38 protein-coding genes and 1 tRNA gene (2 of these 39 cut by a window edge) are annotated in these 57,671 nt (G+C 50.9%); 22 read left to right on the top strand and 17 right to left on the bottom strand.

All coding sequences use genetic code 11. The features are described 5' to 3' along the window. A protein-coding gene (locus H7U12_RS04010) for a lytic transglycosylase domain-containing protein (protein WP_186633223.1) crosses the window boundary here: on the bottom strand, positions 1-302 show its 5' end (the start). 616 nt of this gene lie to the left of the window's left edge; only the first 302 of its 918 coding nucleotides appear in the window; the start codon lies at positions 300-302; its stop codon lies beyond the left edge, outside the window. A gap of 331 nt (positions 303-633) precedes the next feature. Between H7U12_RS04010 and H7U12_RS04005 the strand changes: the two genes are divergently transcribed. From H7U12_RS04005 to hrpB, 3 genes are all read left to right on the top strand, one after another. Then, positions 634-939: a hypothetical protein gene (locus tag H7U12_RS04005; protein WP_186633220.1), complete on the top strand. Its 306-nt coding sequence runs from the start codon at positions 634-636 to the stop codon at positions 937-939. 277 nt (positions 940-1,216) lie between these two features. Next, positions 1,217-1,708 (top strand): YciE/YciF ferroxidase family protein, encoded by a 492-nt coding sequence (locus H7U12_RS04000; protein ID WP_186633217.1) that lies wholly within the window; start codon positions 1,217-1,219, stop codon positions 1,706-1,708. A gap of 135 nt (positions 1,709-1,843) precedes the next feature. Next, positions 1,844-4,396, top strand: a complete 2,553-nt coding sequence (hrpB, locus tag H7U12_RS03995) for an ATP-dependent helicase HrpB (protein ID WP_186633214.1) — start codon at positions 1,844-1,846, stop codon at positions 4,394-4,396. A 106-nt stretch (positions 4,397-4,502) separates the two neighbouring features. Here the strand turns inward: hrpB and H7U12_RS03990 are convergent, their stop codons facing one another. The 3 genes from H7U12_RS03990 to H7U12_RS03980 form a co-directional block, all read right to left on the bottom strand. After that, the gene (locus tag H7U12_RS03990; protein WP_186633211.1) at positions 4,503-4,829 is read right to left on the bottom strand and encodes a hypothetical protein; all 327 of its coding nucleotides are present in this window, start codon (positions 4,827-4,829) and stop codon (positions 4,503-4,505) included. A 372-nt stretch (positions 4,830-5,201) separates the two neighbouring features. Beyond that, on the bottom strand, positions 5,202-6,068 hold the full coding sequence (locus tag H7U12_RS03985) for an MBL fold metallo-hydrolase (protein ID WP_186633207.1): 867 nt from the start codon (positions 6,066-6,068) through the stop codon (positions 5,202-5,204). A 157-nt stretch (positions 6,069-6,225) separates the two neighbouring features. Then, positions 6,226-7,245, bottom strand: a complete 1,020-nt coding sequence (locus tag H7U12_RS03980) for a LacI family DNA-binding transcriptional regulator (protein ID WP_186633204.1) — start codon at positions 7,243-7,245, stop codon at positions 6,226-6,228. Between the two features lie 385 nt (positions 7,246-7,630). On the opposite strand from H7U12_RS03980, the gene H7U12_RS03975 reads away from it, so the two are divergent. The 3 genes from H7U12_RS03975 to xylE are packed head-to-tail and all read left to right on the top strand — an operon-like array spanning position 7,631 to position 11,936. Continuing rightward, positions 7,631-9,112, top strand: a complete 1,482-nt coding sequence (locus H7U12_RS03975; RefSeq protein WP_186633201.1) for a xylulokinase — start codon at positions 7,631-7,633, stop codon at positions 9,110-9,112. A 29-nt stretch (positions 9,113-9,141) separates the two neighbouring features. After that, positions 9,142-10,473, top strand: a complete 1,332-nt coding sequence (gene xylA / locus H7U12_RS03970) for a xylose isomerase (protein ID WP_186633198.1) — start codon at positions 9,142-9,144, stop codon at positions 10,471-10,473. An 11-nt stretch (positions 10,474-10,484) separates the two neighbouring features. Continuing rightward, positions 10,485-11,936 (top strand): D-xylose transporter XylE, encoded by a 1,452-nt coding sequence (gene xylE / locus H7U12_RS03965; RefSeq protein WP_255897360.1) that lies wholly within the window; start codon positions 10,485-10,487, stop codon positions 11,934-11,936. 124 nt (positions 11,937-12,060) lie between these two features. Here the strand turns inward: xylE and H7U12_RS03960 are convergent, their stop codons facing one another. The 9 genes from H7U12_RS03960 to H7U12_RS03920 all read right to left on the bottom strand — a co-directional run bounded on the left by H7U12_RS03960 (position 12,061) and on the right by H7U12_RS03920 (position 29,089). After that, positions 12,061-12,252, bottom strand: coding sequence for a hypothetical protein (locus H7U12_RS03960; RefSeq protein WP_186633195.1), 192 nt, complete (start codon positions 12,250-12,252; stop codon positions 12,061-12,063). Between the two features lie 467 nt (positions 12,253-12,719). Next, positions 12,720-13,394 (bottom strand): fructose-6-phosphate aldolase, encoded by a 675-nt coding sequence (fsa, locus tag H7U12_RS03955; RefSeq protein ID WP_186633192.1) that lies wholly within the window; start codon positions 13,392-13,394, stop codon positions 12,720-12,722. 318 nt (positions 13,395-13,712) lie between these two features. Next, a complete protein-coding gene (locus H7U12_RS03950; RefSeq protein ID WP_186633189.1) occupies positions 13,713-16,649 on the bottom strand; it encodes a glycosyl hydrolase 115 family protein in 2,937 nt (978 codons plus the stop codon). Between the two features lie 11 nt (positions 16,650-16,660). Further along, entirely contained in the window at positions 16,661-18,121 is a 1,461-nt protein-coding gene (gene uxaC / locus H7U12_RS03945) for a glucuronate isomerase (RefSeq protein ID WP_186633186.1), read from the bottom strand. A gap of 11 nt (positions 18,122-18,132) precedes the next feature. Further along, positions 18,133-19,302 (bottom strand): mannonate dehydratase, encoded by a 1,170-nt coding sequence (gene uxuA, locus H7U12_RS03940; RefSeq protein ID WP_186633182.1) that lies wholly within the window; start codon positions 19,300-19,302, stop codon positions 18,133-18,135. 116 nt (positions 19,303-19,418) lie between these two features. Then, positions 19,419-21,164, bottom strand: a complete 1,746-nt coding sequence (locus H7U12_RS03935) for a glycoside hydrolase family 43 protein (protein ID WP_206683863.1) — start codon at positions 21,162-21,164, stop codon at positions 19,419-19,421. Between the two features lie 373 nt (positions 21,165-21,537). Further along, positions 21,538-23,652: an alpha-glucuronidase gene (locus tag H7U12_RS03930; RefSeq protein ID WP_241749104.1), complete on the bottom strand. Its 2,115-nt coding sequence runs from the start codon at positions 23,650-23,652 to the stop codon at positions 21,538-21,540. Between the two features lie 346 nt (positions 23,653-23,998). Beyond that, positions 23,999-25,954: a RagB/SusD family nutrient uptake outer membrane protein gene (locus H7U12_RS03925; RefSeq protein ID WP_186633176.1), complete on the bottom strand. Its 1,956-nt coding sequence runs from the start codon at positions 25,952-25,954 to the stop codon at positions 23,999-24,001. Positions 25,955-25,966: 12 nt separating this feature from the next. Beyond that, positions 25,967-29,089 (bottom strand): SusC/RagA family TonB-linked outer membrane protein, encoded by a 3,123-nt coding sequence (locus H7U12_RS03920; protein WP_206683862.1) that lies wholly within the window; start codon positions 29,087-29,089, stop codon positions 25,967-25,969. Between the two features lie 605 nt (positions 29,090-29,694). Between H7U12_RS03920 and H7U12_RS03915 the strand changes: the two genes are divergently transcribed. The 4 genes from H7U12_RS03915 to H7U12_RS03900 all read left to right on the top strand — a co-directional run bounded on the left by H7U12_RS03915 (position 29,695) and on the right by H7U12_RS03900 (position 35,212). Further along, complete coding sequence (locus H7U12_RS03915; RefSeq protein ID WP_186633173.1) at positions 29,695-30,747, top strand: LacI family DNA-binding transcriptional regulator; 1,053 nt, start codon at positions 29,695-29,697, stop codon at positions 30,745-30,747. Between the two features lie 106 nt (positions 30,748-30,853). Continuing rightward, positions 30,854-33,013, top strand: coding sequence for an alpha-glucuronidase family glycosyl hydrolase (locus H7U12_RS03910; protein ID WP_186633170.1), 2,160 nt, complete (start codon positions 30,854-30,856; stop codon positions 33,011-33,013). 22 nt (positions 33,014-33,035) lie between these two features. Further along, positions 33,036-33,788 carry an SDR family NAD(P)-dependent oxidoreductase gene (locus tag H7U12_RS03905; protein WP_186633167.1) on the top strand — a complete coding sequence of 251 codons (753 nt, stop codon included), beginning with the start codon at positions 33,036-33,038 and terminating at the stop codon, positions 33,786-33,788. Positions 33,789-34,087: 299 nt separating this feature from the next. Next, a complete protein-coding gene (locus H7U12_RS03900) occupies positions 34,088-35,212 on the top strand; it encodes an endo-1,4-beta-xylanase (protein ID WP_186633164.1) in 1,125 nt (374 codons plus the stop codon). A gap of 571 nt (positions 35,213-35,783) precedes the next feature. Here the strand turns inward: H7U12_RS03900 and H7U12_RS03895 are convergent. Both H7U12_RS03895 and H7U12_RS03890 read right to left on the bottom strand, forming a co-directional pair. Continuing rightward, positions 35,784-36,635, bottom strand: a complete 852-nt coding sequence (locus H7U12_RS03895) for an aminotransferase class IV (protein ID WP_186633161.1) — start codon at positions 36,633-36,635, stop codon at positions 35,784-35,786. Further along, positions 36,619-37,758, bottom strand: a complete 1,140-nt coding sequence (locus tag H7U12_RS03890) for a DmpA family aminopeptidase (protein WP_186633158.1) — start codon at positions 37,756-37,758, stop codon at positions 36,619-36,621. Before H7U12_RS03890 ends, H7U12_RS03895 begins: the two co-directional genes overlap by 17 nt. 162 nt (positions 37,759-37,920) lie before the next feature. On the opposite strand from H7U12_RS03890, the gene H7U12_RS03885 reads away from it, so the two are divergent. Next, on the top strand, positions 37,921-39,582 hold the full coding sequence (locus H7U12_RS03885) for an amidase (protein ID WP_186633155.1): 1,662 nt from the start codon (positions 37,921-37,923) through the stop codon (positions 39,580-39,582). Positions 39,583-39,739: 157 nt separating this feature from the next. Here the strand turns inward: H7U12_RS03885 and H7U12_RS03880 are convergent, their stop codons facing one another. Continuing rightward, positions 39,740-41,059, bottom strand: a complete 1,320-nt coding sequence (locus H7U12_RS03880; protein ID WP_186633152.1) for a PepSY-associated TM helix domain-containing protein — start codon at positions 41,057-41,059, stop codon at positions 39,740-39,742. An 86-nt stretch (positions 41,060-41,145) separates the two neighbouring features. Next, positions 41,146-43,587 (bottom strand): TonB-dependent receptor, encoded by a 2,442-nt coding sequence (locus tag H7U12_RS03875; RefSeq protein WP_186633149.1) that lies wholly within the window; start codon positions 43,585-43,587, stop codon positions 41,146-41,148. 486 nt (positions 43,588-44,073) lie between these two features. Between H7U12_RS03875 and H7U12_RS03870 the strand changes: the two genes are divergently transcribed. From H7U12_RS03870 to H7U12_RS03820, 11 genes are all read left to right on the top strand, one after another. Beyond that, positions 44,074-47,295 carry a S41 family peptidase gene (locus H7U12_RS03870; RefSeq protein WP_186633146.1) on the top strand — a complete coding sequence of 1,074 codons (3,222 nt, stop codon included), beginning with the start codon at positions 44,074-44,076 and terminating at the stop codon, positions 47,293-47,295. A gap of 163 nt (positions 47,296-47,458) precedes the next feature. Next, positions 47,459-48,004 carry an RNA 2'-phosphotransferase gene (locus H7U12_RS03865; protein ID WP_186633143.1) on the top strand — a complete coding sequence of 182 codons (546 nt, stop codon included), beginning with the start codon at positions 47,459-47,461 and terminating at the stop codon, positions 48,002-48,004. Between the two features lie 356 nt (positions 48,005-48,360). After that, the gene (locus tag H7U12_RS03860; protein WP_186633140.1) at positions 48,361-49,680 is read left to right on the top strand and encodes a hypothetical protein; all 1,320 of its coding nucleotides are present in this window, start codon (positions 48,361-48,363) and stop codon (positions 49,678-49,680) included. Between the two features lie 330 nt (positions 49,681-50,010). Next, positions 50,011-50,085, top strand: a tRNA-Glu gene (locus tag H7U12_RS03855). 848 nt (positions 50,086-50,933) lie between these two features. Continuing rightward, positions 50,934-51,920 carry a hypothetical protein gene (locus tag H7U12_RS03850; RefSeq protein WP_186633137.1) on the top strand — a complete coding sequence of 329 codons (987 nt, stop codon included), beginning with the start codon at positions 50,934-50,936 and terminating at the stop codon, positions 51,918-51,920. Positions 51,921-52,342: 422 nt separating this feature from the next. Continuing rightward, positions 52,343-53,353, top strand: a complete 1,011-nt coding sequence (locus tag H7U12_RS03845) for a hypothetical protein (protein WP_194362497.1) — start codon at positions 52,343-52,345, stop codon at positions 53,351-53,353. A gap of 116 nt (positions 53,354-53,469) precedes the next feature. Beyond that, positions 53,470-54,603: a DegT/DnrJ/EryC1/StrS family aminotransferase gene (locus tag H7U12_RS03840; RefSeq protein WP_317170745.1), complete on the top strand. Its 1,134-nt coding sequence runs from the start codon at positions 53,470-53,472 to the stop codon at positions 54,601-54,603. Positions 54,604-54,669: 66 nt separating this feature from the next. After that, positions 54,670-56,133, top strand: a complete 1,464-nt coding sequence (locus tag H7U12_RS03835) for a lipopolysaccharide biosynthesis protein (protein WP_186633131.1) — start codon at positions 54,670-54,672, stop codon at positions 56,131-56,133. A gap of 146 nt (positions 56,134-56,279) precedes the next feature. Next, positions 56,280-56,984, top strand: coding sequence for a WbqC family protein (locus tag H7U12_RS03830; RefSeq protein WP_186633127.1), 705 nt, complete (start codon positions 56,280-56,282; stop codon positions 56,982-56,984). Next, a complete protein-coding gene (locus H7U12_RS03825) occupies positions 56,981-57,634 on the top strand; it encodes an LbetaH domain-containing protein (protein ID WP_186633124.1) in 654 nt (217 codons plus the stop codon). The genes H7U12_RS03830 and H7U12_RS03825 overlap by 4 nt, the downstream gene beginning before the upstream one ends. Then, positions 57,624-57,671, top strand: partial view of a glycosyltransferase gene (locus H7U12_RS03820; RefSeq protein ID WP_186633121.1) — the beginning only. It continues 918 nt past the right edge of the window; only the first 48 of its 966 coding nucleotides appear in the window; it begins with the start codon at positions 57,624-57,626; its stop codon lies off the right edge, out of view. The genes H7U12_RS03825 and H7U12_RS03820 overlap by 11 nt, the downstream gene beginning before the upstream one ends.

Below are 57,671 nucleotides of genomic sequence, written 5' to 3'. Positions count from 1 at the left end.
TCGGGTTGGTACCGTTGCATGCGCTTGAGCCCCAGCAAGGTGGTGGCCTGCAGGTAGGAATTTACCAACAGTTCCCGGTCCAGCCGCTCGGCCACATCGGGTACCTCCAAAGGAACCGGTTCTCCGGCAAATGATAAGGCCGAAGGCAAGGTTGGGGCTTTGATGACGCTCCCGCGGGTAAACGTGGCGCCGGTTCCTTCCCCGGTGGCCCCGCCGCCGGAAAAGGTCTGCTGGCTGCACAGGTTCAGGGTAATGGCGATAAAGCCCAGTCCGCCAAGGTATTTCCAAATGTTATGTGTCATGCGCTGCTCCTTTCTGGCCGGTTGTTGCTCTATAGATAACCCCTCCCCGACCTCTTTTCGTGTATCCCACGTATTCTTCTGTTCACATTTTACGTGCTTTCGGCTGTCCAGAGTACAAGATACGTTCCAAAAATTTTGGAGGAAAGGGAATTAAACGCCGGAAAGAACGCCTCCTGAACCAACTCCTCGTTTTAGACCTTCTTTCCGGAAAACAAGCTGAAAACAGATCAGACCAGGAGCAGACGTAAGGCCGAAGGGCATTGTGCATCTTATAACACATTGATAAACCAGACTTTACCCTGAGGTAATAGTAAAAGAGAAACTTTACTTCATGGAAAAGCTAATCATCCTCTACTGCATCTTGATCCTTGTCCTTATAGGGGTCATCCTGTGTTCGCTGCTCTTCGTCAAGAACCAAGCAGCCCAGAACGCTCTTTCGCTTCAGGAAAAAGTACTTTTTGCCTGCGGAGGGTTAATCGGGTTACTTATTCTGCATCTGAATTGGTTGCTGTTGCCCTGGAGCCGGGAGCAGAAGGGAGATGTGGTGGCCTTCAGCAGTACCATCCTGTTGACGCTGCTTTTATTCGTGCCCATCTTTTTCCTTTTCCTGCAGAAACCCCGGGAGCAGGATCTATAACCACCCGCTGTGGTCCGAGCATTGACTCTTGCTTAGGAGTATCCTGCTCAAATCTTCCCATTCTTTTGCAGGGAAACGTAACGCCGCCTTCAGAGAAGAAAAGTTCTGGGAGTCAGGAAGTACGTGTCTGGAACCGAGTGAAAGAGAGGAACAGCGGCTTGCGTAGACCCTAGCGGAAGAAAGGTTTTACGGTGTTAAATCCCCTTTCTTTCTTAACCCAATCTAGACCTCCGCGTATAGACGTTAGTAAATACAAACTAACTGACTTTATAAAACTATGGCTAAGTTAAAAACACTGGAAGACCTTTTTGAGCACCAACTCAAAGACCTATATAGCGCAGAGAAACAAGGCGTTGCCGCGCTTACCAAGATGATCAAAGCCACCGAAGACCAGAAGCTGAAGCAGGCGCTGGAAACCCACCTGGAGGAAACCAAAGCGCAGAAAGACCGTCTGGAGCAGGTGTGCGAATTAGTAGGAACCAGCCCCGGACGCATGAAGTGCAAAGCCATGGAAGGCCTGGTGGAAGAAGGCGAAGAAACCATTGAGGAAGACGCAACCCCCGAGGTGAAAGATGCGGGCCTCATTGCCTCTGTGCAGCGCATGGAGCATTACGAGATTGCTGGTTACGGAACAGCCGCTCACTTCGCGGAGCGCCTGGGCCACGCAGAAGCCGCCAAGCTTCTGAGACAAACCCTGGAAGAAGAGCAAAAAACCGATACCCTGTTGAATGACCTGGCCAAGAGCTACATCAACGAGAAAGCCGAATAGCTTTTGTAAACCATCAACAGGAAAGCCTGCTCTTAGGAGCAGGCTTTCCTATTTTAAGGCCATTTTGACCAAAATAGGCTAAAAAGAGCGGCACTGGAAGGGAGTTAACGGAATAATCCGGAAATTTGAAGGGACATGTCACCTACCGCTATCCTTTCCTCCTTACCTGAGTTACCGGTCAAAGAAGCCCTGCCCCGGCTGCTGACCGCCTTGGAGACCAACTCCCGCGCCGTGCTGGAGGCGCCGCCCGGAGCCGGTAAAACCACCCTCGTTCCTCTGGCCCTGCTGGAAGCCAGCTGGCGCACCGGTGGAAAAATCATCATGCTGGAGCCTCGGCGGTTAGCCGCGCGGGCCGCTGCCCAGCGCATGTCAGATCTGCTGGGCGAAGAAGTGGGCCAGACCGTGGGCTACTGGGTCCGGATGGAGCACATCGTCTCTGATAAAACCCGCATTGAGGTTGTGACCGAGGGCATTCTCACGCGCCTGCTCCAGAGCGATCCCGGGCTGGAGGGAGTTGCCGCCATCATCTTTGACGAATTCCATGAACGCAGCCTTCAGGCCGATGTAGGATTGGCGCTTGCCCTTGATGCCCAGGCGGTGCTTCGGCCAGATCTGCGATTGCTGGTGATGAGCGCCACCCTGGATGCGGCCTCCGTGGCAAATTGGCTTGAAGCCCCCGTGGTGAAAAGCGAGGGCCGCCAGTTTCCGGTGGAGACGCACTATCTCTCCCCCGCCGAGATGGCTTCGGCCGGACAGAGACCCGCCGAGCGTTTAACGGCCCTTTTACCAACATCTATCCGAAAAGCCCTGGAGCAGGAACCCACCGGTGACGTCTTGGTTTTCCTGCCCGGCATGGGCGAGATGCGCCGCGTGGCCCAGGCCCTGGAAGGAAAACTGGCCTCTATCATAGACCTGCACCTGTTGCACGGCGACCTGAACCTTACCCAACAACTGGCCGCCATCCGCCCCGCCCCGGCCGGTCGCCGCAAAATCGTGTTGGCCACCAGCATCGCGGAGACCAGTTTGACCATTGAGGGCGTGAAAGTGGTCATTGACGGCGGCTATGCGCGCGTGCCCAAGTTTGTCCCCCGCATTGGGCTCACCACGTTGGCCACTATTCCGGTCTCCCGTGCCGCCGCCGACCAGCGCCGGGGCCGCGCTGGCCGATTAGGACCCGGCATCTGTTACCGGATGTGGTCTTCCGCGGATCAACTGCAACTCGCCGACCGCCAAACTCCGGAGATCTGCGAAGCGGACCTCACGGGCCTGGCCCTGGAACTCTCCATCTGGGGAGCGCCGGAAGCCACTGATCTGAAGTGGCTGGATACGCCGCCCGCCGCCGCCCTCTCCCTGGCCCGTGATCTTCTCATCCGGCTGGAGGCGCTGGACCAAAACGGGAAAGCCACCGCGCACGGAAAAGCCTTGGCGGCCCTGGGCCTTTCGCCTCGGTTAGGCCATTTGGTGGTACGAGGCCATGCCTTGGGGCTGGGAACTACTGCCTGTGATCTGGCAGCGCTGCTCTCGGACCGCGATATCCTGAAACCCCTGCAAATCTCCTGGGCCGATCCGCTCCCGGACTTAACCCTGCGCCTGGAGATTTTAGACGGTCAGTCGCCACCCACGCCGGGTTACGCAGTGGATGCCAACACCGTCCGGAAGATCAGGGAACAGGCGCAGAACCTGCGGCAGCGCATCCGGGAAAAAAGAAAACCGCTTGATTTTGGTGCGACGGGTCTGCTAACCGCCCTCGCCTATCCAGACCGGCTGGCCCAGCGGGAAACCTCCGGCCGCATTCGGCTGATCTCGGGGCAGCGGGCGGCTTTGCAGACGGAGTTGTTCGGCGAAGCCGAGTTTTACGCCATCGCCCACATGGAGCTTGGATCAAGACCCAGGGTTTTATCAGCGGCGCCGGTTTCCAAAGAAGAGCTGCTCACTCATTTCGCCCATCAACTGGAGCGGGTGGAGGAAGTCCGCTGGGATGCCGTCACGGAGAAAGTAATTGCCCGGCAGATGACCCGCATGGGAGCGTTGACGCTGGAGGAACTTCCCCTCACCAGCCCCAATCAGGAGCTGGTAGCGGAGGCCCTTTTACAGGCGTTACAGGAGAAAGGCGTGGAGCGGCTGCCGTGGTCAGACGAAGCGCAGAAAACACTTCAGCGCCTGGCTTTTCTGCACCAGCTTTCCCCGGACCAGTGGCCCGATGTTTCAGTTTCCCAGTTGGAAGAAACGATGAAAGAGTGGCTGCTGCCGCATCTGGTAGGTTTACGAACCCTGGACCAAGTGGCCCGGCTGGATTTCAAGGAGATTTTGCTCGCTGATCTTTCTTGGGAGCAACGGCAGGAGATGGACCGCCTGGCTCCTTCGCACCTGGAGGTTCCCAGCGGATCGCGCATTGGCGTAGATTACTCAGAGGTGACCTCCCCGGTGTTGGCCGTGCGGCTGCAGGAAGTCTTCGGGATGCTGGACACGCCCCGCGTGGGGGGTGGCAAGGTGCCGGTGCTGATGCATTTGCTCTCGCCCGCCTCGCGCCCGGTGCAGGTAACGCGGGACCTGAAAAGCTTCTGGAGCACGGGGTATTTCGAGGTACGGAAAGATCTGAGGGGACGCTACCCCAAACACCATTGGCCCGATGACCCGCTCTCGGCTCCACCCACCAGAGGCACGAAGAAAAGGCCGCAGTCCTCCTGACCGGCAATTATGGAGTTCTGTTTTCGCGCTGTTTTTCAGAAAACAGCCTAAAAACAAGAAAGGGGAAGCCGAAGCTTCCCCTTTCTTGTTTTTAGGCTGTGCTGGATTATTTTCCGGCGTTTCTCACCTGAGCGTTTGCTCCGGCCGGACGCTCTGGACCATCCTTTTCGCCATCAGAGCCTTTTACTTTTACTAATTTGTTGTAAAGGCCTAACAGCAGGAAGGGAGCTGGCCACTGTCCAACGAACAGCGCTTCGTCATCCTTCTTCATAACTTTCAGGGTAGCCGATACCGCCATTGAACCAAGGGCGGCCCATAGGAAAAGGTCAGAAGGTAACTTGGCAGTATACTCTTCAATGCTACGAGCTACTGGTCCTTCTTTATGGTCTGGGTTGTAGTTATCAGCGGCTTCTTTGATGCTTGATGCGTCCATAGTTTTATCAGATTATAATTTGTGGTACATGAGTATCAAAACGTAGGAAGCATTTCTAGGGTTTACAAAAATGTGCAAGAAATGCAATGGAAGAACTCCAAGGAATGGCTATTTGCCTGGTGAATGTCAATTTGTTGCAATAGAAATTCACATCCTGCCTTCTTAATTGCAGCTTCGTGGCGGTGAAGTCCATCTCATTTCCGCAGTAGCACAAGATGATTTCCCTGAAGACCGAAAACCCAATTCACCTAAAACGCTCATGACTCAGGAACGCTCTTAATATAAAGAAAGCGTTCCTCAGCCACGAGCGTTTTATACCTGTTTTTGGGAAAACAACCTAAAAACAGGTGAGCGGCTTTGGGCCGGATCGCCTCAGAACAGATCCAAAGAAAGCTGTTCGGTTCTCTTCACCGGCTTCATCTTTTCCACCACTTTTGGGAATTTCACTGGAGAAACGGCCACACTAACCGGAGGTCCGTCAATGATATACACCTTTGATTCTTCATACCGGGAGGCTACTACTATTTGCGTGCCATCGGCGTGTTTGGTGAAAAGCTCTTCCACCAGTTGGGGGCAGTTGTTTTGTTTGGAAAGGTGGCCCAGCAGCACATGACTCATAAAGGCCGGTTTGTAGGCCGTGAACAGCGCCAGCGCCTGCCGGTTCGAAAGGTGCCCATGGTTGCTTCTAATTCGCACTTTCAGGTGGTACGGGTAAAAGCCTTTGTCCAGAAGCTCCTCATCATAATTGGTTTCCAGAAAAGCGGCGTGGCATTGCTGGAATTGCCGGATCACGTGGTCACAGGGCGTCCCGATGTCGGTGAAAACGCCTACGTTGATGCCCCCGCACGAAACGATGAAACTATGCGGATCTGCGGCATCATGGAACTTGGGAAACGCCGTGACCGCAAGGCCCCCGATCTGGACGGGTTCGTAAGCCGAGAAGGAGTTCACTAACTGGTCCTGCAAGCCAAACCGAAGCCCGCGCAGGGTAGCCGCCGTGATGTACACCGGCAGGTTGTATTTCTTAGAGAGCACCGGCAACCCTTTGATGTGGTCAGAATGCTCATGGGAGATGAAAATGGCTTTCACCTTGTCCATGGACAGCCCCTGCCGCTTCATGCGTTGTTCAGTTTCGCGGCAGGAAATGCCCACATCCACCAACACTGCCTCCTGCTCATTCCCAATGTAATAGCAGTTCCCATTACTCCCCGATGCCAATGACGAAATGATCAACCCCATAGAAATACAAAAGTAAAGTAAGTTTCGCGCAATCCCCACCTATCCTCGTAGCAGTTTAGCTAGAAACTGAAAAGGACACCTCTACTTTACATAGTATTTTCACCAGGGACAAACCTCAAGACGTCTCAACTCCATATTAATTAGGAACCGATGGTTCTTAATCTGGCTGCGAAGAACGGCGGGGAAGCAGAATGGGGTCCAGCACGATGCGCTCCGGCGTGGTGCCGTAATAATCTTTGCTGCCGATGAGTTTCAAAAACAAGTGGGCGGTCTCCTCCCCCATCCGGATGGTTTGCTGGTCCACCGTAGACAGGGAAGGCGTCACGAAAGCGCCAAACGCCTCGTTCGCGAAACCCATGATCCCGATCTCCTCCGGCACCTTGTAGCCTTTCTCCAGCAACAGCTGCAGAGCGCCCATGGCCGTATAATCTTCCGCCGCAAAGACGGCGTCAAAGTTCATCTGCTTGTCCAGCATCTGCTGCACCGACTCTTTCCCGAACTCCAGCGACAACTTTCCCTTGAAGATCATTTTCTCATCGACCGGCAGGTTGTACCGTTGCAGAGCATCGCGGTAGCCTCTGAAACGCTCCTTGAAAATGGTCAGGTTTTGATCTGAGGTGAGGTGCGCAATGTTTTTGTAGCCTTGCCCAATGAGGTGTTCGGTAGCCAGAAAACCCGCCCGGTAGTCATTAATGGTGACCGAAGGCACGGGCAATTCATTGATGGCGCGGTCAAAAAACAATAGCGGCACCTGCCGTTTGCTGATCTGCTCGTAAAATTCCTTTATTTCCACTTCGCCGGAAACCGAGGAGATGATGCCGTCTACCCGGGACTGCAGGAACGTCTCAATGCCTTTCTGCTCCTGCGACAGCGATTCGCCGGTTTGGTACAGCAGCATGCTGTACCCGTTCTCATTCATGACCTTCTCCAGACCGTGCACTACCGAGCTGAAGAAGCTGGTATCCAAACTGGGCACAATAATCCCGATGACGTTGGTGCGGCCAGACCGCAGCGAGGAAGCCAGTTTGTTCTGCTGGTAATTGAGCCGCTTGGCCGTCTCCAACACGGCCGCCTTGGTAGCGGCGCTAATGGCCGGATGGTCGTTTAAGGCCCGCGCTACCGTAGAAAAGGTTACGTCTAACTCGCGGGCAATATCATGTATGGTTGTTTTCTTCAAGGTATCTGTGGGGCAGGCATCATCTTTCTACCTCTCCGCTTTAAAGTTCTTAAAACTATTTAAAATATGTTGCTTTATCAGTACGATTTCACCAAAACAGCCCCAAAACGGTAGACCTATTTTTGAGTGCAGCAGCACGTTCAAAGAGCCGTTCACAGCAAATTGTTCTGTCTAAAAGACTTAACTGCCGGTCTACCTCTGCCAAAGAAGAATTTCGCTGATCAAACTTGCAAAAAAACACGGATTCTGAGCCTATTATTTTCTATTCTCGAAAAATAAGCTTAAACTTATGCCAACGTTGGCATTAAGTGGGTTCTTCCTCCTGAAGGATGGACATATCTGCTTACCCTCGTTATACATTGATCATTCTGTTACCAAGCACTTTATGCTCTTATTAGGAATAGACGTAGGCACTTCTTCCATCAAAGTTTCTGTGGTGGATGCGGCTACGCAGAAAAGCCTGGTTTCTGCCCAATATCCGGAAACCGAGTCAAAAATAAACTCCCTGCAACCCGGTTGGGCCGAGCAGTCGCCGGAGATGTGGTGGGAACATGCGCAGCAGGCCATCCAGAAAGCGAACGCCTCGGGAGCATATAACCCGCAGGACATTGGTGCCATTGGCATTGCCTACCAGATGCACGGGTTGGTGATTGTGGACCAGAACCAAGAAGTTTTGCGGGAATCTATTATCTGGTGCGACAGCCGCGCGGTACCTTACGGCCAGAAAGCGCTGGAGCACATTGGTCAGGAGCAAAGCCTTTCGCGCCTGCTCAACTCCCCAGGGAATTTCACCGCCGCCAAATTGGCCTGGGTAAAGGAAAACGAGCCCGAAACGTTTAGCAAAATTCACAAGATCATGCTGCCCGGCGACTACATCGCCATGAAACTGACCGGAGAGATCACCACCAGCGTTTCGGCGCTGTCTGAGGGAATCTTCTGGGATTTCCAGAATGATGAGGTGTCGCAGGATGTGATGAATTACTTCGGCTTCAGCCCGGACATCATCCCGGAGGTGCGGCCTTTGTTTTCTTCGCACGGCGAGGTAAAGGCGGAGATTGCCTCGGCTTTGTCTTTGAAGGCCGGCATTCCGGTGGCTTATAAATCTGGGGACCAACCCAACAACGCGCTTTCCTTGAACGTGCTCAATCCCGGTGAAGTAGCCGCTACGGCTGGTACCTCGGGCGTGATTTACGGCGTGAGTGACCAACTGGTGTATGATCCGCAGTCGCGCGTGAACACGTTCGCGCACGTGAACTATGCGCCAGATTCCAAGCGCGTGGGCGTGCTCATGAACATCAACGGCACGGGCATCATGAACAGCTGGGTGAAGGAAAACATGGGGCAGGGCCTCTCCTACCCGCAGATGAACGAGGAAGCCCTTAAAACGCCTGTTGGCAGCAACGGCCTGCGCATTTTCCCCTTCGGGAACGGGGCCGAGCGCGTGTTCAACAACCGCATCATTGGGGCGCAGTTCCACAACCTAGACTTCAACTTACACACCAAGGCCCATGTTTTCCGGGCGGTGCAGGAAGGTATCGCGTTTACGTTCCGCTACGGTCTGGACATCATGCGGGAGAACGGCATGAACCCCAGCGTGATCAGGGCCGGAAACGCCAACATGTTCCTGAGCGGGCTGTTCTCGGAGGCTTTCGTGAACGCAACGGGCGTGCCGGTGGAGTTGTACCAGAACGACGGCAGCGTGGGCGCCGCCCTGGGAGCCGGCATAGGAGCCGGAACTTTTACTTCGGCGGAGGAAGCCTTTAGCCGTTTTGAACGTTTAAGGGTAATTGAACCCACCCAGACCCAGGTCTACGAAGCGGCTTACCAAGACTGGAAAGCTTTATTGCTAAAACAACTGAGTAACTAATCTTTTTTCTTACATACATTTTTAACCTCATGGCAAATCTAACCTTAGGCGACAAAGAATATTTCCAAGGCATTGGACAAATCAAGTTTGAAGGTCCAGAGTCTGATAACCCTTTAGCGTACCGCTGGTATGACGAGAACCGCGTGGTAGCGGGCAAAACCCTGAAAGAACACTTCAAGTTTTCAGTAGCGTACTGGCACTCGTTCAACGCGAACGGATCTGATCCGTTTGGCGGCCCTACCCTGAACTTCGCCTGGGACGAGAGTTCTGATGTGATTGCGCGCGCCAAGGCTAAAATGGATGCCGCTTTTGAGTTCATCACCAAACTGGGCATGCCCTACTATTGCTTCCATGACGTGGACGTGGTAGACTATGGCAATGACGTGGCCGAAAACGACCGTCGTCTGCAGACCATGGTAGAATACGCGAAGCAGAAACAAGCCGAAAGCGGCGTGAAATTGCTTTGGGGAACGGCCAACGTGTTCTCGCACAGCCGCTACATGAACGGTGCCTCTACTAACCCAGATTTCCATGTGTTGGCGCACGCCGCCGCGCAGGTGAAAGGTGCTCTGGATGCTACTATTGCCTTAGGTGGTGAAAACTACGTGTTCTGGGGAGGTCGTGAAGGCTATATGACCTTGTTGAACACCAACATGAAACGCGAGCAAGAGCATCTGGCCCGTTTCCTGCATTCTGCCAAAGACTATGCGCGCGCGCAAGGTTTCAAAGGAACATTCTTCATTGAGCCCAAGCCGATGGAGCCAACCAAGCACCAGTACGACTATGACTGCGCTACCGTAATCGGGTTCCTGCGTCAGCATGACCTGTTGGGTGACTTCAAAATCAACATCGAGGTGAACCACGCCACCCTGGCGGGCCATACCTTCCAGCACGAGCTGCAGGTAGCCGCCGATGCCGGTGTATTGGGTTCAGTGGATGCCAACCGTGGTGATTACCAGAACGGCTGGGATACCGACCAGTTCCCGAACAACCTGAACGAGCTGACCGAGTCTATGCTGATCTTCCTGGAGGCCGGTGGCTTGCAAGGCGGTGGCGTGAACTTTGACGCGAAGATCAGAAGAAACTCCACCGATCCGGCTGATTTGTTCCATGCCCACATCGGCGGAGCCGATACGTTTGCGCGTACGTTGATCACTGCTGACAACATCCTGCAGAAATCTGATTATCTGAAAGTGAGAGAAGAGCGTTACGCTTCTTATGATAGCGGCAAAGGCCAGGAGTTTGAGCAAGGCAAGTTGACCCTGGAAGACCTGCGTGCTTACGCCATTGAGCAAGGTGAGCCAGCGGCGAAAAGCGGTCGTCAGGAGTACCTGGAGAACCTTATCAACAAGTTTATCTAAGCAGGTTCCCAGTGAGTAAGATAACGAACGGACAAGATACAGCGGGGCAGAATATTCCTTACATCGCTGGGATTACATTGATTGCCACCTTGGGTGGATTGCTCTTTGGGTATGACACCGCCGTGATCTCCGGTGCGGAGAAATCTGTGCAGGCGTATCTGATCACGGGCCAAGGGTTAAGCACCTGGGTACACGGGGTGACCATCTCCAGTGCCTTGATTGGCTGTATTCTTGGAGGTGCCATCTCCGGGGTCTTTTCCTCCAGAATGGGTCGGAAAAAAACCTTGATCATTGCGGCGGTGCTGTTTTTACTCTCCGCGCTCGGGTCTGGGTATCCAGAGTTCCTGTTCTTTCAGGAGGGCGAGCCCACCATGGGGCTGCTGTACATGTTTAACTTCTACCGGATCATTGGGGGCATTGGGGTTGGTTTAGCCTCCGCCGTGTGCCCGGTGTACATTGGTGAGTTAGCGCCGGCCAACCTGAGGGGCCGCTTGGTATCCCTGAACCAGTTCGCCATTATCTTTGGTATGCTGGTGGTGTATTTTGTGAACTGGGGAATTTCCAACGGCCAATCAAGCGAATGGCTGGATACCGTGGGCTGGCGCTACATGTTCCTGTCTGAGGCTATCCCGGCGGGGCTGTTTGGCCTGCTGATGTTCCTGGTTCCGGAATCGCCCAGATACCTGAGCATGGTCAACAGAGACGAAGAGGCACTTAAGATCCTGACGAAAGTCAACGGAGCGGCCAGTGCCAAAAAGATCTTTGCTGACATCAAGAACACGGTAGAGCACCATTCGGGCAAACTTCTTTCCTATGGGAAAACGGTGATCATCATTGGTATTCTGCTATCGGTGTTCCAGCAGTTTGTGGGAATAAACGTGGCCTTGTACTACGCCCCACGGATTTTTGAAAGCATGGGTGCCGGTAAAGACGCTTCAATGCTGCAAACGGTAGTGATGGGTGTGGTAAACGTGTTCTTCACCGTACTGGCCATTCTCACTGTGGACCGTTGGGGAAGAAAGCCGTTGCTGATGGTAGGTTCCATTGGTATGGCGATTGGCATGTTTGCCATTGCGGCGCTCTCCTTCTATGAGATCATCGGCATCAGTACGTTGGTGTTCATCATCCTCTACACGGCTTCGTTTATGATGTCCTGGGGACCAATTTGCTGGGTGTTGATCTCGGAGATTTTCCCGAACAAGATCAGGGGGAAAGCCGTGGCCGTGGCCGTAGCGGCGCAGTGGGCAGCCAATTATTTCATCTCTGCCACTTACCCTTCCATGATGGAATACAGCGGCGCATTCACGTACGGCTTTTATGGCGTTATGAGCGTGCTGTCGCTGCTGTTCGTCTGGAAAATGGTACCCGAAACCAAAGGCAGAACCCTGGAAGACATGGAAGCCTTGTGGATGAACAAGCCCTCCTACTCTCAGGAGCAACCTACCCTTATTTCTAAAAGATAACCGTCATTTAGTTAAAAATGTAAAAGGCTGCCTTGTAAAAGGCAGCCTTTTTTGTGTTCCTGCATCATTCTTTCAAACAACTACTCCGGATTTCCTGCAGTTTTATATTCCTGCGTGATCATTTCTAACTTTTACTCCAGATGTCAGGCAGTGCAGTTAATCCAAACAGTGCAGTTGAATTAAACCAAAGGCTCGCTTGAGCGACCAAGCTTGTTCTTTCAAATATTGGATGAAGTCTCAAAGCTTCATCCTCCATCCATTGTTGAGCACGAGAAAGTAAGATGATTCCCGAGGTTTTGTCTCTGTCTGTTTCCATTCCCAATAGAGAAACCTTTTCGTAAAGCACAAGAATAATCAACTCGTTCGCTCAATCTCCATCGCTTGTTCAACGTTAATTCGCCGCCCTTGTTGGTGTTTTCACCAACAAGCCCGACACAGTTAATTTCCCGATTGAATGTGGACATACATACATCAACTGCCTGGGTTCTTACCTGTGACTTACAGAACAAGTGCTGCATTTTAAGGGTGTTTTCAGGAAATCAGCCTTGAAACAGAATCGCTATCAGATTGACAGAAGCAAGCAGAACAGTAAGTCACCCATAATCCGCCGGGAAATGTTTTTGCCTCGTTTTGCTAAAACAGGCGTAAAATGGAGACTGTCTTACAAAGAAAAAGCGGGCTCTTTCAAGCCCGCTTTTTCTTTGTTTTACTCTTGGGTGGCATAGGTCCTCTTCTGAATAGATCTCAGTTGAAAAACATCCAGAGGATGACCTCACGTGCCGTTTACGCCTGCTCCTGCATGATTTCCTTCATCTTCTCGGCATCGGCTACGAATTTAGCCAATCCGCTGGCGGTGAGCGGATGCGTCAGAAGTCCCAGGATGGGCTCCAGCGGACAAGTGCAAACATGAGCACCGGCTTCGGCACACTTCACAATGTGCATAGAGCTACGGATAGAGGCGGCTAGAATCTGTGTTTCGTATCCTTGAATCGCGTAGATGTTGGCAATCTGCTCAATCAGCTGTACCCCATCCCAGCCGATGTCATCTACCCTACCCAAGAATGGCGACACGTACGTAGCGCCGGCTTTGGCGGCCAAAATCGCTTGTCCGGCCGAGAAGACCAGCGTACAGTTGGTTTTGATGCCTTTGTCAGTGAAATACTTGATGGCTTTCAGACCGTCTTTGATCATGGGAACCTTTACCACAATGTTGGGGTGCAGCGCCGCCAAAGTATTTCCTTCCTCAATCATGGAATCAAAATCCGTGGAAAGAACTTCGGCACTGATGTCTCCGTCCACAATTTCACAGATGGCTTTGTAATGGTCAAGGGTAGCTTGCACTCCCTTGATGTTCTCCTTCGCCATTAATGACGGGTTAGTAGTCACACCGTCCAAAATACCCAAATCATGGGCCTCTCTAATATCGGCCAAGTTGGCCGTGTCAATGAAAAACTTCATAGTAAATGGTTTTAGGTTTTTATCTTATACTCAAGCTTATAGCTTTAGTCTGACTCTATTTACAAAAATTAGTATCAGGTAGGATATACAATAAATGTACTATTGACAATTATAGCAATTTTAGGACTGTTTTCCAAAAAGAAGCCTTAAATCTCTATTGATTTCTTTGCTGAAAAATATCGCTAATAATTAACATAATAAGACAAATAACGACTAAGCATTACCAATCACTATTACCAAATTGATTACTGAATTCCACCTCCGAGATGGCTGACTCCGTTTCGGACCTGTTTTCTGAAAAACAGACCCGAAACAGGATTACTTCGCTTCTTTGACCGGTTGAAAGGTGCTCTCGGGCGGACCCAGGTAGCTTGGTTTCAGGCCGCCAGCGTCCACGACAATCTTCTGCAACACAATGCCGGAGTCTACCATCCAGAACTTGAGCACGTGCTCACCCGCTTTCTTCAGTTGGTGTTTAGAAATGGTGAGGTTGAGGTTATTACCCGCGTTCTTGTTCCACTCCCTGTCTGATTTATCCTGATGGATGTTGATAATCTGCGGGGCTTCGTCGTCAAAAGAAATGGCGTAGCGTAAGCCTTGGGTGTTGTGGAAGTTCAAGGTGGGCGACAAGAACACCTGCACGCTCACTTCTCCCTCCTGCTGCAGGTACATTTTGTACTCCAGATGCGGGCTGTTGCCGCCGGGCGTTTGGCTGGAGGCGGTTACCGGAAGAGTGGTCATCGCGGAACCCGTGCGGCCTAAATCCGGGATGAGTTTCCACTGGATATCATTGGCATTCACCGCGCGGGTGAAGTGTTCGGCTTCCATAGAAACGTACCCATTGGCTTCGGCAAAACCTTCCAGCTGGTTTGGTTTGGGCGAGGTTGGGTTTTGAACTATCGCCTGCACCACCACTTTCTTGCCGTTCGGCCCCGTGATGGTGAGCGGTACCCGTTGGGTGCCCGTGGGGGCCTGTGCCCAGTCAACGGTTACCCAAAGACGCTGCTCTTTTGCCACGGTACCAGAAGGTTGAGATACCTTCAGCCAGGGGGCACCAGACGTTATGGAGTAGGTGACTGGTTGCTGCCCGCGGTTAAAGATTTCCAGATAATGCCCCTGCTTGGCGAAAGGGGAAAACTCCGGTAAAACGGCGGTTCCCTTCTCCTGCGGCCACCACTTGTCTGAGCCTTCAATGGCCACGCCCATGTCTGCGGCGTTGGGTAAGGTCAGGTTTTTCACTTCGGGCATCACGTCTTTTTCGGGTTGCTGCCAATACGTGTAGCTGATGTGGGTTTGGGACATCATGTGGTTCCACTTGCCTCCGGCGATGTCTTTGTGGAAGATTCTGGTCAATTCCGCATCGCGGTCAAAAAGAGCCTTCACCTTTGCAGCCAGTTCATTGGTAGTGGCTCTGCCCTGCTGAGCATACAACCGGTTCAGGCCCGTGGTGACGTGGAGCTCGTTCAGGTTGGCACTTGCCTGCACCGGAAACAGTACCAATTGGTAATAAGCATCCCGGTACTGAGCTGGCAACACTTTGTTAATCTGCTCGGCTTCTTGGGCCAGACGGTTGTAATCGGCTACAATTCTTTCGGCTTCCTGGTAATTGGTGAGGCTGTAAGTATTTGGGGCCAGTAGTTCGGGTTTACGGCGGGCGTTGTACTTGGCGTATTTGGCAAGGATGTCAGCAATGGCGGGGGCGTGCTCTGCGCCAAACTGACGCTCGGCCCACAGTTGGGTGTACTCCTCCAGTCGCTCAGCGGGCCATTTTTCAGGGTTCCAGGCGTAATCCAGGAAGAACTCGGTGGGGAATTCCATCGGTTTGATGTCGCCCACGTTCACAATCCAGATGCGGTCTGCTTTGTGTTGGTAGGCCAGGTGCATCTGCTCCCAGATGCGGGGCAGCGGATTGGTGTTAATCCATTTGTAGTTCCGCGGGCCGCCTACGTAGTCAAAGTGGTAGTAGATGCCGTAGCCGCCGGAATGCTGTTTCTCGCCTGGTTTCGGCAACTTACGGATGTTTCCCCAGTTGTCATCGGCTAAGAGCAGCGTCACGTCATCGGGTACGCGCATGCCTTTGTCATAGTAATCCTGCACTTCTTTGTAAAGCGCCCACAGCTGCGGCGTTTGAGAAGCAGGTTTACCGGTAACGTCAGCGATAATCTTGCGTTGGTCGGCCACAATTTTCTCCAACAGCCCGATGTTGCTTTCCTCACTCATGGGTTCATCGCCGTCGCCACGCATACCCACGGTCACAATGTTCTCGAAGCCGTTCATGCGTTTGATGCCACCGGTCCAGAATTCACGCAGCTTCTCAGCATTGGTATTGTAATTCCAGGGACCGGAACCGTAGCGGCTCCACTCAGCGTGGGCACGGGCCAGCGGCTCGTGGTGCGAGGTTCCCATCACTACGCCGTACATGTCGGCTACCTGCGGGCTGATTTTATCATCGTCGCTGAAAGCGTTGCCCCACATGGCGGGCCACAGATAATTGCCTTTCATGCGCAGAATGAGTTCGAACACTTTCTCGTAGAATTTGTGGTTGAAGCCCCCGAACTGCTCTTTAGACCAGTTGGAAAGTGCGGGCGCTTCGTCGTTGATGAAAATACCACGGTACTTCACGGCTGGGGTTCCTTTGGTGTGACGACCTTCAGCCACGTACAGGTTTTGCTGCTGCTTTACCGGCACATCGGCCCACCAGTACCAAGGCGAAACGCCAATTTGCTGCGACACGTCATAGATGCCGTAAATGGTGCCGCGTTTGTCGCTGCCCACAATCACGAGGGCCTCGTCTACGCCTTTCATGGGCTTCTTCACGGTTTGCACCACAAACGTCTCCCACTTACCGGCCAGGTCTTTCACGTCCAGTTTCTTGCTTTTCACCAATTGGTCAATGAGCGGACTTTTACCCAAAGTACCCACCAGCACCAAGGTCTTCGCTTTAGGCGCTTTCTTGCCCACGGTCAAAGCAGGTTCTGTATTGGTGACGCGGTTCATATCAGCTTGCAGGTCTTTCAGAGCTCTGATAACCCCGGGAAAATCATTCTCACTGATATAAAAAGGAGCTGCTTTTCCGGCCGCGAACAGCGGAAAGGCGTTATTTTTCTTCTCACTGGAAATGTAAGGGGCATCATCTACCGCGAAGGCGGCGGGGGCCAGCAGCACTCCTACTAGCAGCAGTAGCAGCTTGTGCCAGGCAAGCGGCAGAAGAAGTTTCCTTTGGGGGGCGGGTTGCGTTCGGGGAAGTGTACTCATAAGATAATCAATTAAGATGGAAAGTAATTCTTGGCGTTGTAGTAGCAGATATCCTGCACGATTTTGCCAATCCAGGGCAAATCCATGGGCAGCAGGCCGCGTTCCATGTCTTCGCCCAACAGGTTGCAGAGCAAGCGCCGGAAATACTCATGGCGCGAGTAGGAAAGGAAACTGCGGGAATCGGTGAGCATGCCCACGAAACAGCTGATGAGCCCCATATTAGACAAGGCGTTCATCTGCTCCTTCATGCCCTCCAGATTGTCCAGGAACCACCACGCCGAACCGAACTGCATCTTGCCTTTGATGCCGCTGCCCTGGAAGTTCCCAATCATGGTGGCGAAGGCCGCGTTGTCAGCGGGGTTGAGGTTGTAGATGATGGTTTTGGTGAGGCAATTCTCCTGCTCCAGCTGGTTGAAGAACGCGGACATGGTATGAATCTGGCTGTAATCCCCGATGGAGTCATACCCCGTATCAGGGCCGTTTACCTGAAGCATGCGGCTGTTGTTGTTCCGGATGGCGCCCACGTGAAATTGCTGCACCCAGCCCTTGCGGTAATACATCTTGCAAAGCTCCAGGAGCAGGAAAGCCGTAAAGGCCTCCAGGTGCTGACCTGCCTGCTGGTCGTTCCCGGCCAGCACATCCTGGAAAATACCATCCAGGTTGACGGAGGCCGACGAGATACTCGGCATGTTAGACAGGCCGTGGTCCGCGATGCGGCAGCCGTGTTCGTGAAAGTAGTGGACCCGTTTCTCCAGCACTTCCAGCAAGGTGTCCAGGTTGAAGATTTCGGTTCCGGAGACACTGGCCAGCAGCCGGATGTACTCTCGGAAGGAATCCCCGCCCGCAAGGTTGAATACTTTGTCTGGCCTAAAAGAAGGCAGCACTTTCGTTTTGAGGCTACTTTCGGCTAAAGACCGGTGAAACGCCAAATCATCGGCAGGGTCATCGGTGGTACCCACCATCTCCACGTTGAAGTGCGTCAGCAGGCCTTGCGGCGTGAACTCCGGTTTTTGCAGCAGTTGGTTGCAGTGGGCGTACACATCTTGCGCGTTTTGCTCCGTCAGGAGTTCGTTTACGCCAAACGGGTTCTTCAGCTCCATGTGCGTCCAGTGAAACAGCGGATTCCGCAAGGTGTACGGAACGGCTCCTGCCCATTTCAGGAATTTTTCCTCGTCTGAGGCAGTACCGGTGATGTACTTTTCATCGATGCCCAGGGTACGCAAGGCCCGCCATTTGTAATGGTCTCCCGCCAACCAGATGCTGGTGAGATTAGAGTAGTTCTTATTCTCGGCAATGACCTGCGGCGATAGATGGCAGTGGTAATCAATGATGGGCAACTCTTTGGCGTACGTATGGTACAGTTGCCGGGCCGCGTTGGTGTACAGTAAAAAGTCCTCCTGCAGGAAAGGCCCTGCAGAAGGTTTTGTGTTACGAGAAGCAACCGGGGAAGAAGTGATGATGCTCTCTGACATAGTAATGTAACTTAAGAAGGGTAAACGGTTCTTTCAATGCCCATTTCCAAACCTCGCAGTTCGGCTAGGCCGCGCAGCCTGCCAATGGCAGAATAGCCCGGATTGGTTACTTTGTGCAGGTCATCCAGCATCTGGTGCCCATGGTCTGGCCGGAAAGGAATAGGCTCCTGCCGGGTACGGTTGATGGCCACCAATTCTTTCATGACGCCGTACATGTCCACGTCGCCGGCTAGGTGGTCAGACTCATAGAAGTTGCCATTCTCGTCTTTCTTCACGTTGCGCAAGTGCGCGAAGTACACGCGGTGGCCTACGGATTTCAGAATCTCCACCGGATTGTTGTGCCCTCCGGCGCCCAGAGAACCCGTGCAGAAACAGATGCCGTTGGGCTCCCGGTCTACCCGATTGATGATAAACTCCAGGTCTTCCTGGTTGGAGGCAATTCTGGGCAAGCCCAAAATTGGATAAGGCGGATCATCGGGGTGGATGGTCATTTTGAGGCCGTTTTCCTCACAAACGTCCATAATCGATTCTAGGAAATACGCCAGGTTCTCGCGCAGACCCGCGTGCCCGATGTTCTTGTAAATCTCGATGCTCTCCGTCAAGTGCTCCAGCGAAATGTAGCCTTCCATGGGCACGCCCATCCGGATGATTTCACTTAATCCGTCCAACTGCTCTTGGCTGTATGAAGCATGACGTTCTTTGGCTTGCTGCACCACGGCCTCGGCGTAATCCTGCTCGGCTCCTTCTCTTTTCAGGATGTACAAGTCAAATACCGCCAGGTCGGTCCAGTCAAAGTAGAGGGCTTTGGCTCCGTTCCACAGTTCCAACCCTAAATTGGTTCTGGTCCAGTCCAACACTGGCATGAAGTTGTAGCAGATGGTCTTCAAACCTGCCGCTGCCAGGTTGCGGAGCGATTGGCGGTAGTTTTCCAAAAACTGCTCATAATCGCCGGTGCGGGTTTTAATGGATTCGTGCACGGGCACGCTTTCCACGACCGCCCACACCAGGCCAGCTTCTTCTATAATGCGTTTGCGTTCCTGGATTTCCTCTAAAGGCCAAACGGCGCCGTGCGGCACGTGGTGTAAGGCACTCACAATACCGGTGGCACCGGCTTGTTTCACATCCTGTAGGGTGACGGGGTCATTGGGTCCGTACCATCTCCAGCTTTGAAGTAATGACATAACGTGATTCTTTAAATATGATGTATGCTTACCTGTCTGTGGTAAGTCATGGTGATGAAGAGATAAATGGTTTGCCTGTGTTTTTAGAAAAAGAGCCTCAAAACACCCGTTTCCAACTACTTGGCTTTCACCGAGGCGGAAGTTTCGTAAATCGGATCTTTGCCCTCGTAGTTAAACCAATCAAAGGTTGCTTTTCCAGTGGAGGGCTTGCCTTGTGAGGTGGCATACATGCCTAACGTTACGCCCACAAAGCCACCTGCCGTGCGCGTGCTCAGGAAGGTTCCGTCCACGTTGTCTTTTAGCAAAGTCCAGTCGCCTTCTTTGGTGCCGTAGTAAAATGCGTACTGGCCGGCTTTGAACTCCACTTTCAGGTAGAGCGGCTTTTTTGAGTCTTTGCTTTTCAATGAAGCCTCGGCCAGAACGGTTGTTTCCGGACTGCCCGGTTCAGTTGCCTTTAGTGACTTCCGCAGCTGCACTACTTCTTTGCCGTTGGCGATGGTCTTGCCTAAAGCATAATAATGCTGCTCACTTTGTATGGCGGCCAGACCGGCGAATTCATCTGCAAACGCTGGTTTGAAATCCATTTTAGTGCTGGCATTCCCGTAGTTGTGTTGTTGCCTTCTGGCAATGAACGAAGGCACATCTAACCCAGATATTGTTTCTGGTCTTACATCCAGCGTCAGGCTTCCGGCTGGTTTGCTCAGGCTGTACCACGGGGTACGGGGGGTACGGAGCATCAACCAGTACATAGGCAGTTTGTCTGCTTTGAAATCTTCTCTATAGGTAAAATTACCGTTTACCGGAAGTTTGGGAGCCTTTCCCAGGGGTAAGTTAGGCCGTTTATAAGAATACTGCACCTCCTCATGGTCTGGGTTAATGATGGGCCAACCGTCTTTCCAGGTCACGGGAGCTAGGAAGGTTTCACGGCCAATGTTGTAATGGTCTTCGGTATCATAGGGGCGCGTAGCCAGGAATACAGCCCACCACTCGCCGTTCTGCGTCTGCACCAAGTCAGCGTGGCCGGTGGCCGAAACTGGGTTCTTTCGGTTGGCCGGTAAGTGGCGCTGCGTCAGGATGGGGTTATTCGGGTTAGGGACATAGTCCCCGTTCACTTTTTTGCTTCTCAGGATTACCTCAGAGTGGTTCACACTGGTCCCCCCTTCGGCCGCCATCAGGTAGTAATAGCCGTCTTTTTTGTAGATGTGCGGACCTTCAATCCAGACTGGTTTTTTAGATAAATCCACCCCGCCGTTTACCAGAATAATAGGTGCGCTGGTCGTTTTAAGGTTCTTGTAGTCAAACTCCTGCATCTTGATGGTTCGGTGCCCATCATAGAGCGGCTTGTTGTCGGGGGCATCGCTGTTGTAGATGATGTAGGCTTTTCCATCCTCATCAAAAAACAAGGAGGGGTCAATGCCCTGCACATCCTGCAGCCAAACCGGGTTAGACCATGGGCCGGCCGGATTGGTGGCGGTCACCACAAAATTCCCGCCCCGGTCAATCAGGGTGGTGACCATGTAATACACCCCGTCATGGTAAGAAAGAGTGGGGGCAAAAATGCCTCTGGTTATGCGGTGCTTGTCCAGGTTCAGTTGCTCCGGCCGGTCTAGAATGTTGCCAATCTGGTTCCAGTTCACCAAGTCCTTGCTGTGGAAAATAGGAACGCCCGGATAATAGGCGAAAGAAGATAGAATGAGATAATAGTCTTCTCCTACCCGGCAGATAGCAGGGTCTGGGTAGAAACCGGTTAAGATAGGATTCAGGAACTTCTGGGTGTCCTGTGCAGCGATTGGCCTGTTGAAAAGGCAAATGCAACAGGTAAATAACAAGAACGCTTTTTTAAGAAGACTTTTCTGATTCATGTGCATGTTTTATTATAGGGGTGATAGTTCGGTAATGCCCGCTTATGTGCATCACACTGAACACGTACAGCAAACCGTCCTAATTAGGACAAAAATCTGTTTTGGTATGGTTGCGATAATCTTTTTCAAATTACTTTTTGTTTTTTACATCAGCAGAAGGGCACTTTGCTAAACTGCTAGAAATAAGACAGGTATCTTTTCAAACACATTACTGCTCTGGCTGCTTAGCTTTTGCGACACGCCGGTAAACCTTCTGTATCGAAATAAGGTTAGGCTTCTCTCATTTACCAGTTATTTTTCAGATTATGGGATGATAACACCAAAGTCATTATCTGTTTGTATCTAATTCTTCTTAGCAGGGGTTATTGAATCGTTAACGTTGAGGTGTTGCAGCACGGTCCTGTGGTTGATCGAAAAAGGTAAGCGGCCGTATAGCTTGTAGGAAATCTAAATCATATACAGGTCGTTCAAGTTCAGCTGGAATTGGTCTCCTGCTAAATTGCTGAAAATACAGCAAACAGGCATCTTTCCATACCTGAGCGTCCTTGGCTTGGCGTCTAAGTTTGCTTTGCACATGGGAAAACCGTTCCTCATCTATGTAGCCCTGCATTTGGTCCCAGTTTTTCTGGAATTGCCTTACTTGTTGCACTCCTTTGTCATAATGCAAACACAGCTCGTCCCATAATGTATGGCCGCTTTTCATTTTATAATCCCAGGGAAGGTGATGGAACCACAATAAATAATTTTCAGGACAGGTTGCCGGATCATTAAATTGCGAAGCAAGTGGTTCGTGATACTGGCTTACCGCATTGGTGCCGCTTTTAGTACGGTCGAAACCAATCCCAGCTGTATCAGCCTGGTGGTAGTAAAGTGAGGTCCAGTCGGGCCTTGCGCTTTTAGGGCCATACCACGGTCCCGGACCATAATGTCCGAATGGAGAGAAAATGTGATGAAGGCCTAGGGGCATCATGTAGTTAACGGCTGCTTCCCGGCTTTCCAGCATCATTTGTTTGGCAGGCACCAGAAAGTTACGCTCCCATTCTTCCCCCACCGCTTTCGTTTTGCCTTCAGCAGAATTTGCAAAAGTTAATCTTAACCATTCATCAGCGATTTGTTCGCTGGTTAATTTATTGTTCCAGGCCAGCCGCCCGAACGCATACCAGTTAGCCTGGGCAAAATGATGGCCTGACCAAGTTGAATCAAGCCCGGTATTAGCTACTCCGGCAATTGCAGTATGTTTCTGATTATAGATACTGCCGTCGGTAGAGCGGGCCACTGTACTGCCCGGGCCTTCCTGGTAAGTATCGCTTTTTAACAACTCTTCCCACATCGTAGATAAAAACACCAGGTGATTAGAGCGCCCCAGATATTCTTGTGTTATTTGTACTTCAGGCATAACAGAGGTTTTCTTCATAGCGCCAAAAAGCGGGCTGAAAGGCTCCCTTGGCTGAAAGTCAACCGGCCCGTTTTTCACCTGAATAATTACGTTATCCCGAAACTTCCCGTCGAATGGCATAAATTCCAGATAAGCCTGCCGGGCTCTGTCTTTTTCGGTGGGGCTGTATACAAAGGCGCGCCACATAACAATGCCACCGTAAGGCTTTACAAGATCAGCCAACATGTTTGCCCCGTCAGCATGGGTACGACCAAAATCCTGCGGGCCAGGCTGTCCTTCACTATTGGCTTTCACTAAAAAGCCCCCAAAGTCTGGTATCAGCGCATATATTTCTTTCGTTTTTGCCTGCCACCATTTTATTACCTCCGGATCAAGCGGGTCTGAGGTTTTTAAGCCACCCAACCTTACCGGCGATGAGAAGTTCACCGAGAGGTAAGTTGTAATTCCATAAGGTCGCAGTACATCGGCAATTCCTTTTACTCGGGCCAAAGCATCTTCTTTGAGGACTAGCGGCGAAGCGTTTACATTATTCACAGAACTACCGTTTAACCCTACTGAAGCAGAGGCACGCGCATATTCCTGCCAAAGCTTTCTGTCATTTTCGGTGACGGCTAGGTCATTTTCTCCCCGCCAAAAGATTGAGCGGCCGGCAAATCCCTGTTCTACTGATCCGTTTAAATTATCCCAGTGATTGAGTAGCCGATGTTGATAAGATGGGTTTGAAACTACTGAAGTTACCGGCTGATTGGTTTGTTGCCGGCGAAGCAACTCAAAAACGCCATATAAAATACCTCGCTCGGTACTTGCTGTAACACCGCTGCCATCAATCCGGAAGCCATCGTCTTTGATAGATTTATCTTTCTTGATAGTTAGCTTAACAGTACTATTCGCTTTTCCTGACCAACCCTGTTGCAATTCCTTTACCGCATTGTTTAAGATAGCCGACTTCTTTGGAGAAACTACCTTTACAGGCACGGCGCTTTTTTTACGGAGCCACAGTTCATGGCCGTCTTCGGCTTTTAAATCTAGGATTATAAATAGAAAGAAAATGCTAAAGAAAATCATTTTCATTGTGATGATTCTTTTTTTCAATTTGCCTCCGTTTTAGTTGGTGAAAATGAATATGATTGAAATATACAAGCAAGGTTTTTCTTGGCACCTAATCTGTTTTCTGACACCTATTCCACCTTTACCCCGGCACCTACTTTCTTCCATTCCTAGTAAACCATGCAGCAATACTCAGCTTTTCTCTTTTATTCCTTTTTATGAAGAGAATTGAAACTATGAAAGCTTATTTAAGCGGGTTAACTCAGATAAAAATATCGCTTGGTAAAGCACTAGAAGCTATTTGCCTTTCTAACTTTTGACAGGCTTAAAGGACAAAAAAAATTGGCTGCCCAAAACGGGCAACCAACCTTTTTATCCTTTATAAAATATATTATTTATATCCTGGATTCTGATAAGCAGCTTTTTCTGCTACGCTCATATCCATGGCATCTAACTGTCCTTGCGGGATAGGACGAAGATAGTGGTAGGGCTGGATATTACGTGTTACAGTAGTAGGTGTATGGTCACCATAGTTATTTCCGGCAATTCTGTAGGTAGAAGCAAGCTCTTCCCACTTTTGGGTACGAGTCAAATCAAACCAGCGGTAACCTTCTCCATAGTACTCACGCGAACGTTCTTCCAGAATATAGTTGATATCAATAGTTGCTGGAGTGGCAGCCACCATTGCTGCGCTATTATCCGCAACCTTCGCTTGGTTTCCGTTGTTATCCCAGCGCCACTTACCCGCGCGAGCACGGATAACATTGATCAACTCTCTGGCACTCTTACCAGCTTGAACAGTTGCACCCTTAACAGCAGCTTCGGCCGCTACAAAGTAAAACTCTGAGAACTTGGCAATGTTGAATGGCCGAGTACTTGCCGCATTTGGCTGTCCTAAGCCTCCGCCATTGTCAGTGCGGTAGACTCCAAGCTTCCAAAGCCCAGGATACACAATTCTGCTTATGTCATTTGGTCCAATCACAAAATCAGCTCTTCCAGGCAACTCTCCTGCACCAACATTACTTTTACCTGCCCCAGTAGGATAACTAATAGTTGTCGCTGGCTGTTCATCCAGGAAAGTGAGGATTGCACCACCCGGTTGAACAGGCAAACCATTGGCGTTGTACAATACAGGGGCATTAACCCCAGCTTTAGGCCAGTTACCCCGGTAAACGGTAGTAAAGGTGCCGTCATATCGGGAATCATTTGTTTTGTCAGCAAAAGTGTTTGTAATGGCGCCGATGGTTGGAGCCATACGGGTCCACGGACGTCCCAACGCCTGTACTGCTTCACGCTGAACAGAACTTACAGTACTAGTCCAGTTGGCATTAAGCGAGCTTCTGATGTTAGTATAGTTCCAAGTCATCATCCAACCTGCGAAGTTGTCTGGTGCCCCACCACTGCCAAATGTTAGACTTCCCCCATTATAAAACTCACTATTCTCTGTATGGTCAGCGTACAGCAGAAGTTCTTTGTTTCGGTCATTTGAGGCTACATTCACATCATAATACGTTTCCTGAAGGCCGAAAGGTCCTGGATTATCAATTCCTGCAACTGCCATATCGTATGCTTGCTGGAAATACCATTGAGCATTATGTCCATCAGGGTCAGTACGGGGAGTTTCTGGATATGTAGGGATGTTCTTCGGGTTTTCAAGCCACCAGCCGTAGGTTAGATAAGCTTTTGCCAAGAAAAGACGGGCTAGCGTTTTGGTAGCACCACCGGTTACTCTTGGAGTAACTGGCAGTTGTTCTACCGCTCTTATTAAATCCGGGAATATGGCTTTGGTATATACTTCAGGTACTGTGTTACGAACAGATTTTCTTGAAGGGTTTGTGTTGAACTTCAGTTCTCCCGCGCCCAGATCTAAAGGTACGCCCCCAAATGTTCTTACCAGTTGAAAGTAGTCGAATGCGCGGAAGAACCTTGCTTCGGCAATTATCGCCTCCGGTATTGTACCTATTACCGAAGCATTTTCAATAATACCATTGGCAGTGTTGATGTTAGAGAAGGCAGCCCCCCATAACACATCGGCACGGCTGTCTGTGGGTGTAATCTCCCCTTGGCCAGACAAGTCCATAACTTTAAAGTTCTGGTCGGCACTTTGCCCGTACGTTACTTCATCAGTACCAGTTTCTAGGGTATTATAATAATAAGCTTGACCGTATATGTAGCGCAAGTGAGCATACTGTGACGTTATTCCGCCATAAACTCCCCTTTCGGTCTGGAAAAATTCGGGTGTAAAAGTAGAGCGAGGCTGCTCTTCGAGGATACTCTCGCAAGAACCCAGAAACAACGTTGACATCAAGGCTGCTCCTACTAAAGTTTTTTTATCTATGCGTATCATTACAATCTTTTATTAAAACGTGACATTCAAACCTACCAGATAATTTCTCGTGGAAGGCGTGTTCGTGCCTATCGTCAGCAGACGGCTTGGAGTACCACTTGTTACCGCCACATTTTGGTCGGCGTAAGAGTTGGTCTCAGGGTCCATACCTGACTCTCTGTGGTAAGGAGAGAAAAGCACAAATGGGTTCTGGGCTGTAGCATAAAAGCGCAGATTACTGATTCCAACTTTTTGCAGCCAATTGCTGCTTTGGAAATTATACCCAAGTGTAATAGTCCGTATCTTCAGGTAGGAAGCATCAAAGTATCCTAATGTACTAGCATATTTTGGGTTGTCGCCACTTCTTATGCCTGCTGGGTTTGGATACTTGGCTCCCGTATTTTCCGGTGTCCAATAGTCTACATCTACGTTTCCGCGGCGTCCGCTCAACATATTAAGGTAGCCTTGCGCTCCATAAAGTGTGCTGTTCAGAATTCCACCGCTTTGGAATGCCGCCACAGCAGTCAGATCAAAGCCTTTGTATCCTACGCGTGTGTTGAAGCCACCCTGGAAATCAGGATTTGCGTTCAGAATTTGGCGGTCATCTGCATTGATTTGTCTTACCGGCGTACCATCGGGGTTGTAACCACCAGTATATTTTACCTTGATCATACCAGCATTGCCGCCTGGCTCCAGAATGCTCCTGTAAGGATCTTCCTCCTGCCATAGACCTACTTTTTCAAAATCATAGATAACATTGACAGGGTGGCCTACAAACAACCAGTTATTTCTGTCTTCGCCTGCTCCTGAAGCAAGCGATACAATTTTGTTGCGGTTGCCATATACGTTCACACCGGCTTCCCATGTCCAGCCATTAAGGTTGTCCAAAATCACGCCATTCAGTGAAAGTTCAAGGCCTTTATTTTGTGTTGCGCCTATGTTGGCTGTATAGCTGTTCACTCCGGAAGTAGGAGGTAGACCAAGGCTCAGCAGAATATCATCAGTATTTGTGACATAGTACTCTACTGTACCAGTTAAACGGTTATTCAGAATCGCAAAATCCAAGCCGTAGTTCCAGGTATTGGAATACTCCCATCCTAATTGAGGGTTAGGCAGTTGTGTTACATAGTATCCGGTTGCAAAATCATCAGGCCCAAAGTTGTAGGGTCTAGTTTGTAAAAGTCCAAGGGTAGAATATGGAGGAATAGCTTGGTTAGAAGTTTGTCCATAGCCCACACGCAATTTTAACATATTGACAAGGCTAACATCTTCCATAAACGACTCTCTGGCGATGTTCCAGCCAACAGATACGGCTGGGTAGGTATTCCACTGATGTCCTGGAGCAAGCCTAGAGGAACCATCAGAGCGTACTGTGGCACTGATCATATAACGGTCGTCATACGAATACATAGCACGTCCCATCCAGGATAATAATCCCCATTTGGAATACTGCTGTTCATCGGGGTTAACAGTAATTTCTTCGGCAGCCCGTCCTAAGTTGTAAAACTGGAAAGCGTCTGAGGGGATATCTCTTCCTGCTATGCGTGATCTGTCATATTGCTCCTGCGAGGCAGAGTATAATCCTACTACATTTACGTTATGTTTCCCAGCAAAGGTACGGTCATACGTCAGCAGGTTTTCAATGGTCCAGTTAGTTGTTTGTGCATTGCTAACAGACGCTGATGAAAAGGTCATTGGATCAATAGCGTTGATTCCTGCTCCGGTATAAGCACCTCCTTGGCTCTGACGGTAATTTAATCCCAGATTAGCACGGTACTTCAACCCCTCCACTCCAGGGATCTGTACTTCGCCGTAGATAGTATTGTAGGTAGCAAAGGCTCTGGTTTGGCTTAGCCATAGATCATCTAACCCACCACTTTCTAACATGTCTCTTGTATACAACCATGTCTCATCTAATGGCATTTTGATGGTTCTTTTTAAAGTTCCATCTGCATTGTATGGACTGGCGAGCGGCGACAAGCTTAGGATGTTATACAAGCCCACGTTGTTACCTTCTGTCAAGTTATAGTTATTGTAGGTTGTGAAGCCAACCCGGAAACGTTTACCAATTCCCTGATCAAGACTACCACGTACAGAATAACGGGTAAACTGTTGCGTAGGGATAACGCCTTCATCCTCAAAGTAACCTACGCTGAAGCTGTAGCGGCCTTGTTCCGTTCCACCCGAAACACCTATATCATGGCTCGAGGTGATGCCGGTTTTATACAACATATCTTGCCAGTCCGTGTCTACCCCCTCAGCCTCATCCACACCTAACTGGCCTTTAAACTGCCCGGCAGCCTGACGCAGTGCGAAAAGCTCTGGCCCGCTCATCATGTCATATTTGGCGAAAACTTCTTTAACCCCATGGAAACCATTGTAGCTTACCTGGGGCTTTTGACCTGCTTTCCCTGATTTGGTAGTTATCAAAATAACACCGTTTGCGCCACGTGAGCCATAAATGGCTGTTGCCGAGGCATCTTTCAGGATATCAATGCTATTGATATCGTTCGGGTTAATATCAGAAATAGCCCCAGGAAAAGGGATTCCATCCAATACGACTAGTGGATCATTTCCACCAGAGATCGAGCGCGTACCGCGAATACGGATTTGCATGGAGGCGCCAGGCTGAGAAGATGACTGCGTGAACTCCACACCTGGCAAACGGCCTTGCAAAGCCTGTGTAATGTTACCAGATGGCACTTTTGTAATTTCTTCTGCACTGATAGAGGCTACTGAGCCAGTTACAGCCTCAGCGCGCTGGGTACCGTATCCCACTACCACCACCTCTTCAAGAGTCTGCTGATCTGCTGCCAAGGTAACATTGATCGTGCTTCTGTTATTAATAGCCACCTCCTGAGGAATATACCCAATAAAGGAATACACCAGAGTACCGGTTCCATTCGGAACGGAGAGCGAGTAATTTCCTTCCACATCCGTGGGAGCTGCCGTAGTGGTTCCTTTCAGAAGGACGGTCACGCCAGGCAGACCTCCGCCGGTCTTGTCGGTTACTCTCCCGGATACGGTTAGGCTCTGCGCCATCGCCGATACACTCATCAAGAGAGAAACCACCAGCAGTAGGGCGAGTTTCATGTTTTCAGCCCCAGAACGACGAAAAATCGTGGACCTGGGAGTTTGAGTAATATTACCTTTCATACATAGATTTTTTTAAGGTGATAGTGCTACTAAAGTGAGGTAAGGTTATAGGTGCAAGTAAAAAGGTGTGGGTGTTTAGTTGTTGTCTGTTGTATCATCAAGTATGCATTAGCTAAAATTTCTATCATTCTTTGTTTAAAGCTTAGTAACAAACCCAAAAGCTACTTATAATTCACTAGTAAGGAGACTGATCAAGGTTTTGGAAGCATATTATTTGAAGCCAACGATGACATAAAGCCTGTTTGCCTTATCCATTCCTCGTTCCTGTCTACAAACTTGAATATTATTTTCTACGATTGCAACCGATTTCATAATTTTTTTTCGAAAAACCAGCCATATCGCACCTCGTTTTTTGAAAAATTGTGAAACAAAGAGAATTTCAGGTACCTTTATGAAACAAGTTTCAGAAAACATCCCGATGCAAGTTGCCGTTGCAGTAAATTCTCTCTGCATATCGTCTATGCATCACCTTTTCAGATAAGTTTATAGAGGATTATAAACAAAAATGACCATTTACTCTATTAGATGGAGTAAGGTTACGGAGGCTTGCGAAAATTGTAATTGAAACCGATTGCATATATATTTGTTATTGGAAACACAGCAGCATGGAGAAGGATATTACTATATATGACATAGCACGGGAGTTGGAGCTGTCTCCTACCACCATCAGCAGGGCGTTGAACGACCACCCCTCGGTTAACAAAAACACCAAGCAGCGCATCTCTGAGGCGGCGGCTCAGATGGGCTACCGTTCTAATCTTTTTGCCAGTAACCTAAGAAAGCAACGCACTAACACCATCGGGATGATTGTGCCCCGGCTGGACAGCCCCTTTCATTCTGCCGTCATTGCCGGTATTGAGAAAATCGCCAATGAGGAAGGTTATAACTTGATTATAAGCCAGTCTCTGGAAACTCTCCACAAAGAAGTGGCCAATGCCAAAACCATGTTCGATAGCCGGGTAGATGGCCTGCTGGTATCCCTTTCTTTTGAGACCGATTCGCTGGAGCACTTTGAGCAATTCATTAACCGCGGTATTCCGGTGATTTTTTATGATCGGGTAACCGAACATAAAAACTGCACCAACATCATCATTGACAACCTGCAGGCCGCCTACAAAGCCACTACCCATTTAATTGAGCAGGGCTGCACCAACATTGTCCATATCACGGGTAACTTGAAACGGAACGTCTACGCCGACCGGCTCAAAGGGTACAAGTATGCCCTGATTGACCACAACCTGCCGTTCACGGAAAGTAACGTGCTCAAGAGCCAGTTAACCGAGGAAGCCGGAAAGCTGGCGGCTGAGCAGATTCTTGCCATGAACCCTTTGCCAGACGGAATCTTCGTCTCCAACGACACCTGCGCGGTGAGTTGTCTCAGGACCCTGAAACAAGCGGGCATCTCCATTCCAAGGGACATGGCGGTCATCGGGTTCAACAATGACTTAACCTCTCGGGTAGTGGAGCCCAACCTTACCACCATCAATTATCCAGGCCAGGAAATGGGCGAAGTGGCCGTGCGGGTGCTGCTCATGCAGATGAACGGAACCGGGGAGAAGATTCCGAGCAATACCATCAACCTCAGATCAGAGTTAATCATCCGGGAATCTTCGCTCAGAGGCAAAGCTTCTCCTAAAAAGAAGGACATCCTTCTCTAAAGAGCCCGTTTGCCTGTTTTAGGCCTGTTTTTCAGAAAACAACCCTAAAACAGGCAATACCTATAAATAAGCCTTCCGGCCTTTCGTTTACATGCATCTTAAGCCTATGAAGAAAGTACTCCAATTCTCCCTCCTGTTTATTGCCTTCTTTTGCCATTTGAGCCTCAAAGCGGAAGACGGTTACCGGTTATGGCAACGCTATGACCAGCTCCAGAACAAAGACCTCCTGAAACAATACCGCCAGAGCCTGAATGGGGTGGTGGTGCAGGGCTCCTCTCCTACGCTCACCGTGGTGAAAGAAGAACTGGAAATGGGAATGGAAGGCCTGCTGGGCTCCTCCATCACCATCGCAAACCAGCTTCCTAAAAAAGCAAGCCTAGTGGTAGGTACTCCCGCCTCCTCCCCCATTATTAAAGAGCTAGGGCTGGAGCAGAAACTGAAGGAAGTGGGTCAGGAAGGCTACCTGCTGCTTTCCCAAAAGCACAAAGGAAAGAACCACACGGTGATTGCCGCCAACTCAGACAAAGGCGTGTTGTACGGCACGTTCCATTTCCTGCGCTTGCTGCAGACCCAGCAGAACATTCAGGCGCTCAACATTAGCAGCAGCCCTAAAACCAAGTTGCGTATTCTGAACCACTGGGACAACCTGGACCGCACCGTAGAACGCGGGTACGCCGGTTTCTCTATCTGGGACTGGCACAAACTGCCTGACTACATAGACCAACGGTACATTGACTATGCCCGCGCGAACGCCTCCATCGGGATAAACGGCACGGTGCTCACCAACGTGAACGCCAACTCGCTGGTGCTTACCCCGGAATACCTGCAGAAAGTAAAGGCCCTCGCCGATGTGTTCCGGCCGTACGGCATCAAGGTGTATCTGACGGCCCGTTTCAGCTCGCCCATTGAGTTAGGCAAATTGAAAACCGCTGATCCGCTGGACCCGGCCGTGAAAGCCTGGTGGAAAAACAAAGTGAACGAGATTTATACCTATATTCCTGATTTTGGCGGCTTTACGGTGAAAGCCAACTCAGAAGGCCAGCCCGGACCGCAGAATTACAACCGATCTCATGCCGATGGCGCCAACATGCTGGCCGAAGTGCTGGCTCCCAAAGGCGGCATTGTGATGTGGCGCGCCTTTGTGTATGACAACAACGTGCCCGATGATCGGCACAAACAGGCGTATACTGAGTTTAAACCGTTGGACGGCACTTTCCAGGGCAATGTGATGGTGCAGGTGAAGAACGGCGCCATTGACTTTCAGCCGCGGGAGCCTTTTCACCCGCTGTTCGGGGCCATGCCGAAAACGCCGCTCATGATGGAGTTCCAGATCACGCAGGAATACCTGGGGCAAGGCACCCACCTGGCGTATCTGGCGCCTATGTTCAAGGAAACCCTCACCGCTGACACCTACGCCAAAGGCAAAGGCTCCACGGTGGCCAAAGTGGTGGACGGAAGCCTGGACAACCACGCCATCTCCGGCATGGCCGGGGTCGCCAACATCGGGAACGACATCAACTGGACCAGCCATCCGTTTGGCCAGGCCAACTGGTACGCTTTCGGCCGCCTGGCCTGGGACCACGAGTTAACCTCGGAAGGCATCGCCGATGAGTGGATCAAGATGACGTTTTCCAGCGCACCTTCCTCACAGGCCGCTATAAGAACGATGATGATGGGTTCCCGCGAGGCGGTGGTGAATTACATGACGCCGATGGGCTTGCACCACCTCATGGGCTGGAGCCACCACTACGGTCCGGGTCCCTGGATCAAAGACAAACCGCGTGCTGACTGGACCTCGGTGTATTACCACCGCGCAGATGAGAAAGGCCTCGGGTTTGACCGCACCAAGACCGGCAGCAACGCTTTGTCGCAGTACGCTCCGGAAGTGCAGGCGCAGTGGGGCAACCCCACCACCTGCCCAGAGGAGGTTTTGCTGTGGTTCCACCACGTGGCCTGGGACGCGAAAACGAAATCGGGCCGCACCCTTTGGGACGAACTGTGTTACCGCTATTCCGGCGGCGTAGACTCCGTGCGGGCCATGCAGAAAACCTGGAACTCGCTGGAAGGGCAAATCGACAAAGAAAGACACCAGCAAGTGAAGCAATACCTGGCCATTCAGGAAAAGGACGCCCGCTGGTGGCGCGATGCCTGCCTCCTGTATTTCCAGACATTTTCCAAGAGACCCATCCCGCAGGAACTGGAAAAACCGCAGGGTACTTTGGAGCAGTTTATGAAAATCGAGCCCAAATTCGCACCGGGCATTTAACTTAGAAAGCACGTCTTATATCATGACCGAACAAAACGCAACCAAAACCGCCATCGTGACCGGCGGCGCCTCGGGCATCGGCCTGGCCATTGTAGAGAAGTTTATCCAGCAGAATATCAAAACCATCGTCATCGGACGGGATGAGCAGAAACTGAAGGATGTGAAAGAGAAATTCGGGGAGCTTTGCATCACGGAGTCCTATGACCTGAGCAATCTGGAGGGCATTCCGGCGCTGGTGGAAAGACTGGCCCAGGAGCACGGCAAACTGGACATTCTGGTGAACAACGCGGGCATCAACCAGAAAAAGCCTTTTGTGGAGGTTACCGATGAGGAGTTCCAGCGCATCAATACCACCAACGTGACGGCCGTTTTCGCGCTGAGCCGTGAGGTGGTGAAAACCATGCTGCTGCACGGCGAAGGTTCCATCATCAACATCAGTTCCATGGCCTCGCAATACGGCATCCCGAAGGTGATTTCCTACACCGCTTCCAAATCGGCGATTGAAGGCATGACCCGCGCCATGGGCACTGAGCTTTCGCCTATGGGCATTAGAACCAATTGCGTAGCCCCGGGCTTTATCAGAACGGCCATGTCTGCTACTGCCATGAACAGTGACCCTGAGCGGATGAACAGAGCCCTAAGTCGCACCCCGATGGGGGATTTCGGCTCTCCCGCCGATGTCGCCGAAGCCGTGTATTTCTTTGCCTCAGATAGCTCCAAATACGTGACCGGCACCGTGCTGCCCGTTGACGGCGGAAACTCCATCGGGTTCTAAGACTCCTTTCCATGGCATTTGCAGTAAGCAGAAGGCCCGGTTAACTCCCCTCCCTTTTCCTCCCGGAAGAATCTTGTGCGTCAGCCGGAAAGCTGATTAGCACACCAGAATCCATCCGGGAGGAAAAAATCAACGACTCAACGACTACAGCCTCCTTTCTGTTTTAAGCCTGGTTTCTCAAAAATTGGTTAAAAACAGCAGAAATTTACTTTTCCAGGAAAAATTTAATACCTTTTTCTTTTAATGCCAACGTTGGCATATAGAATCAAAGCCAAGTATAACTGACCATTAGAACGCCCATGAGAAAGAGTAGAATTGTATTTACGGCGAGTCTGGCCATAGCGGCGCTGGGCTGCGTATCCAGCACCCTCAACCAGGGACAGCCTTCGCTGAAGCAGATCTTCAAAGATGATTTTTACATTGGGGCGGCCCTGAACTACCAACAGGCCAGCGGCAAAGACCCAAAGGCCGAAGCGATTCTAGCCCAGCACTTCAGCACCATCACCCCGGAGAATTTGCTCAAATGGGGCAGCGTGCACCCTCAACCCGACACGTATAACTTCAAACCCGCCGATGACTTTGTGGCGCTGGGCAAGAAGCACAAGCAGTTCATTGTGGGCCACACCCTCACCTGGCATCAGCAGACTCCCAATTGGGTGTTTGAATCGGAGCCCGGCAAACCCGCCACCAAGGAACAGCTGCTGAAACGCCAGACCGAGCACATCATGGCCGTGGCCGGTCGCTACAAAGGCCAGATCAACGGCTGGGATGTGGTGAACGAGGCCCTGAACGATGACGGCACCCTGCGCAACAGCAAATGGCTGCAGATCACCGGCGAAGAGTATTTAGCCAATGCCTATGCCACCGCCCGCAAAGCCGATCCCAAGGCCGAACTGTACTACAACGACTACAACCTCTGGAAAACGGCTAAAGCCGATGGTGCCGTGAAACTGGTGAAAAGCCTGCAAGCCAAAGGCCTGAAAGTAGACGGCATCGGCATGCAGGGCCACTACGGCCTCGAGAACCCATCCATCCAGCAGATTGAGGAAAGCATCATCAAGTTCTCGAAAGTAGGCAAAGTGATGTTCACCGAGCTGGACATTGACGTGCTGCCCAATCCCAGCAACCGCCAGGGTGCCGACATTGACGCCACCTTTGAGTTCGACCAGAAATACAACGTGTACACTACCGGCTTACCGGCAGAAGTGGAACAAAAACTGGCGAAACGCTACGCCGAGCTCTTCGCGCTCTTCCACAAGCACCGCGACAAAATCACCCGCGTCACGTTCTGGGGTGTCACCGACCGTGATTCCTGGCTGAACGACTGGCCCATCAAAGGCCGCACCAGCTACCCCATGATCTTCGACCGCAACTACCAGCCGAAGCCCGCCTTCCACGCCATCGTGAACGCCATGAAGAAGTAACCTAGAAAGCTAAGATCAACTTTTCAGACAGCAGTTGACTTCAGCTTCTCTCCTTTTATCTATCGCCCCGGTTTAGCGGCCGTTTTCTGAAAACGGCCGCTAAACCGGGGCGATTTTCTTTATCAGAGTCTGTTAAGTAAGATCAAAAGCAGGTAACTCGCCTTTGCTGCGTGTTTTCACCAGCAAACGGGACGGCCCCTGAGCCTGGATTATTGATGAGAGCACCAACAAGTTCGGTAGTAGGAATGTTGATTTGTGACATAGAACAGCACTTCTCTCTTGTCATCCTGAAAGGATCTTGGAAGCAAACGGTAGGAACGTTCATTAAATAACAGAACGAGCACGAAAACGCCAATACTCTTGCGCCATCGTGCTCGTTCTGAATATTGATTCTGAAGGCACGGAAGTAACTTCCGCGCCATAGTAGGCCATAGAAGTATATATTGGTCTATATAGCCTGATCTAACCAAACATCTTCCCTCCTATACCCACATTGCGTTTCTCGGCTATTTTCATAAAACAGCCGCTAAGACGCAACTCGTCGTTGATAGGTATTACAGCGTAAGTAAGCTTACAGTTTCTCCAGTTGCGCTTCTTCCAGCTGAATCAAGTCCTGCAATAGGTCCAGGGAAACTGCGCCTGGCTTTCCGTCTCCAATGGGCTGGCCGTCCACGGCCACAATGGGCAAAACCCGTTTGGTGGTACTGGTCATGAACGCCTCTTTGGCCCGGGCGATGTCCTCCAAGGTCACGGTTCCCTCTTCTACTTTGTATTTCTTAGCGGCCAGTTCCAGCACGTTCTTGCGGGTAACGCCCTTCAGGATTTCCTGCGCCGGGGTGCGGAGTATGTTGTCTTTCGTGACCAGAAAGAAGTTACTCCTCGGAAACTCAGACACCACGCCTTGCTGGTGGTACAAGACATCGTCGGCGGCTTTGGCTTTTACCTGCTGGATCAGCCGGATGCCCATGCTGTAGTTGATCGTCTTGGCGGCCGCCAGTTCCCGCACATATTCATGGGTGATGACCTTGATGCCAGTGGCCAGTTGCGCCTCAGAGGGCAACGTGAGCGGCTGCTCCAGGATGATCAGGTTCGGCGGCCCGGGGTTATAGCCGTTCTCAGAATATCCGCCGGTTAAAATCATCTTCACGCCGGAATCAGTCAGGCCGTTCATCTGGATGAGCCTGGTTAAGACGCTGGTGAGTTCCTCTTCCGAGAGCGGCACCTCCAGCCCCATGAGCAGCGCCGAGGCGTAGAAACGCGTCAGGTAATCATTCAGGAAAAGGGGCTGGCCCTGGTGCGTCTTGAAGAAGTCGAAGATGCCGTAGCCGCGCTGGATGGCCAGGTCGCTTACGTGGAGGTAGGCGCTGTCCAGCGGCAGAATTTCATCGTGCAGATACGCGTACAATTTATGGTCTGATGACATGGTGTTTCTTTAAAATCTCTAAGGTTTTATCCAGAGGCAGGGCCTCTACTTTGTTTTTGTCTTTCCCAACGGTGGTTTCGGCTTTGAACAGGGAGTTGAGAATGGCCTCTTCGGTGGCTTCAATGGTGGCCATGAACAGCGGCGACATTTCATCGTTGCGCAGCAGCGTCATGGTTTGGGTTTTCTCCCGACTTTCATACGGAATCCGGAGAGCCGGGTGCGCCGAAAAAGCGATGACGTAATCGCCGCTGCCGTTGGACACAATGCCGCCGGTTTTCCCCAGGCCCAGCATGGCCCGTTTCGCCATCCGTTCCAGGTTGCGGGCATCCACGGGCGCATCCGTCGCCACGATGATCATGCACGAGCCATCGGCCTTCTTCAATATCTGCTCCCGGAAGGAGAAGCGTTCCAGTTCCTCCCCTACCGGTACCCCGGCCACCTGCAGCACGCCCCCGAAATTGGTTTGCACCAGCACCCCCACGGTGTAACCGCCCAGACTGGCCGGAAGCTGCCGCGAAGAGGTCCCGATGCCGCCTTTGAACCCGAAGCAGACCGTGCCGGTGCCCGCGCCCACGTTTCCTTCTTCCACTGGCCCGGATTTAGCCTTCTGAATGGCTTCCAGCACGTGTTTCTCGGTGACGTGTCGGCCCCGGATGTCGTTCAAGCCACCGTCGTTGGTTTCGCCCACCACCGCGTTCACCGATTGCACTTTCTCGTTGCCGGGCAGCTGCAGGGTGTGCGTGATCACGGCGTTCATGGCGGTGGCTACGCCCAAAGTGTTGGTCAGGATGATAGGCGACTCCAGATTACCCAGTTCCTGCACCTGCGTCATTCCCGCCAGCTTCCCGAAACCGTTGCCCACAAACACCGCCGCCGGCACTTTCGCCTGGAACAGATTACCCGCATGCGGAAGAATGGCTGTTACCCCTGTCCGGATGTCCTGGCCTTTATTCAGGGTGACCTGGCCCACCTGCACGCCGGGCACATCAGTGAGGGCGTTGAGTTTCCCGGTGGGCAATACGCCAATCTGAATGCCGTACTCCCGCACCCGTTTTCGGTCTTGGGCGTGGGAAAAACCAGTGACGTTCATCATCAGAAAGAAGAGAAGCAGGAACCGTTTCATGCGCTTGGGAAGTAACCGGGGTAAATCTATTGGTTCTGCGGGAATAAAGCTTCCTTTTACGGAAAACACCCGGGCGTTTTAGGGGCATTTTTCCAAAAAGAGGCGCAAAGAGGGATTTCATTTTAGCCCCGGATGAAGTATCTTACTACAAAATCCAAACGAATGAACAGACGTAATTTCTTAAGAACCGGTTCTTTGGCCGGCATCTCCTTTTCAGCGCTGGGGCTGGGCGCCTGCGCCACCTCGGCCAGCAGTACGCCACCGGCCAAGCAAGCAGCTGCCCCAGCAACCGCCGCTCCCGCGTCACCTGCTGCTTCCCCAACCGACTTCCAACTGAACGAAGTGACCATTCAGGAGCTGCAACGCAAGATGCAGAGCGGCGAACTTACCTCCAAAGCCATCACCCAGCTTTACTTAGACCGCATCCAGGCGGTGGACAAAAGCGGCCCCAAAACCAACTCGGTCATTGAAGTGAACCCAGACGCGTTGCAGATCGCCGAGGCGATGGACCAGGAACGCAAAGCCGGCAAAGTGCGTGGTCCGCTGCACGGCATTCCGGTGATGGTGAAAGACAACGTAGACACCCATGACAAGATGAGCACTTCGGCGGGTGCCCTGGCGCTGGCCCAGAACAAAGCCGCCAAAGATGCCTTCATTGTGACGCAACTGCGGAACGCCGGAGCCGTGCTCATCGGGAAAACCAATCTGAGCGAGTGGGCGAACTTCCGGTCTACGGAGTCATCCAGCGGCTGGAGCGGCCGGGGCGGCCAAACCAAAAACGCCTACGTGCTGGACCGCACACCCTGCGGCTCCAGCTCCGGATCAGGCGTGGCGGTATCGGCGAACCTGTGCGCCGTGGCCGTGGGTACCGAGACCAACGGCTCCATCGTGTGCCCCTCGGCCGTGAGCGGCGTGGTGGGCTTTAAACCTACCGTAGGGCTGGTGAGCCGCTCCGGCATCATCCCCATCTCGCATACGCAGGACACCGCCGGCCCCATTGCCAGAACCGTCGCCGATGCCGCCATTCTGCTGAGCGTCTTGGCCGGCGTAGACCCGAACGACAGCATTACCAAAGAAAGCACCGGCAAAGCGCACCCCGATTACACCAAATTCCTGGATGCTAACGGCTTGCAGGGCAAGCGCATTGGCGTGGAGAAATCGTTCCTGAAAGGCCATGTGGCCATTGATGCGTTGTTGCAGCAGGCGCTGGAGCAACTGAAAAGCAAAGGCGCTACTATTGTGGAGGTGGAAGTGATGAAGCAGATCAGGGAAGTCTCTGCCAACAGCTTCAAGATTCTGCAATACGAGTTCAAGGATGGCGTGAACAAGTACCTGGCTACCGCTAATGCCCAAGTGAAAACCCTGAGCGATGTCATTGAATTCAACAAGCAGCATGAAGCCACCTCTATGCCGTTCTTCAAGCAGGAAATTCTGGAGATGTCTGACAAACTGGGCGACCTGAACACGAAGGAATACAAAGAGGCCGTGGCCAAGCAGCTTTCCGGCTCCAAGGCGGCCATTGACAAGATCATGAAAGACCACAACCTGGATGCCATCACCGGCCCCACGTACGGTCCGTCCTGGTGCATTGACCTGGTGAACGGCGATTCCTTTACCGGCTACGGTCTCTCTACCCCGGCGGCCATTTCGGGGTACCCGCATATTTCCGTGCCGCTGGGGCAGGTGCAGGGACTTCCCGTGGGCATTTCCTTCTTCGGAAGGGCGTATTCTGAGCCACAGCTACTGAGCATTGCCTACGCCTACGAGCAGGTGTCCAAGCACCGCAAAGCCCCGCAGTTCCTGAGAACCACCAATCCGTCGTAAGCTGTTTTAGGGCCGTTTTTGAAGAATCAGGCCGAAAACGAAAAGCATGAAAGCAAAAGGCCTGAACGATTTGTTCAGGCCTTTTGCTTTCATGCTTTTCGTGAGCTTTCATTCTGGGGCTAGTTTTCCGAAAACAGCCCAAAAACAGCCACGCCTTTTATACTCTGGAGACAGCCGCTCTGGAAGAAACGGCTTGCTTGCTGGATTTCTTCTTGAGTTTGTTCCACCAGATCAAGGTACCGGTAATGGGCAAGCTGGTGGCAATGAGGCAGCAGATAAAGTAGATGATCTTGGAGAACGTTCCGAAGATTTCGCCCAGGTGCATACCCCTCACGCTGGCGGCTATCTTCTCATTGAACTTTTTATCCGCGAACTTCTCCACTTTGATGGCTTTGCCGGTGTACTGATCCAGCTGCACTTTGTCTGCCGCCGAGAGGGTGAAGAATCCGCTTTGGGTTTTGGTCAGGACCATCGCAGCGGCTGAATCTGCGGGTAGAGAGATGCGGTAATTCCCCTCGTAGGGCAGAACTCCGTCAGCGATTTTAATGAAATCTACCAGGGCCGGTTTTTGCGTGGTGAAACCGGCCAGATCTGAGTTCATGGGTTTTTCCCCGCGCTGCTTGAAGATCTGGTCACCCAGCACGGCACTGGCGCCTTCGCGGTACCAGTCAAACGACCAGCAGAGGCCGGTGAGGGCCATGATCAGCAACAGGAAAGAGGAATAGAAGCCCAGGGAATTGTGCAAATCATGGTTGATGCGTTTCCAGTTGCCGTCGGTTTTGATTTTCAGGCCCTGCTTCCAGTTCTTCAGTTTCTTAGGGAACCAGATCACCAGACCGGTGATGATGAGGAACACGAAGATGATGGTAGAACCGCCCACAATGATCTTACCGGGGTTCAGCGCTCCGGGCTCTCCTTTCACCATCAGCGTCCGGTGCAGGCCTTCCACCACTTCAAAAAAGCCGTGGGCCGGTCCTTCGGTGGTTCCTTTCACTTCACCGGTGTATTGGTTTACGAGGTAGGTAGTGCCACGTCCGCCTCCGCCTGGACCGCCGGGGCCACCTTTGCCGCCTTTTTTCCCTTCTCCGCCTTTTCCGGCCGCCGGTCCACCGGCCATGGCGCGGGCATTATCTCCCCCTTTGGCTTTCTCGCCACCGGGTTTCCCACCGCGGCCCCCTTCTTCTTTTTTAAGGGTGAGGCGGTACGGTTTGGCCGGGTCCTGCGGAATCTGCAGGGCTGTTACTTTCCCCTTTAGGGTTTGCTGAAGTTTTGAAATCAGTTCATCTGGCGAAAGAGCAGTTGCGTTGGCCGGCACCTGCAAGTTGTATTTCTCCGGCTCCAGCATCTCTTCAATCTCGGTGTGGAACGTGAAAATGGTGCCGGTAAGGCATACCACAAACAATACCAACCCACTGGCCAAGCCCAACCAGAGGTGAATGTCAGTGAACAATTTTCGCCAGGTAAACTTCTTTTTCATGTGCGCGGTAGGTTAGTTTGTTTTTTTGCAGAAAAGCTGCCGGCACAGAAGCACCGGCAGCGGAGAAGACAAAGGTCTGGATAAGTTTAGAAACGATAGGTAAGTGTGCCCGAGAAATTTCTGGGTTGTATTCTGTCAATGAAGGAGGTACGGTAGGCGTCAAACCCAACTTCGTCCAGGATGTTGTTGAACAGCACCCGCACTCCCCAGTGTTCGTGAAAGTCATAGCCAATCTGCGCATTCACCGTGGTGTAAGCCTTGTTGTACCAAGGAGCGGTGTTGGGGTCAATGTTGTGGTACTGCACGCCTTCCAGGGTCCAGTCATTGTACGGACGCTTGCCCAGGTAATAGGCCCCTACCCCGATGTTGGCTCCTCTCAAGGCACCTACCAGCACTGAGTAGTTTGCCCAGGCGTTGAAAGTGTGCTTGGGCGTGTTGTTAGGCGATGAGCCCGGCACAAAGGTAGTGTGTTCTTTGTATTGGGCATCAATGTAGGCGTACCCGGTAACCAGTTCCAGATTAGGCAGAATTCTTCCGGTCAGTTCCACTTCCACGCCTTTGCGCTCATCGTTTCCGCCTTTGGTGAAATAGCCCGTAGGCACCACCGCGCCGGCTTCATCTACCCTGAACACTTCCAGGTTCATGTCTTTGTTGTTGATTTTGTAGAGCGTCAAGTTTGCTCTGAACCGATCGTTGAGCCAGCTGGACTTGATTCCCGCTTCAATCTGGTCAATACGCTCGGCTCCCAAGGTGTTTCCGTTCGCATCCACCACCGAGGCTGATCTTGGGTTGGTACTGTTGGTATAGGAACCAAACAGGTTCAAGCCTTCCTTGAGGGTGAACACCACCCCGCCCAGCGGATTCCAGTAATTAGAACGTTCAATTCGGGAACCTTCCGGCGAATTGGTTTGGGTGGTGCTGTAACGGAGGCTACCGTATAATCTGGCCCAAGGCGTTACCTGAATCACATCCTGGAACATGAGGCCCACTCTGGTGTCAAACGACTGCGTACCGCCGGTTTTGGTAAAGTTAGGCGTGGCACTGGGTAAGGTATTGGTGATAGTAGCCGGGTCCAGCACGTTGATCTGGTCAATGGCCAGGGTATTGAAAATCGGCTGGGTCAGGTTGATGGTTCTGTAATCAAACCCGGCCTGCAGCGTGTGTTTCAGGAAACCAGTCTCCACGTCTACCCCCACCAAATCCATCTGGAAGACGCTGGTTTTATCTACCCGAGCCTGGTTATGCCCGATGGATCGGTTGAAGATGGTGACCTGATTGACGTTGATGTCATTGGCCGGATTGGCTTTTACCGCCGACAAAGAAGTCCTGATCGCGTCTGAGTCATAGTTAGATCGGAAATAGGCTGCCCGCAGGTAGAACTGGTCATTCAAATCACGCTTGATTCTGGCGGCAAACGTCGTGTGTTTCACGATTGAAAGGTCTGACTCAAAACCCAGGAACTGGTCGGTGGGCAGGTCATAGATTTTGTTCTCTTTGTTGCCCACACTAAGATTCACCGTACCGGCGTCAATGGTTTGGTTGTTGTTGAAGTAATCCATCTCCAGAATTACCGAGGTTTTGGCATCTGGGCGCCAGGCCAAAGAAGGATTGATGTAGAACGATTCTTTCTCCATATGATCGCGGTATTTTCCGCCGCGCTCATAGGCTCCGTTCAACCGGAAGGCCAGCGTGTTGGTCTCGTTCAGGACGCCCTGCACATCAAAGGTAGGACGAACTAATCCCCAGCTACCCACGCGCAACGAGGCTTTTCCGCCGTTCTCAAACTTAGGCGTTTTGGTCACCACGTTTACAATTCCGCCGGGGCCACCAAGATCATCGGCCGCGCCCATGGTCACCGAGGTAGCTCCTTTCAGCACCTGAATGCTCTCCACGCCCTGCATATCAGTGGAGAAACCCATGCCTCGGAAATCGGTCATCACGCGCACGCCGTTCTTGAGGGTGGGAATTCCGCGGAAACCACGGGAGGAAATACTTTCGCGCACGCCGCCGTAGGTGGAATAGGTATACACCCCCGGCACGTTGCGGGCCGCTTCCATCACCGTCAACGCACCTTGCTGCTCAATTAAGCGGTCAGAGATAACAGAGATGGACTGAAGTTGGTCCACGGGTTTTAAAGGAAGTCGGGTGATGGCATCTAACTTATCGGGCTGTTTCTCCCGCTCCCCGAACACTTCTACCTGCCCAATCTGGTTGGCTACCGGCTTCAAGGCAAAAGACAGCTCCAGTTCCTGATTGCTTAACAGTTGAAACTTTTTGTCTAAGGTTTGAAACCCCAGCATGGAAATCCGGATCTGGTAGGTTCCTTCGGCCAGAGGCTTTAGTTCATAGAAACCGGCTTCATTGGTGGAGGTTCCGTAGGAGGTGCCCACCAAGGCAACGGTGGCAAAGGCCAGCGGCGTGCCGTTCTCCTGGGTGACAGTTCCTCTAATTGTGGAGGTATGGCGTTGCGCCATGGCAACATGGCTGAAGAGCAGAATGAAGGTATATAGGGTAAGCTTTTTGAACATGGTATAGAGGTTTAAATCTAAAGGGGGTTCATTTGCAACTCAGGAGGAAGGTTCGTCAACATTACTCCTGAGCTATTATTTAGACACTTTCTAAACAGTGACAAACTAACGACCTATTTAGATTTATTCCAAATTAAATATAGAATGAATTTAATAAATCAGCCCCTAAACCTGTATAAGACATTATTATTCAATTCATTAATCTAAAAACTTACACCAATTATAATAGAAAGGGATAAAGAAGTATATAAGCCTATTATCACTAGAGTAGTTAATCTGGAATTACTGTTTTAAAGGTGTTTTCTGGATTCGATCCTCAAAACGGATACTCTCAATCTTGATCACATTGATTTATCTGCACTCCAGGTCTGTGCTACTACCAGGTACACGCTCCTTCAGAAGCTATTATTCTAAGCCGTAGGCGCAGTTTCTTCTCTTTTATATCATCCAAGCTCTCCGTATCTTACTGCGCATTTCAACCCTTCTATGCTTAAAAAACTACTGTTCACCGGGGCAGTGCTGGCCAGCACGGTAAGTGCGGCCCAAGCCCAGAACGCACCCTCCTGGCTGCGTTACTCCTCCATCTCCCCAGACGGGCAAACCATTGTCTTCACCTACAAAGGTGACCTGTACCGGGTACCGGCCAGCGGAGGCACCGCCCAACCGCTCACCGTGCACGAAGCGCATGATTTCATGCCGATTTGGAGCAAAGACGGCAAAACCATTGTGTTTGCCTCTGACCGCTACGGCAACTTTGACTTGTTCCAGATGCCGGCCACTGGCGGCGAGGCGCAGCGCATGACGTTCCACTCGGCCAACGAGTACCCGTATGAGTTCAGCCCTGACGGCAAGACCGTCTACTTTGGGTCTACCCGCATGGACCAGGCCGCCAACCGTCAGTTCCCTACCTTTGCCCAGCCCGAGCTGTACAAAGTGGCTTTGGGCGGTGGCCGCGTGCAGCAGGTTTTGACCACGCCCGCTGAGGAAGTGAAACTGAACCAGAACGGCCAGATCATGCTGTACCAGGATAAGAAAGGCGGCGAGAACCAGTGGCGCAAGCACCACGTCTCCTCCGTAGCGCGTGATCTGTGGAGCTTTGACACCAAAACCGGCAAACACACCAAACTGACCACCTACGCCGGAGAAGACCGCACCCCGGTTTTCTCCGACAATGACAAAACTATCTATTATTTAAGTGAGGAAAGCGGCACGTTCAACGTGCACCGCATGGCCGCTGACAAACCCGGCACCTCTACCAAGGTGACCAACTTCACCAAACATCCGGTTCGGTTCCTGACTGCCTCCAACAACGGAGTCCTGTGCTTCGGCTTTGACGGTGACCTGTACACCCTGCAAGGCAACGGCACGCCGCAGAAAGTGAACGTGGTCATCGCCACCGATGTGAAGTCCAACAACGAGCGCATCGTTCCGGTGGCCGGTAACGGCGTGCAGGATCTGGCGGTGTCGCCCAACGGCAAGGAAGTGGCCTTTATTTACCGCGGCGAGGTATTCGTTTCAGCGGTGGAAGGCTCCGCGACCAAGCGCATCACCAACACGCCCGAGCAGGAACGCCACGTGAGCTTCTCGCCCGATGGCAAAACCTTGATTTATGCCACCGAGCGCGGCAAAGGCTGGAAAATCTACCAGACGCAGATCACCCGCAAGGAGGAGCCGTATTTCTATGCCTCTACCCTGCTGAACGAGACCGCCGTCATCAACAATGACAAGGAAAACTACGAGCCCCAGTTCTCACCGGACGGCAAGGAGATTGCGTTTGTGGAAGACCGCATGACCCTGAAGGTGTACAACATCAAAGACAAAAAGGTCCGCACGCTGCTCACCACCAACGAGCTGTTCTCCATGCGCGAGAACGACCAGTACTTCACCTGGAGCCCGGATAGCAAATGGATCGCGTTCGATTTCTCGGAGCCGGGTTTCGCCAACGGCGAAGTGGGCTTGATCTCGGCTGACGGAAAAGGCAAAAAGATTAACCTCACCGAGAGCGGCTACCAGGATGACTCACCGCAGTGGATGGCCGGCGGCAACATGCTCATCTGGAACAGCACCCGCGAGGGCATGCGCGCCCAGGCCAACAGCGGCGGTGCCCAGTCAGACATTTTCGCGATGTTCATGACCCAAGGCGCGTATGACAAATTCCGGTTGAGCAAAGAAGATTACGCCTTGGTGAAGGAAGACGATGAGAAAGCCGCCAAAGACAAGGAAAAAGCCAAAAAGAAGAAAAAAGACGAGGAACTGGCCATTGACTGGGAAGGCCTGAAAACCCGCAAAGCCCGGCTCACCCTTCATTCTTCGCAGTTAGGCGACGCGCTGGTGTCCAAAGACGGCGAGACGCTCTACTACCTGGCCCGTTTTGAGAAAGGCTATAATCTCTGGAGCACCAACCTTCGCACGAAGGAAACCAAAATGGCCGTGACCCTGAACGCCAATCGCGCCAGCATGGACTGGGACAAAGACTTCAAAAACCTGTTCCTCTTAGCCGATGGCCGCGTGATCAAATTAGACCCGGCGGCTAACAAGCAGGAGAACGTGGCCATCAGCGGCGACATGAACCTGAACGTGGCCGCCGAACGCGCTTTCATGTTTGAGCACGTGTGGCGCCGCACCAACAAGACCTTCTACACCGCCGGTTTCCACGGTGCTAACTGGGCCGCCCTGAAAACCGACTACGAGAAATACCTGCCGCACATCAGCAACAACTATGAGTTCTCTGAGATGCTGAGCGAATTGCTGGGCGAGTTGAACGTATCGCACTCGGGCTCCAGCTTCTCCAACGTGCCCGTAAACGCCGATGCCACTGCTTCCCTGGGGATTTTCTATGACCCTGCTTTTACCGGAAACGGCCTTAAAATAGACGAAGTCATTCTGGAAGGACCGCTACAGCGGGCTGGTTTTGACGTGAAACCGGGCATGGTGATTGAAAAGATTGACGGTGAAACCTTGTCCTCAGACAAAGACTACGCGCAATTCCTGAACCGCAAAGCGGGCAAGAACACGCTGGTGACCATCTATGATCCGGCGTCTAAAAAGCGGAGAGACATCACCGTGAAACCCATCTCGCCGGGCGAGGAAAGTACCTTGCTGTACAAGCGCTGGGTGCGCCGCAACGCCGAGGAAGTGGATCGCCTGAGCAACGGCCAGTTGGGCTACGTGCACATCCCGGGCATGAACGACCCTAGCTATCGCACCGTGTACGAGGAAGTGATGGGCAAATACGCCAACCGCAAAGGCATGGTGGTAGACACCCGTAACAACGGCGGCGGCGACCTGGTCGCTGATCTGGCCATGTTCCTGAGCGGCAAACAGTTCCTAAACTACACCACCGATAACCGCTCCACCGGCATTGAGCCGTCGTTCCGTTGGACCAAACCCAGCATCGCGCTGGCCAATGAAGCTAACTACTCAGACGGCCACTGCTTCGCGTTCAGCTACCAGGATCTGAAACTGGGCAAATTGGTGGGCATGCCGGTACCCGGCACCTGTACTTTCGCCGGATGGGAGTCTCTGCAGGACAACAGCGTGCGCTGGGGTGTTCCGCCGCTGGGCGTGAAAGACGTGCAGGGCCGCTACCTGGAGAACCTGCAGACCGAACCAGACGTGAAAGTGATGAACGAGTACGAACTGGTGAGCAAAGGCAAAGACCAACAGTTGGAAGTAGCCGTTCAGGAGCTCCTGAAAGAAGTAAAATAGTTTTCGTAACGGATACATGGAAGAGCCCGGTTTTGCCGGGCTCTTCTTTTTTTAAGCGGTCATCAGGCGCAACCAAAGATGGAACAGCCGTTTTAGGTGTCTTTTCCGGAATATGACCGTAAAACAGCCTAGCCATTAGGAGACTTCAGAAAGACCTTTAGACATGAGAAACCAAGAAATCAGCAAATTCCTCAGCCTGGTGCTACGTCACAAGCCGGAGGCGCTGGGCATTGACCTGGATGCCGAGGGCTGGGCTGACGTAGAGCATCTTCTGCACCGCATGAACGCCTCGGGCCGCCCGATGACACTGGAGAAGTTGGAAGAAGTAGTAGAGACAAATGACAAGCACCGCTTCGCGTTCAATGAAGATCACACCCGTCTCAGAGCCAGTCAGGGCCACTCCATTGGGGTAGATTTGCAACTACGGCCCGTGGAGCCGCCTGCGGTGCTGTACCACGGAACGACAGAAGGTTATTTGGCGTCTATTTGGAAGGAGGGAATTCAACGGAGATCGAGGCAATACGTGCATCTCTCCGCCGACGTGGAGACGGCTACCCGAGTAGGAGCCCGGCACGGGAAACCTTTCGTCTTCGTGGTGAAAAGCGGTCAGATGCACCAGGCCGGCCATCACTTCTACCTTTCCGAGAACCAGGTTTGGCTCACGGATGCCGTTCCCGCTATCTATCTGGAGGAACATCGTCTTTCTTAAAACACAGCCCGCTCCTGCCGGGGCACGGCTGTTTTTGCCCTACTTTCCTGAAAACAGCCCCAAAACAGCCAAGGCCCCAAACCTTTACGGCCTCCCTTTGTTTTAAAAGTGAAACAGAGATTCTGTCTTTCTGTGTTGACCTCCCCTGCAAGCCGGTAGATGACCGCTGGCTGACCGCTACAAATTATCCTAAAAGTGCAAGACTATTCCGTCTGCATTTGCGTACTAAGTCTCAACAGTTGTGTAAACTGCGCCGGTAAGTACTTTTTCCACCGGTTGTTTTAGACCTCCTTTTTGAAAAAGGACCCTTAAACGCATAAAGCCATCTTTTAACTTCGGAAAGAAAATAACTGGATATGCAGGTGACGGAAAAACTTACGACATATTACCATCATTATCAGGAATTAAAAGAAAACGGCGGCCCTGAGGAGAATACCGAACTTTTTGAAACTGTGATAGAGCTGGAGGAAGAGATTATGGCCGCCTATGGGCTTCCGCCTTCCCATACCCACCTGCAGATTCTGTGGCAGTTTACCGAAAAAGCTTCCTTAACTGACCAAGTTCTGGAAGACACCCAACAGCAACTGCAAACTGCGGCCACTGAGCACCTGATGGCACCGGTAAAAACCAATTTGGAGGTTCTGCAGGAAGCCAAGTCCGGCAAGATGAGCGCGTTCAACGTGCTGCCCGAAATAGGTCAGCCCACTCATGATTATCCTATTTTTCTGTTTGAAGAAATGCTCCTGAAAGACAAAGCCACCCCCGAGGCGGTGTTGCAGGAGATGGAATCAGTGAAGGAGCTGGACTGCTACGGCGAGGTGGCCACGCTGCTGTATTACCACCGCAAGAGTTTCCGGAGAACTAAGATCTACAAAGCCCTGAAACCGCACCTGCAGTTTCTGGACACATACCTGCAGCAGCTGAAGAACCTGGGCGAAAGCGAGGAACACAGCATCTTTGTCTCCAGCCTGGTCCAGAAAGACCGGGATACACCGGAGAAGCCCTCGGCTTCTCCGGTGTATCCTGAGGATGAACTGCTGCCGCTCATCGGTATTGATCCGGCTACCTACGCGCCAGAATCCCTACTGCTCACCGATGTCTTCGAGATGGAGGAGATCGTGTATGACCTGGACACGGCTGTGACGGTAAACGGAAAGCTTCACAGCGGGACCGACACCAAAACTCTTTCTTTGGGCTTTGACTTTCGGGAACTTGTCCAACTTTTTGCCCATTACCCGCACCAGGGAGAACTGGTTCTGGACTTCTTTACCCGTCAGCAGGAAAGCCCCCTCCCCGATTCGCCCATTGTGCTCAACCTTCAGGACAGTACCGGCAGCACGTTTCAAGCGGATCAGCACTACTTCCGGGTATATAAACCTTTGGTGTTAGGCGAAGACGGAACCCACCAGATCATGCAGGAAGAGTTTTACCTGGTGGAGGAGATTCTGGAACGGACTGCCTTTGACGCTCAACAGATTGACATTGCCCAAACCTCACTGCAGAACTTGTTTCAGCACCTCAGAACCTGTTACCAGCAGTATGTAGACTGCCTTTTTGAAGGTGAAAACGAAAAGCAGGCCCGAAAGAAGAGCGGCCTGGAAAACGCCACCACGTTTGAAACAGCCCGCCAACTCTACAACCTGCACAAACACGGCGGCCGGCTGAATCTGGAGTAATTTTCAGGGCACTTCCTAAAACGTATCCCCTGAAGCGCTGACGGTCATCATAGCTGATCTATTTTAAGGCTGATTTTATAAAAACAGGGAGAAAACGCCCTTACAGGCTCCGGAGTCAAGACTTCATTTTGACTCCGGAGCCTGCATTTTGAGGGTAGTTTGCAGAAAGCAGGCTAGAAACAGAAAATATTTTCAGCAGTATAAAACATCACTATCAGCTACTTACGTCTCACAGTGCTCCAGAGGAGTTAAAAGATGAAACTTTTTTCTGAAAGAAGTTTGGCAGATCAAAATCAGCCTTCTATATTTGCACCATCAAAACCGAAAGATGGTCCGTTCGTCTAGGGGTTAGGACACCAGATTTTCATTCTGGTAACAGGGGTTCGATTCCCCTACGGACTACCAAGAAGCCTCTCAGTTCATCCTGAGGGGCTTTTTTTATTTATGCCAACCACTATTTAGACATACTTTCTGCAGAATAGCAGAATTATTTAGTACGATTGCAAATAGTAGGTTCAATTAAATTTTATAACAGTGGGATGGAATTCTTCTGCCTCTGTTTAGCTCAAGTTAAAGGCAGTTCTCCCCTTTTCTGTTCGCTTAAGTGACTCCAAATACTTTATTGATAAAACAATCCAACTTTGCCTACTACTTTTGACAAATTCTAAACTCGGTGCCACTACCCTTAAACATACTACAATCTTGGATTTCGTCAGTCTCGGTCTCGTATAAAGAACTTTCACTCCCTGTAAAAGATTGAATCTGCAGGAAGCAAGGGTAAGTGGCCACTTTGCTCCAAAGTCAACTTATCGTCTCCTTTACAGGTTGAGATGCAATGCTAACAACACCTGTTTTCCAGCTATCGCCACTTTTCAAACAATTAACGTATCATTGATTAGCAAGCAATTCTAATGTAAGTGAAAGGGGCACATAGGCAAGTTTACTTACCTAAAATCTGCCGTTTCATTAGAACTAAGATAAGTTGAGTAAAATCTCTACATTGAAGTGAGAAAAACTTTAGGTACCACCAGTTTTAACAATCTTCAACTCTCCCACATACCTCTGGTGCTATCAGATGGGTAATTAGAATATAAGTCTTAATGTCAGCATAATGATTGCTCCCCCTCCTTTTCTAAAGTGTAAAGATTTTCTTCAGTGTTGATTAGTAAAAATAAAAAGATAAATTTATCTTTTTCAAATATCATTTAAGCCATCTCCATTCCTTTAAGAATTTAATTGAAGCCTTTTTCAGCATGGTTAATTTTATCTGGCTATCCTATGGGAAGGAGGCGAATCACAGAATGACTGTCTTTTCTCTCTTAAGCTTTGTGGCATGGTTCAGGAAAATGAGGGAAACTCGGCTTTTCATCTTCACCGATCATCCCAATTATTTTCACCCCTTCCTTAGAGGAATAGAGATCGAATACCATCTGCTTGACCACCATCAATTAGAGGAAATGCTAGACGGCTCTACCTATGTGCACCTGCGGAAAGTGGCGGTGATAGAGAGGATTCAGCGGCAGCACCCCTCCGAGCCACTTGTTTTCCTGGACTCCGATACGTTCATGAAACACGATCCCCACGCTTGGCTTATGAATCTTACATATGGTAAGACGTTCATGCACACGCCGGAATACACCTTTCATGAGGCCTTGCACCTGTACGCCTCTTTTGGACAGGAACGGTATCCCCAGGCATTCCTCCGGCTTATACAGAACAAGGATTTCCGAATAAATGGGGAACAGGTGAGATTTCACCGGCATCAGGCTTGCTGGAACTCGGGGGTACTGGGCCTCCCCGCAGAAATAAGTAGCTTCCTGCCCGATGTTTATTGCCTTGCGGTTGAAATTTTTGAAGCCACGCACTGGAACACCAGTGAACAAATTGCTTTTTCATTGGTTCTGCAGTCTAAAACCCAGATCCTGCCGTGTGATCAATTTGTTGTTCATTACTGGAGTGCCCGTCTAAAAAGCTTCATGGAAGAGCAACTCTTATCTCTGTTAGATGCAGGTTTTTCTGAAATAGACTTACCCCAAAAGCTTGTCTTAGCAAGGAAGTGGGCTAAAAAGTATGCTGACTTGATCCCACTGGAGCAATCCAAGGAGCGTGCCATTAACGCTTTTCTGGGGATGAACATCCTTTCTGGATGTAAGCATGCTCTTAGGGTTCTAATTCGCTCCCCTTTTAACATTTCCTTTCTAGAGGAACTGGTAGCTATCCGCAAAAAGCAGAATCTCTAGCATTGCCCAAACATTTATTTAATAGGCCCTAAAGATGGAGCTACAGAGACCTAATTGGGTTCTCTTGTGAGTCCCTAAGTTCTAATAGTACAAACCACTTACTTCTACTTCTTCATTCCTGCCTTAGTAGAACATTGGTTTTAGTCTCAAGTCAGAAGCTAACAGCTTCCTCTAAATTAGCTATCCATCTCATTTTGCAAATCCCACGCTTACAAAACTCCAATTTTATCTTTATATATTTTGAAAATGACAAAATGGTTCTTAGATTAACTTACCTAATCAAATATTAGATATAACTTAATAAATACAGCAAATCTTCTCTAACACCAGTTTTAGTCTAAAATATTAAATACAAGAAAAAATCCCTGAAGAACAGTTTCTACATGGGACATTAAACCCTATTTCCCCCCAAATAAGGCTTTATGGTATACAAAATAATTAATAAGCTCCTCAGTGCTTTGGCTTTGCTCCGGCATAGAGAGGTAAGAAAGGAATACCGGTATTTTATCAGAGACACTTACTTTTGCCGGTTGGTGCAGGGAAAATACCTTCTCAAGGACTATGTTTTTAGGAAAGCGTATAAAGTCGTGTCCTTCAATGGGGAGTTCGGCGCAGAACTTCAATTTGTTATTCCGTTCGCCTACTGGCATTATAGGAATGGCACACTAAAGAAGAGCATTTCCTCCCAATTTACGAAGGAATTGTATTTTTTCTCGCAGAACCATGAAGAAAAGTTTATAGAGCGGGTAAACCGGGGAGATCCCAATGAAGGGAATTACAATTTCGAGATGCCTAGGATACTTCACAGCCATAACTACGACATGAACAAATGGCTCGCTGTTCCCTTCAAAGAAACCTATCAAAACAATGTATTCGTATTTGAGAAGCCAATCCTGATTGTGGCAAATCGCTATAGCATGGAATGGGGAGGCCCTCCCGTCAGTTTCTTTGATAAACCAATCCTCTCCTTCATCTTCCATAAGCTGGCCCAAGAGTATACCATCATTTATAACCGTCCGCTGACCCAGCATATTACCAAAGACCACAACGAGGTAGTGGAACTAAACGAACGCCGCTGGATACAGGAAGAGCACCCTGAGGTCATTCTGCTGGAGGATCTTTACGAGGAGAAGAAAAGCTATGCCAATAACTTCAATCATCTGCAGCTATTGGTGTACGCCAATGCGGACCACTTCATCTCCATTCACGGGGGTACCTCTGTATTAGCAAGTTATTTCGGGGGTACGAATTTGATACTCTCAAAAAGTGGGGCCGAGCATTATTTCGGCTGTTTTCAAACTCTTTACCCAAAACTGTCCGGTGCCACCATCCTTCACGCGAAATCTGAGGAAGAGGTCCGGCACTATGTGGAGGAGTACTTCGTGAAAAATCCCTCTGAAAAGCCTGTTATCGGCAATCAGCCGCATCTGTAGCTTTTAAAACTGGATAAGCCTGAGAAGTAGGACATGTGACGAATGGCTGGTACCAGCCCTACTTAAACGGGAAGTAGCCATGAAGGGTCAGGAAATCTGAGAGACACGCAAATAGAATGACACCCTTCTTCCAACTGAATGATAGGCACAGTAAAACAAGAAGTTCAATGATAAACGTTATCAAACCTTTTATGCCTCCCCAAAAGGAGTTTGACCAATACCTGAAGGATATCTGGAATAGGGCTTGGGTGACAAATAACGGGCCTCTGGTAAACGAACTCGAACTTAGCCTCAAAAACTATTTGGGAGTGCCACATCTTTTTTTCGTAACCAACGGGACCATTGCCCTACAGATCGCGATTAAGGCTTTGAAACTGAATGGGGAGATCATCACAACTCCTTTCTCCTTTGTGGCTACCACTAGCAGCATTGTCTGGGAAGGATGCACCCCGGTTTTTGTGGACATAGATCCGTCCACCTACAACATTGACCCTGAGTTGATAGAGGCTGCCATCACTCCTGAGACCACTGCCATTTTGGCGACCCATGTGTTCGGAAATCCATGCCCTGCTGAAGAGATTTCTACCATAGCCCGGAAGCACAACCTGCGGGTTATCTATGATGCCGCTCACGCTTTTGGCACCTTTTATAAAGGGGAGCCGGTGGTGCACCAAGGGGATATTAGCACCCTTAGCTTCCATGCCTCAAAACTGTTTCATACCGTAGAGGGCGGCGCGTTGATCACCCATGACCCTGAAATTGCCAACCACATTGCTCATATGCGGAATTTCGGATTTCATGGCCCCGAAGCCTTTCAGGGAATTGGAATAAATGGAAAGAACTGTGAGTTTCATGCCGCCATGGGGCTGTGCAACCTGAAGTACATTGACCAGATTTTGCAACGCCGGCAGCACCTATCAGAAACGTACCACAGCATGCTGAAAGCACTGCAGGTAGGCAGGCCATTTTTAAATCCTGACCCAGGGTTCAATTTTGCCTACTACCCAATCCTATTCGACAACGAGAAAACGGTGCTAAAGGTAATCTCCGCGTTGCAGGCGATCTATGTCTACCCCAGAAGATATTTCTATCCCTCTTTAGACACCTTGAGTTATGTTCGTCCAGACCAACCGGTGCGCGTGTCCCGGGATGTTTCCTCCAGAGTCTTGTGTCTCCCCCTATACCATGATTTGTCAGTAGAAGAAGTGAAAATGATCTGTAGGGCAATTCTCAGGGCCGAAAGATACTAAGGATAGTAAAAACAACTCTGCGAATGAGAAGAGAACAACATTACACCCGCACCGGAGACTGACCACATGAGAGAAACCAACATAAAGGACAAAGCGGCACTGGGATTTGCCTGGCTGACCGGGGAGCGTTTGGGGAATCTCTTGAGTGACTTCCTGATCTCGGTGCTGCTCGCTCGACTACTAGGCCCCACTGACTTCGGCTTGATAGCGATGGTAAGCGTTTTCATAGCCCTGTTACGCCCTTTCACCGAAGCTGGCCTAGGCAGCGCCCTGCTCCGCAAAAAGGACGCAACGCACCATGATTATGCAACCGTTTTTTGGAGTAACTTAGCCCTTTCGGTTGGTACGTACATCGTTCTCTACGTAAGTGCACCATGGGTCTTCAGGTTTTACAGCGAACCGTCCCTTACCCAACTCATCAGAGTACTGGGCAGTGTCCTGATCTTGACGGCACTGGGAATGGTGCAGAACATCAAACTAACAAAGGAGATGGACTTCCGCCGCATCAGTCTCCTTTCTTTAGCGAGCAACATCTTCTCTGGGATTGTGGGATTGTACATGGCCTACCTGGGCTGGGGGTATTGGGCTCTAGTGGTCCGGCAGTTGCTCAATGGGATAGGAACTACAGTTCTTTATTGGCTCTGGGGCACCTGGTCCCCTACCTTTACATTTTCAAAAGCTTCCTTCAGGGACTTCTTTGGTTTCGGCTCAAAGCTACTGCTTGCCAATTTGCTAGACACCGGTTTCAAGAACATCTATCCCCTACTGATCGGGAAGTTCTATTCAGCGGCCTCTTTAGGTTATTACAATCGTGCGTCCTCTCTTAAAGACATTCCACAGGCACTCATCACCCAGATAAGCGGAAGGGTCACTTATCCCATCCTTATTGAAGTGCAAGAGGACCGTGAAAAACTAACTGGCATTTACCGCCGGTTGGTGCAGGTCATCTCGTTTCTCTATTTCCCAGTGATGATGGGGCTGATGGGTCTGAGTAAATGCGTGGTTTTGGTGCTCCTTTCCGAAAAATGGGCTCAAACCACTCCGCTATTGCAGGGGCTGGCATTCGCAGGCCTTCTCTACCCTATTCATTCCTTGAACCTGAATGTCCTTACCCTGAAAAAGCGATCAGACATATTCCTTTACCTGGAGATCATTAAAAAGGCACTGACCGTCCTGGTCGTGCTTATTACCTTCCGGTGGGGCTTGATGGCGATGATCTACGGACAGATCGTCCTATCATTTCTCTCGCTGTTCATCAATGCTCATTATACCGGAAAATTTATCGGTTATGGCTTCTACGAGCAAGTGAAAGACCTTGTCCCGAATTTCATTCCAGCTTTCCTGATGGGGGCTTTGCTCATGGGGGGAATTGAAGCGCTGGATACCTATACCTGGTGGAGTTTGACGTTTTGGCTGATCCTGGGGGCTTGCCTGTACTTAGGCCTGACAGCTGCCTTTAACAGAAAGGGCCTGCTTTACCTGTATGATTTCTCTCTCCAAAAATACAAAACCGTAAAAGCCCAGTTTTGAAGTGGTCCAGGAAAACACCTTTCGATTTTAGACCGTGGAAACGCAGATGCATGCCGCAGGCAGTGAATAGGCAGGCAAGGTTATAATCAGATAAAAAACTACCTGAGGTAAATGATATTCTTGTCTTATTATATAAGGAATACCTGATGAAAATCGCCATTATGCAGCCGTATCTTTTCCCCTACATTGGGTATTTTCAGCTGATCGCTGCGGTAGACGTGTTCGTCTTGTATGATGATGTGCATTATATAAAGAAAGGGTGGATTAACCGAAACAGGATTCTTTTGAACGGTGCTGAACACACATTTACGCTTCCTTGTCTCAGTGTGAGCCAAAATAAGTTGATCAAGGACATTGAGGTGGACTGGTCCAGCAGAGAAATTGGAAAAGTGGTCGCCACAATGGAAACGGCCTACCGAAAAGCCCCTTTTTTCGAGGAGGTGATCCCACTCGTGAAGGAGGTACTGATGGACCAGGCAAGCACATCCATCGCTGACGTAGCGGCGACAAGCATCAAGCAGGTTTGCTCATATTTGAACATCAAGACAACTATGAAGAATAGCTCTACTGGTGGCTATGGAAATGCCCATTTACACAGAGGAGAACGAATCGTGGACATTGTCCTGCAGGAAAAAGGAGACCGCTACCTCAATGCCATTGGGGGCCTGGAACTCTACAGGAAAGATCATTTTGCGGAACATGGCATTATACTGAGCTTCTTGAATCCATTGCCAGAAGTGTACCCGCAGCCCAGCCCTCAATTTACCCCATGGCTTTCCATCATTGATGTGCTGATGTACAACGACAAGGAAACCGTCTCGAAACTATTAACCTCTTATGAACTCTTATGAAGAATGTATTGATCCTGGGGGGGCAAGGTAATGCCTCTGTGATCGGGCACGCCATGCTCGATGCCAACAGAAGGGGCGATCAGGAATATCAGTTTTCCGGGTATATCAACGACAGGGACGGATGCACCGAGATTGAGGGCTATCCGGTGAAAGGAGGGCTGCACGACATCCCCCGATTACTGGACGAAGGGTATTACTTTTTAAACACAATCTACAAAATCGATGGACAGCGCGAGCGAATCCAGCTCTTTGATTCCCTGGCCATTCCCCCTGATCGCCTAGCTACTTTCGTACATCCCACCGCCTATATAGGAGCCAATGTAGAACTCGGGCCGGGGAGCGTGGTGATGCCCCATGCCATTGTCTCCACCAGTGTTAAATTAGGGACTTGTGCCCGGGTCATGATCGGGGCCATTATCAGCCACAACTGCGACATTGGGGCCCATACCTTCATTGCGGCCGGTTCCTGTTCCGGCTCTAACCTAAAGGTAGGGATTGGGGTCCATATCAGCATGAACTGTACCGTACGGGAATTTGTGAGCATAGGCGACTACTCTACTCTAGCGATGGGAAGTGTTCTGCTCAAAGACATGGGTACCTCAGAAATCTGGGCTGGTAACCCCGCTAAACTTCTTCGTAATGCTCAGTAAAAGTGCCTCCCCGCCCTTGGTAAGCGTCAGGGTTATC

Source organism: Rufibacter sediminis (assembly GCF_014269285.1).
GTDB lineage: Bacteria > Bacteroidota > Bacteroidia > Cytophagales > Hymenobacteraceae > Nibribacter > Nibribacter sediminis.
This window is presented reverse-complemented; position numbering and strand designations above follow the sequence as displayed.

What these genes read in the sequence shown, in the direction of transcription:
- H7U12_RS04005 (WP_186633220.1), top strand. Translation starts at nt 634, where the DNA reads ATGGAAAAGCTAATCATCCTCTACTGCATCTTGATCCTTGTCCTTATA.
- H7U12_RS04000 (WP_186633217.1), top strand. Translation starts at nt 1,217, where the DNA reads ATGGCTAAGTTAAAAACACTGGAAGACCTTTTTGAGCACCAACTCAAA.
- hrpB (WP_186633214.1), top strand. Translation starts at nt 1,844, where the DNA reads ATGTCACCTACCGCTATCCTTTCCTCCTTACCTGAGTTACCGGTCAAA.
- H7U12_RS03990 (WP_186633211.1), bottom strand. Translation starts at nt 4,829, where the DNA reads ATGGACGCATCAAGCATCAAAGAAGCCGCTGATAACTACAACCCAGAC.
- H7U12_RS03985 (WP_186633207.1), bottom strand. Translation starts at nt 6,068, where the DNA reads ATGGGGTTGATCATTTCGTCATTGGCATCGGGGAGTAATGGGAACTGC.
- H7U12_RS03975 (WP_186633201.1), top strand. Translation starts at nt 7,631, where the DNA reads ATGCTCTTATTAGGAATAGACGTAGGCACTTCTTCCATCAAAGTTTCT.
- xylA (WP_186633198.1), top strand. Translation starts at nt 9,142, where the DNA reads ATGGCAAATCTAACCTTAGGCGACAAAGAATATTTCCAAGGCATTGGA.
- H7U12_RS03960 (WP_186633195.1), bottom strand. Translation starts at nt 12,252, where the DNA reads ATGGAAACAGACAGAGACAAAACCTCGGGAATCATCTTACTTTCTCGT.
- fsa (WP_186633192.1), bottom strand. Translation starts at nt 13,394, where the DNA reads ATGAAGTTTTTCATTGACACGGCCAACTTGGCCGATATTAGAGAGGCC.
- H7U12_RS03950 (WP_186633189.1), bottom strand. Translation starts at nt 16,649, where the DNA reads ATGAGTACACTTCCCCGAACGCAACCCGCCCCCCAAAGGAAACTTCTT.
- uxaC (WP_186633186.1), bottom strand. Translation starts at nt 18,121, where the DNA reads ATGTCAGAGAGCATCATCACTTCTTCCCCGGTTGCTTCTCGTAACACA.
- uxuA (WP_186633182.1), bottom strand. Translation starts at nt 19,302, where the DNA reads ATGTCATTACTTCAAAGCTGGAGATGGTACGGACCCAATGACCCCGTC.
- H7U12_RS03935 (WP_206683863.1), bottom strand. Translation starts at nt 21,164, where the DNA reads ATGAATCAGAAAAGTCTTCTTAAAAAAGCGTTCTTGTTATTTACCTGT.
- H7U12_RS03925 (WP_186633176.1), bottom strand. Translation starts at nt 25,954, where the DNA reads ATGATACGCATAGATAAAAAAACTTTAGTAGGAGCAGCCTTGATGTCA.
- H7U12_RS03920 (WP_206683862.1), bottom strand. Translation starts at nt 29,089, where the DNA reads ATGAAAGGTAATATTACTCAAACTCCCAGGTCCACGATTTTTCGTCGT.
- H7U12_RS03915 (WP_186633173.1), top strand. Translation starts at nt 29,695, where the DNA reads ATGGAGAAGGATATTACTATATATGACATAGCACGGGAGTTGGAGCTG.
- H7U12_RS03910 (WP_186633170.1), top strand. Translation starts at nt 30,854, where the DNA reads ATGAAGAAAGTACTCCAATTCTCCCTCCTGTTTATTGCCTTCTTTTGC.
- H7U12_RS03905 (WP_186633167.1), top strand. Translation starts at nt 33,036, where the DNA reads ATGACCGAACAAAACGCAACCAAAACCGCCATCGTGACCGGCGGCGCC.
- H7U12_RS03900 (WP_186633164.1), top strand. Translation starts at nt 34,088, where the DNA reads ATGAGAAAGAGTAGAATTGTATTTACGGCGAGTCTGGCCATAGCGGCG.
- H7U12_RS03895 (WP_186633161.1), bottom strand. Translation starts at nt 36,635, where the DNA reads ATGTCATCAGACCATAAATTGTACGCGTATCTGCACGATGAAATTCTG.
- H7U12_RS03890 (WP_186633158.1), bottom strand. Translation starts at nt 37,758, where the DNA reads ATGAAACGGTTCCTGCTTCTCTTCTTTCTGATGATGAACGTCACTGGT.
- H7U12_RS03885 (WP_186633155.1), top strand. Translation starts at nt 37,921, where the DNA reads ATGAACAGACGTAATTTCTTAAGAACCGGTTCTTTGGCCGGCATCTCC.
- H7U12_RS03880 (WP_186633152.1), bottom strand. Translation starts at nt 41,059, where the DNA reads ATGAAAAAGAAGTTTACCTGGCGAAAATTGTTCACTGACATTCACCTC.
- H7U12_RS03875 (WP_186633149.1), bottom strand. Translation starts at nt 43,587, where the DNA reads ATGTTCAAAAAGCTTACCCTATATACCTTCATTCTGCTCTTCAGCCAT.
- H7U12_RS03870 (WP_186633146.1), top strand. Translation starts at nt 44,074, where the DNA reads ATGCTTAAAAAACTACTGTTCACCGGGGCAGTGCTGGCCAGCACGGTA.
- H7U12_RS03865 (WP_186633143.1), top strand. Translation starts at nt 47,459, where the DNA reads ATGAGAAACCAAGAAATCAGCAAATTCCTCAGCCTGGTGCTACGTCAC.
- H7U12_RS03860 (WP_186633140.1), top strand. Translation starts at nt 48,361, where the DNA reads ATGCAGGTGACGGAAAAACTTACGACATATTACCATCATTATCAGGAA.
- H7U12_RS03850 (WP_186633137.1), top strand. Translation starts at nt 50,934, where the DNA reads ATGGTTAATTTTATCTGGCTATCCTATGGGAAGGAGGCGAATCACAGA.
- H7U12_RS03845 (WP_194362497.1), top strand. Translation starts at nt 52,343, where the DNA reads ATGGTATACAAAATAATTAATAAGCTCCTCAGTGCTTTGGCTTTGCTC.
- H7U12_RS03840 (WP_317170745.1), top strand. Translation starts at nt 53,470, where the DNA reads ATGACACCCTTCTTCCAACTGAATGATAGGCACAGTAAAACAAGAAGT.
- H7U12_RS03835 (WP_186633131.1), top strand. Translation starts at nt 54,670, where the DNA reads ATGAGAGAAACCAACATAAAGGACAAAGCGGCACTGGGATTTGCCTGG.
- H7U12_RS03830 (WP_186633127.1), top strand. Translation starts at nt 56,280, where the DNA reads ATGAAAATCGCCATTATGCAGCCGTATCTTTTCCCCTACATTGGGTAT.
- H7U12_RS03825 (WP_186633124.1), top strand. Translation starts at nt 56,981, where the DNA reads ATGAAGAATGTATTGATCCTGGGGGGGCAAGGTAATGCCTCTGTGATC.